Raw genomic sequence first — 41,947 nt, forward strand, 5'->3', positions numbered from 1 at the left:
AAAAACAGGCTATAATATTGAAAAAGCATTAAATGTAGATAATATTAAAAATGTAAATTGCATATTAATTAATGAACCTGATATTGATCTTTTTGCAGAAGCTTTTTATGACATTTATATTAAACCTTGATAACACTGATTTTATCAGTGTTATTTTTATTGAATTTATTTGTATGTCAATAAAAAGACTGGATGAAACCGTTCTTCTTATTGACATTCAATTATAATTCCTTTAAAATGTAGATATACCAAGGGATTAGGGGAGTTAGACAAATGTTAATGGAAGAAGTAAAAACAACTGCAATTGTTTTAAGGATATCCGATCTGAAAAAAGATGCACAAGGTAAAAGAGTAAGTTTTGAAGAAACCTTGAAAAATCATAAAGAAGCGACAACAGAATTTTGTAATAAACAGGGATGGAAATTTAAAATTTATGAAGAGGTTTTATCAGGTGGATCAGCAATAGAAGAAAGAATTGAATTACAAAAAATGTTAAATGATATTGAAACTTTTGATGCAATTGTTGTAACAGAAATGAGCCGACTTTCAAGACAAGGAGAAATTTCACAAAAGATCAAACAGGCTGTTATTAATTATAGAAAATTAATTATTACTTTGAATCCTTTTCAAGTTTATGATGTAGCTAACAAGCCGATGGATGGAATGATATTCGATATTAATACTTCTTTAAGTGAATATGAAAGGCGAGTTATAGGAATGAGGATCAAACAAAACAAAATAACAATGTCAAAGGCGGGCTTAAATGCTTCAGGATCAGCGCCGCTTGGTTACACAAGGAATTCTAAAACAAAGAAGCTAGAAATTGATCAGGAAGCCGCAAAGGCGGTTAGATACGCTTTTAAATTATGCCTTGAAGGGTTAGGGGCAAGATTAATTGCTGAAGAATTAAATGCCGCCGGTTATAAAACTAAAAACGGCAACTTATTCACCCATGTTTCAATTAAAGACATGTTTAAAACACAGACTTATAAAGGTTGGATAATTTACAATGATTATATTAAAACAGGTACAAGAAAAGAAATCATTGATACGATTACAATAAAAGATGCACATGAAGCGATTATTGATCCTGAAGTATTTGATAAAGTGCAAGAATTAAAAGCAATTAGGGCTGAAAGACAAGGGCAAAACAAAAACCGAGAACGTGAAACGGTTGCACCTTCAATTATAAAGGATTTACTTTTTTGTTCCGATTGTGGAAGAAAACAAAGAATCAGCTATGAAAAAAAACGTGGACATTTAATTAGAAAATGTGAGGAATTGAAATCTGATGGAACACGATGCCAAAATCATGGAATGCAAGCGGCAAATGTTGAAGATATGGTTTTGCACAATGTTTTGGTATTTCAAAAAGCAACAGAAGAAAAACTGAAGCTGATTAAATCAAATGATTTTGGAAAATTTACCGGCGAATTAGAAGCCTTAAAAAATGATCTTGAAAATCAGCAAAAAACATTGATAACACAATTTAAGGCAATAAGAAAAATGGAAATGAATTATGAAATAGAAAAAGCGGAATCAGGTTTCAGTGACATTGAAGAAGAAGCGGCGATTGCTGAAGACAAAAGAAAAAACAAAGAAGCACGAATGAAAGTACAACAGAAGCTTCAGGAAGTGACAGAAAAATTAAACGATCAGCCTCAACCGGAAATTGAAATAAAAAAGCTTGAAGGGATTATTGATCTTATAGAAGAAATCAGGAAGCAACCGGCAGAAGAAAAAATAAATATGCTGTTAAAACGAATTATTCATAAAATTCATTATACAAAAATTTTACCGCCTGAAATTGCGGCACTTGGGGCAAAAAATCCAAAAAGAAAAGACTATCCGGCTGATATAAAAATTGATTTCATAAACCAATAATTGAAACTGAAAATATATAGAAAAGAGCAAGGTTTGTCGCACCTTGCTTTTTCTTTTGCCCTTTTGGGTTAAGAAAATAAAACTTTTAACATTTCTTTAATCTTTTCTTTTTCTTCATTGCTTAATTTTTTGCCTTCATAATACAATTCATCTAATTCCAATCCTACTTCAATATGAACCGGTAAATATAATTTTACATATCGTTCACATTCATTTTGTATATATGATTCAAAACTAGGATCAATTTCACTTTTGGGAACTTTTAAGGAATCCGCTAATTGTTGAACTTTTCCCGCATTTACTAAAAATTTTTCTTTAATTATATCTGAAATGGTACTTTGTGGAATACCTGAAAGTTCACTTAATTTTGATTGTGTGATTCCTTTTGCTTTCATAATGCTTTTTAAATTATTTGCAATAATTTTTTTTAGTTGCTTTTCTAATAAATCAATTTGTAAGCGCATTAATAAACCTTCTTTCAATACTTTTAAATTTTAGTTTTTTACAACTTATTTAGTATTAAACTTAATTATAAAATTTAAAACTAAAAAAATAAAGTTTTTTGTGTATAAAGTCATTTTAATTTGTATATATTAGGGAGGAAGCGCAATAACTTCTATCACATCTTTAAAATACCGTAAAATTACGTTATTTATCAGTTTTTGTCGATAGGAAATTAGGAAAAAAGTATTAATTTTTTGATGCAAATAGATTATAATTTGATTTGTGGCAATATTTACAGAAAAGGATGTGAAAAAAAATGATGCCAATTCAAATTACATTAAGAGCGGCAAGAGTTAACCTTGGTTTGACGTTAAAACAAGCTGCAAAAGAATTTGATATTAATCATGAAAGATTGGCTAGTTATGAAATGGATTCAACAAATGTTCCAAGAAGCTTTTTTATTAAAATAGAAAGTGTTTATGGTGTGCCAGTTAACAATATCTATTTTGGTAAGCAAGAAGAGTTTTTTCACGGTATGAAAAACCGTAAAATTACGGTTGAAAACGCTTAACAATGATTAATTTAAGGGGGTGATGCAATGGGATGAAATTTTAAATAGAAAAAAGCCGGAAGAGGTGAAAGGATGAAGCATTATTTATTAATGGATTTAGAAAGAACCATAGTAAGCGGCGCACCTTGTTACTGGAAAGCTAATAAATACGGTTATACCTACGAAGTGGATTATGCCGGTGTTTTTACGCAAGATTTAGCTGATGAAATAGTTAAGAATGATCTTGATCAAAAAACGGTTTTAGTGCCTTTAAAATTGATTAAACAATATGGATTAGGAAGCTAATGAAAGATTTAGAAAAAGAAATTCTTGTAATTAAAAACATGATCGATATTTTAAACCGGTGCTTGATGATTTCAATTACCAATGCAAGGATCAGAGAAACGATCAACACAAGAAAAGACATTAAAATTTGCAAAAAAGAATTGAAAAAACTTTTGGAAGCAAGGGATGAAATAGGGAATGTAGCAAGGGAGAAAAAACAGGATGCAGAAGTACAATGAAGCTGAAAGACTTTTTTTAGAAGAAGTTAGAGAAAAGAAAAAAACCGCTTCAGGTGTACACCATAAAACCGGTAAACGTGGATATGTTGGAAAGATGTTATTTCCTTCTGACATTATGAGCCGCAAAGAAAAATATAATCATAGGAAAGCGGGAAAAGTTGTGACTACTAATTTATATGAAGAAATCCTACCAGTAGACGAATTTAAAAAACTTGATGAATTTGAACAAAGAAACAGATTAGCTTATTTAAGAACAAAACATCAAAATACAGCGATCATGAAGGAAATGGGAATGAATAATGCAAATTATTACCAATTGGTTGCTGAATTAGGATTAACAACACAAAGAAAAAATACAGCAAAAAGAAAAGCAACAGCTAAAAAAGCCATTGCAATAGAAGCATTACCGGCACCAACACCAATTGAGACAGCAACCCCTATTGAAGCACCGGCACCGATTCAAGAATTAATTATAGACGGTTTACATCTTGTTTACAATGGAACCTTTTCACCGGATCAAATTGTGAAGCAAATGTTAAAATTTGCGGCGCTTCTTGAAGACGAAGATGATGATTTTCATATTGAATTGAAGCTATTACAAAAGCCAAAAAAGGAGAATTAATTTTGTCTATTGTTATGATCGGAAATTTTGGGAGAAGTAAAGAAGGTGTTTACACCTATTCGATCAATACAACAACTAAAGAAGAGATTTATAGCATTTTGGATCAGGTGAAAGAAGAAGGGGCGAAATATTGGGAAACACCTAACATAATTAAAAAGTTCAAAACCTATCATTGCTTATTAAAATTCTATGTTCCTAAAGAAATGGGTTATCCTGAAGAATCTATTTAAGAGGTGAGACAATGTTAATTGTTGCCGATGAAATAAAGATTCAGATCGATGAAACTATTAAAAAAGGTGTATCAAAAGATGATTTCATTTTGTGGACTGAAGAAAGGAAGACAGAATGATGATAATCAACCGATACAAAAAAGGATCGAATAGATCATTTTGGGAATTTAAAATTTTTTACAAAGATGTTTTTACTAATAAAGTAAGAGCAAAAAAGCGAAGGGGTTTTAAAAGCCGTGAAGAAGCAGAAGCGGCGGCGCTTGAAATGATGGGATTACTTAGGATGCCAAAATGAAAGGAAGCTAATTTTTGAGAATATATGAAGCAAAAGAAGATGAAGAAATTGTTGAATCATTAATTGCAATGATCGAAGCCGACACCGGAAAAGAAATTTTCACCATGAAAATTTTAGATCATACTGAAGATGGATTAGAAACAATAATTGTTTTCAAAGATCAAAATGTTTTAATGGGGAGGATCAAAGTTCAAACGATCAATAATAAAATGGCTTTAAGAATGCAGGGAAATTATATCGATTAGAGATAGAGCAACTGAAAAGGGATTGAGGGGGCGAAAAGCATACCCTTCTTTTTTTCACCTTTTTTTGTCGAAATCTATTGCTTGACATCTAATTAATGGGAGCGGTTAACACCATGAATTACAAAATAATTTCTTCATCAAGTAAAGGTAATTGTGTAGTTATTAATGATGTAATGGTTGATTGCGGGGTACCTTTTCACATGATCAAGGAAGAATTATATGAAATCAAGTATTTGCTGATAACGCATGTACATAGCGATCATTTAAACAAGGTGACATTGCAACAGATCATGAAAAAATTCCCTACGATAAAGATTATAGGCAATTATGAAGTTCACCAAGCTATGCACACACATATCATTGCTAATGCAGGTTTTGAGATTGTTACCGATGATTATATTTTTCACCCTTTTGAATGTGAACATGATGTATTAACTTATGGCTATGTATGGGAGACAAAAGAAGGGGATGAAGTGATTTATGCAACCGATACTTCAACACTTGAAAATGCACCGGATCAAAAATATGATTTCTTCTTTATTGAGAGCAACCATGACGAGCAAAAGTTGAAGCAAGCACAAAACGAATATAAAGGCGCTTATAGCCCTTTTTTAAGCGGCAAGCGGCACTTATCTACACAAGCCGCAAGAGCATTTTTTTACCTTCATAGGCGATCTAAGGAATCACAATTCATTGAACTACACAAAAGCGCAAGATTTTATTGAAAGGAGATAGGAAAAATGCACTATACATTACAAGTTGTTTATTTACCGGAATTAAAAGAACATTGCTTGTTTATCAAAAACGAAGCAACAGGCAAATATCTAAATCAATTTGAATATGAAAATTGGATTAAATTAGTTGGCGGCACCGAAAAGATCAGTTTTTAAAAGGAGGTTGAAAAATGGAAAATGAATTAATGGAATTGAAATTGGAACAGATCATTGTTCAACAAGGTAACATAATTTTTACTAATTTTGAAAATCTGAAATCACAGGCGGCAGAATTAGCTTCTCATATCGCAAATGTTGAAGTGACTGATGAAAATATCAAAGAATCAAAAAAGATGTTAGCGGCGGTAAATAAGGTTGTTAAAGAATTGGAAGGGCGAAGGATCAAAATTAAAAATTTGATGTTGGAACCTTATCAAGCTTTTGAAGAAGATGTAAAAGAAATTGTTGGAATTGTTAAAGAAGCTGATGAAATTGTAAGAAATCAAGTAAGAAGTTTTGAAGAGGATCAAAGGGACCAAAAGTATAAAAAGTTGCATGATATTTTCATGAAAAGGATTGTACATTATTCTTTTAGGGATCTTTTTTCCTTAAATGATTTTATCCATCCTTCTCATTTAAATAAATCCATGTCAATTGAAGCGGTTGAAAATGAAATGGTTGAATTTCTTGAAAAGATTTCAAGGGATTTAAAGGCTATTGAAGTAATGCCGGATGCTGAAGCCGTTTTAAGCCATTATACGGAAGTTAAAGATGTAGCGGCGGCAATCACCTTACATTCACAACAAGAAGCAAGGAAGCGCCAAATTGAAGCTTCAAAAGCCATTAAGAAGAATGAAGAAAGAATTGCTTATCTTGTCACCGCTTCAATCACTGAAGAAAAAGAATTAGCTTTAGTTAAATTATTTTTCGATCAGCACCAAATAAAATACGGTGTGGATTATATCACAGTAGGAGGAATGTAAATTATGGAATTATTAGAGCAGCTTGAAATTGTTGATGTTCGTTTTGAGGAAAATAATCAAAAGGCTGAAATTGTGTTTTTGGATGATATGAAGGGCGAAATTAGAGAAGTTTATTTTAATCGCTTGGTATTTGACAAGGAAAATAATAAATGGGTGCCGGATGAAAAGAAAGCGCTTCAGGTTGATCAATGGTGTGAAGAGTATTTTCAGCTTCCTTTTGATCGTTTAGGTGAAGCCATTGGAGAAAAGAAAGATGTTTATTGTTATGACTTTTTTAATTCCTTATGGGAAGTTCAAATTGTTGAAAAGTTTAATGAAGATATGGAAGGGCAAATTTTTGAAACCGAGATTGTAAAAGCGGTTGATGATGGTAAAAAGATCAGCTTGCAATTTGAATACGAGGGAAAATTGTATGAAAGCAAAATGCAATATGCGGATTACTTGGAAGCCCGCAAAGAATGGTTTATCAATCCGGTAAAACGGAAAAAACAGTATGATAAATTTTCTGAAAAATTTAATATGCCGGTTGAAGAAATTGAAAACATGGTAGGTAAAACGGTGTTAGTTGAAGTGAAAAAGGCAATGGGTAAATATATTTATTCAGAGATCAAGCCGTTTAAGAAAGTGAAGAAATAAAAATGAATGAGTTAGCCGTACTATCTGAAGATTTAAAGATACATGGAATAAAAATTAGGATGTCTAAAAATCGTATCGGTCAGGAAATTATTGAAATTGGGCGTGAATTAGCTGAAGCAAAAGAAAAATGTAAGCATGGAGAATGGTTGTCTTTTTTGAAACAGGAATGTGAAATTAGTGATAGTAGCGCTCAAGAATATATTCAAGTTTATAAAGAATTTGGAAATACCCGCTTAGGCGGGGATTTAGGAAAAAAGGCATTGCTTTTTTTAACTAGATTACCTGAAGAACAAAAAGAACAACCTCACGAAATAAGTACAGGAACAAAAACAATTTATGAAATGAACCAAGAAGAAGTAAGAGAATTACAGAAGCAAATTAAGAAAATAAAAGAAGAAAAACATGAAGCTGAAAAAAGAGCGGCACAAGCCGAACGAAGCGAACAAATAGCATTAAAGAATTTGGAAAAAGTTGAAAATATGCCGGTAAAAGAGATCGTAAAGGAAGTTGAAGTAATACCTGATTATCTTAAAAATTCACTGGAAGAAAAAGATAAGTTCTTAAAAGTCTTGAAAAAAGAATCCGAGCAATTGCAAGAAGAAATTAAGGCTTTAAAGTTACAACAGAAAGAAGATGATTCTGAAAAAGAAAACTCTGAAAAAATGTTAAAAAAATTAGAACGAGAAGCAAATATTGAAACCTTGCAAATTGTATTGGATATTCAAAGATTTATAAAAGATTCTTCTTTATCCTCTTTTCAAGTTGGGGCTATTGTTCATTCAAATGAACATATCAAAGAAAAAATTAAAGAGAGCGTAAAAATGCTAGAAAATTTTATTAAAAATTTAAACAATGCCGTTAATGGTAGAAAACAAATTTAAGGGAGAAATGCCGAAATGATGCCACAACACAAAAATGATTTAAATCCAATGGAGTTAATAAAATTTAATTTAAAAAGTGTTAATGAAACAGGACAAGCTTTAGTTCAACATATCGAATATGTTGAAGCGATTAAAAACGATATGGATGTTAAATACACTGAAGTTGTAGACATGGTTAAAGAAGTAAGAGACTCTTATACTTTGACTTACACCGAGCAATATACATTGCAAAGTATAGTTTTTAAAACATCTATTGAATTTACCAAATTATTTCTCGAAGATGAATGGTATGATTTATCACAAAAAGAGCGGTCAAAAGAAGTAGGTAAATTTAGAAGAGCGATTTGGAAAAAAATGAAAAGGAAATTTAACGTTCCCCGCTATCCTTCAATTAGAAGGATAGATTTCATGGAAGCATTAGAATTTGTAAACAATTTAAGAATAAACGATTTAGAATTATGGTAAAAAAATGATTTGTCCACAATGTCACAAAGATAAAAGTTTGATTTGGCAAGCGGATTTCACAACAGAAGATTATGGTTTAGATATAGGAGAGGAAAGCCGGTTGATTAGCATATGGATTTGTTTTCAATGTGAAATAGAAATCCAAATTACCGAAATGTAGGGTGCTATCAATGAACGATTTGCTTTTTTACGATATCGAAGTTTTCAGCCATAATACATTGGTTGTTTTCAAAGATATTAACAAAAAATTGATCAAGGTTTTTCATAACAATTTTACAAAATTGGCTGAATTTATCGAAGGTAAAACACTTGTAGGCTTTAATAATTATTATTATGATGACAAAATTTTAACCTACATGTTGGAATTGAAACCGCAATACCTGATAAAACAATTGAATGATCGGATCATATCAGGCGAAAAAGTAAGATATATAAATAAGCCGCCGTTTAGATCATTAGATGTTTTTCAACAGATCGATGTTTCTAAACCGAGCCTAAAAAAAATTGAGGGCAATATGGGGCGGCAAATTTTAGAATCAAGTGTCAGCTTTTCGATCAATCGACCTTTAACACCTGAAGAATTTGATCAAGTTCTTGATTATTGTTCTTATGATGTTGATACAACTATTGATATTTACATTATAAGGGATAAATCATATTTTCAGCCGAAATTTTCACTTCTTGAAATGCTAGGAAATGAAAAGGCGGCGAAATGGAATACAACAACAATTTCAGCTAATTTACTTTTGAATAAACCATTGCCGAAATGGGATTCGGTTAGAATACCACCTGAAATGTGGCTGAAAGTGCCTGAAGAAGTGCGGGCAATGTGGCTAGATAAAAGTAAAATTTATGGTGTGGGAATTTTAGCTGAAAAAATGATTAATATTGAAGCCTTTGATTGCAATATTCAATTTGGTTTTGGAGGATTGCATGGTGCGCATAAAACGATCAAGAAGGAACGAAATGTAAAATTACTTGATGTAAAAAGTATGTACCCTAGTATTATTTTGATCTTAAAAGCACTTGGAGCGGCAAGCGAAAAATATAAAGCGATCCTTGATAAACGATTAGCCATAAAACATGTTGATGAAATTTTATCTGAAGCCTTGAAGCTAATTTTAAATAGTGTTTACGGTAATTTAAACAATCAATATTCTATGCTATATAACCCTATGGCGGCTTTATCAGTTTGTATTTATGGACAAATTGCTCTTTATGACCTATGCAAACGGTTAGCGCCTTTTGTAACGATTGTAAATATTAATACTGATGGGGTTGCTTTTATTCCGCATGATCAAGCTTATATTATCGCTTATAAGGAATGGGAAAAAGAGTTTTTATTAGATTTGGAAGAGAAAATTTTTTCATTATTGGTTCAAAAGGATGTCAATAATTATATTGCCGTGAAAAAGGGCGGGATTATTTGCAAAGGCGGCGATGTAAACCGATATGAAGAAGATGCTTTTTTCAAAAATAATAATGCTAGAATTTTGGACATTGCTTTAGTCGAAAAATTGGTTAATGGTAAAGATATATATGAAATCATTGAAAGCAATTTAGACAAGCCGCACCTATACCAATATATTCTGAAAGCGGGCAATACATACCTTGGATCGTTTGATGAATTGGGAAATGAATACAATAAAGTTAACAGAGTATTTGCAAGCAAGAAAAGCGGCTTCTGTTTATATAAAAGGCGCTTTGATGACGGTTTAGTTCGTTTTGCAGATGCTCCAATTAACATGTTTTTGTGGAATGGGGATTGTAGCGAAATAGATAATTTCAATGAATTGCTAGATTTAAATCACTATTATCAACTAGTCTTGAAACGCTTGGAAAGGTGGATTTAAATTTTGAATTATGGCTGAATATATCGAATTTCAAGAAGGGAAAAAATATCCTTCAAAAAATGCTGATAGGGCAAAAAATCCTGAAAAATTTAAAGATGCGGGTCTAATTTTAGAAGAAGAAGATTTGGTAATTGATTCTGATAAAGTTGAAAAAATGGTGTTAGAAAAAATAATCAGTTTTTTCAACATAAAAACCCAAATTGTTTGGACTGAAAAAGGGGCGCACTTTTATTTTAAAAAACCTGAAGGGTTTAAGGGCAATAAAGCAATTTGCCCTTTAGGTTTTGAAGTTGAATACAAACACGTTAAAAATACACCAAATGGTATAACGATCAAGCAAGGCGGCAAAATGCGGATCATTGAAAATGAAGGTGTTAGGGAAGAATTGCCGGATATTTTCAAATATAAAAGAAACTTAAAATCATTGGTTGGTTTAGATGATCATGAAGGAAGAAATTCAGAGTTATTTATTCACAGGATGCGCATTCATGATTTGCCACAATGGAAAAGTATTTTGCGCTTCATTAATAACAATATTTTCGCAACCCCTTTAGACGAAAAAGAATTTGCTGAAGTAGCAAGAGAAGGGGTTAAGCCAAAAGCCGACAAATATAATCAACCTGAAATTGCGGCTTATTTGATAACCAAATATAAAATTGTTCAATTTATTGGAAAATTTTATTGGTTCATTGAAGGAAGCTTTATTTCAGATGAAGAGAAAATAAACCGGCTTATTGCTAATGAAGTGCCAAACATGAAAACAAATTATTACAAAGAGATCAAAGAGCAGATGAAATTTAAAGCGCCTTTGATTGACAGTGAAAAAACGTTTGATATTAAATTGCAAAATGGTTTTTTAAGAAACGGAAAATTCAATAAAGTGGATTATCAAGAATTTACGCCTTATTCAATTGAAATTCCTTTTTATGATGATGCGGAACCGGTACAAATTGTTGACGATTATTTAGATTTTTTATCTGAAAAGGATGAAACTTTTAAATTGCGGCTTCTTGAAACAATAGCGCATACCTTAGTTGTTGATCGAGATTTTAAACGAGGATTGGGAAAACTATTTATTTTTGTTGGCGGCGGCAAAAATGGTAAAGGAACACTTTTAAGCATTATAGCAAAAATTTTAGGTGAAAAAAATTGCTCTAGTTTATCAATAAAACAAATGGCTGATGAGCGTTATTTTTTCACCATGCAAGGCAAACTTGCAAATTTGGGCGATGATTTGGAAGAGGAATATATAAGTAAAGATCAAGTTAAAATTATGAAAAATGTCAGCACATGCGACAGATTACAAGTTAGGCGATTACATGAGATGTCAAAAGATGTAACGTTAACAACATCTTTAATTTTCACAAGTAATCATGTTTTGAAAGCAAGGGAAAAAGGAGAATCTTGGAAGCGGCGAGTTGATTGGATGCCTATGTTTTCAACACCTGAAAAGAAAATAGATAATTTTGTTAAGTTACTAACAACACCTGAAGCATTACAATATTGGATCAAGTTAATTATTGAAGCTTACAAAAGGCTTTATAAAAATTCAGGTTTTACACCATGCGAAAAGATAGAAAAATTCAATAATGATTATCATTTATACAATGATAATATCAATCAATTTCTTGAAGATAATCCTAAAAAAGAAGATTGGATTACAAAAGGGAAAAATGAAACTTATAGACAATATATTGAATGGTGTGAATTAAATCACGAAAAGCCTCAAGGGAAAGAAAAGTTATTTTTCAAGATCATGAATCATTTTGATCTTGAATATGGCAAGATTTATAAAAAAAGCAATAAACAAAATACAACGACAACAGGCTTTCATGAAAAAGGGTGTACAATTTATTAAAATATACACCTAAAGTACAAAAAAAATACACAGGGTTGAAGCCTTGCTATTACTAGGTTTTAACCCTTTAGTGTACTTATGTACTTTTTTATTAATAGATTATAAATATTTTATATAAAAAGGGTACCAATATTAAATATATAAAAATATAAAGAACCTTTAGAAAAAATGTACACAAGTACAACATCCTTCAAACCCTTGGGAGAGTAAGAGCGAAGCCGTGTATTTTTTTTCACCTAAAAATACACACATAGAAGAAAATGAGGTGTAAAATATGGACTTGAAAAATTTGATCAAAATTACCACCTTGAAAAAAATGAAGTTTCAACAATGGGATCATGAATTATATGATCCAAAAACGTTAGCATTTAACACTGAAATTTTAAATATTTTGAAAAATAAATTAGGCGGCGGGATTTACAGAATGTACAATCAAGCCGGTGAAATAATTTATGTGGGAAAATCAAACGATATTCATAGGCGATTATTACAACATATCGGTAAACGATCCAACACCGCCTATTTTATTGAAGAAGTAAAAAAGATTGAATTTTTTGTTGAAAATAGCCCTATTTTTCAAACAATGCTTGAAGGAATTTTTATTGCCTACCATACACCAAAATACAATGATGAAGTTCAAGACGCTTATGAAATGATTTTGGGGAGGAAAAACATTGAACCATTATGATCGTGAAGATTTTAACGGTGTTGATTTTGCTGATGATCTATTAAGATCAATTGAAAAAGATTATGGTAAATCGATCATGAAAATTCCCAAGTTTAAAAGAATCGGATCAACCCTTTTTGAAATTAGTATAATTTTTTCTGATTACCGGCTTCTTGAAGCTGAAATTAATATTGCTGAAATTTATGGGATGCCGGCAATAAAAGTAAATGGTACTTACTATTGAACATGGACAAAAGAGAAGTATTTTTTTGCGCTGTTGCCTTAACAATGATATCCGTACTTGGTTATCATGTTTCAAACCTGATTATTACTATTATTAAATTGATGTTTAATGAATAGGGTGAAAAAAGGATGATGTTCAATAGTAAAGCAAGCGGCAAAACAGCAGAGCGGATTTTAGAAAATCACCTAAGATTATACAAAACATATCAAGTTGGAATTAAAAATTGCGAACAACAATTAGAGTATATAATGCCAAGCTTGGTTGCCAATTATGGGGTTGCTGATAACGGTTCATTTTGGTTCATTGCTAACAATACCGAAAATGTCGCTTTAGATCGTATTGAAAGTAAGCGGGCAATTGACTTAAGGGAACAAATAGAATGTTATAAAATCACGACAAGTAGCATTGAAAACGCTGTTGAAGAATTAAAAATGATCGAGCGGGCTTTTGTCCAATTACGATATTTTGAAGGATTAACGATTCAAGAAGTAAAAGGAAAATTAGGATATAGCGAAGAAAGAAGCATTTACCGGATCAGGCGAAATGTTTTAGATAAACTGATGATTTCACTTAACAATCTATTATCATTCAAATAGAGAAGTAGGGAAAAATAATATGGTCTTGATATGTGATTATTGCGGTGTAGCGAAATTTGGAGTATTTGAAATTCCCACAAGCGCTTTTTATGTACAAGACAAACAATTAATAGTGCTTAAACAAGGTAATACCATAAACATATGTTTAGAATGTTTAGGTTTTGAAGCACATAAGGAGAGAAATAGACAATGAAAAAGAGAATAGCAGCTTTAATTTTTTTGATGCTTTTTGCTTTTAGCACGGCGGCACAAGCACAACACTATGTAACAAAAGGTGACACCATGTATTCAATCAGCCGTGAACACAAAATGAATCTGAAAGATTTAATTTCACTTAACCCACACATCAAAAACCCTAACATACTTCATATAAATGATTATATTATTATTCGATCCGGCACCGAAACACAGCAAGATATGGTTGATTATGCAAAATCATTACAATCTATAACCGCTTATTCATATGGCGGGCAAAATTTCCCCTATCAGACAGATTGTAGCGGTTTTGTTCAAGGAGTATTTAAAAAGTTTGGAAAAACCATTCCTAGAGTTAGTAGAGATCAGGCGATTGATCCAAAATCAAAACCGGTAAAATTTGAAGATTTACAAATTGGTGATCTGATGTTTTTCAGCAATAGAGCCGATAAAGTTATTAGCCATGTTGGAATATATATGGGTAATGATTATTGGATTAGCAATCTAAACAGCGCAAAAGATGTTGAGATTCTTTCAAGTTGGGGCAAATGGAGCCGTGAAAATTTTATGTGGGGTACAAGATATGAACTTTGATCCTCATTTAATTTTGATTATCTTGTTAAGCTTTTCTATCATCTTAGACATTATCATCATTAGAAGAATGTAGGAGGTTTTATTATTGGAAGAGCAAAAAATGAAATTGGTACCTTTCAAAGTTGAATCTTTTCAAAATATGGTTAATGAAATTCCTTGGGGTGTACAACAATTACAAGCGCCTGAAATATGGGCAAATGGTGAAAAAGGCAAAGGTGTAATTATTGCTATATGCGATACCGGAATCGACCGTAATCATCCGGATTTATCCGGTCAAATAATAGGCGGCAGAAATTTTACAAATGAAGGATCAGCCGATGATTTTACAGATAATAATTCACACGGTACACATGTAGCCGGTATTATTGCCGCTTCAGCAAATGAAAGCGGGGTTGTAGGTGTAGCACCTGAAGCAAAGCTATTAATTTGCAAAGTGTTAAACAGAGAAGGAAGCGGCGATTATTCAAGTATTATAAATGGTATTCGGTGGGCTACAAATTGGAGAGGACCAAATGGTGAAAAAGTGCGAATCATTAATATGAGCCTTGGAGGACCTTATAATGATCCAAATATGTATAAAGCGATCCTTGAAGCAGTTGCCGCCGGTATATTAATTGTTGTAGCTTCAGGCAATGAAGGAGATGCCAATCCTAACACATATGAATATGGTTATCCGGCGCTTTATAATGAATGTATTACTGTTGCCGCTTGTGATGAAAACAAAAAGCTTGCTTATTTTTCAAATGAGCATTTACAAGTTGATGCTATCGCCGCCGGTGTGAATGTTGTTTCAACTTATCCACCTTCACGCTATGCGACTTTAAGCGGAACAAGTATGGCAACACCGCACATAAGCGGCGCTTTAGCTTTAGTTATTAATATAGGTGAAAAGCAATTCAAGCGCACTTTGACAGAATCAGAAATTTTTGCGCTGTTGGTGAAATGCTGTTGTTCCCTTGATTATCCAAAATCAAGTGAAGGCAACGGATTACCGGAATTAAGCCAAATTTACAAGCAATGTTAATAGCAGAAATTTTTAAAAGTATAGCGATTCTTTTAATTCTTGGAATCGGTTGTTTATATATTTACGTTCAGCTTAAAAAAGATCGTAAAGGTGATTAAATAACATGGAACAAAAATATATAAAAATGGAAGCTGAAGAAATAGAAAAAATAAAAGTTTTTGCCGATGCAACGCTTAAAATTATAGAAGCTTTTGATCAAATGGTTGAAGATGAAAGAATTGATGAAGCAATAAGAAAAGAATACAGTTTAAAAGTTCAGCTATGACAGAATTTTGACATATAATTTACCTTATTAAATAAAGATTTATTGTTAATAATGAATAATGTCTAACTTTCCAAATAGTGACTGGTTTAAGCAATCAAGCCCTTTCCCCGCTTGGTTGCTTATTTTTTTGAGGTGAAAAAATGTTATTGACAAAACGATATTATAAAAAATTTCAATCTATAACAGTTGGTATTTGTATTTTTTTCGCTATTTTTGTGGGTAGTATACAAACCGCTTTTATTATTTTAACCGCTAAGAAAAAGGGTACTAAAAAATGAAGGAATGGTTATTTCATCAAGTTTATGATTTTAATTTAATCATTTTTATATCGATCATGATTTTTAATGTAGCTTTAAGCAAAAATAACACACAAAAATTAATTCAAAGTCAAAGCAAAGAATTGTACCTTGAAATTGAAGAAGTAAAAGACGAAATAAGGGAATTGAGAAAATGACAAGGGATATTATTTTTTCTTTAGTTGAAATTGGAATAGGAATTATTTTTGAATCAATTATATTAGGGCTGATTTTTCAGCAATTAAGCAATAGAGCGGTAACAGATACCAAAAACGCACTTCAAACGGAAATGCAAAAAATAGAGGATCAAAATAAATTTGATTTTGAACAATTGCAAAATGAAATTAGGCAAGCTAGGGAAGATATTATAAGCGAATTAAAAGAGGTGATGAAATGATCAAAACTTTTGATGTTGTTTTAGATATTGAAAAAGAACTTTACAGCCCAATTTTTCAGCTTTTCAGTATTTCCGAAAATGATCTTGATTCTGTTGAATTGCAATTTTTAATTAATCAAGATGATTTAAGACTTAATTTAACCGGAACAACTGTTGAATTAGCAATTAAAAAACCTTCAGGTTTAACTGTTTATCAAGAATGTGAAATTACAAATGCCGTACAAGGTGAAGCGGTTGTAAGATTATCTTTACAATCATATTCTGAATATGGATTTTATACAGCAGAAGTGTATATAAGAGATGTAGATCAATTGGCGGTAACTTGTCCATTTTATTATTCAAGCCGTGAAGCTATTATGAATGATGATTCTTTAGAAAGCACAAACGATTGGAGCGCTTTTCAACAGGCGCTTTTTTCTTATGATAAAAAGCCGATTATTTCTGAAGGATTTCCAACAGCAACACCGGAATATGTTGGTCAAATGGCTTTTGATGTTTTAAATAAAAATGCTTTTATTGCTTCAGATTTAACCGCTATTTCATGGCAACCAATAGGAAGCGGCGAAGGGGGCGGCGGTGGAAATGATGATATTTTAGGAACCGCACCGCCCACAACAGCACCGGCAAGAATTGGACAAATTTTTATTGATACAGTAGCAAAAACCGCCTATATTGCAACCGGTGCAACGGTTGACGATTGGGAAGTTATAGAAGGATTAGTTGGACCACAAGGACCAATTGGACCGACAGGACCGATAGGACCAACAGGACCAACAGGACCAATTGGATTAACAGGACCGGCAGGACCGGCAGGAGCAACAGGACCAATAGGACCACAAGGTGTAAAAGGTGATACTGGATTAACCGGACCGGCAGGACCGACAGGAGCAACAGGACCGGCGGGACCAATTGGACCTGAAGGACCAATAGGATCAATAGGACCAATAGGACCTGAAGGACCAATAGGACCTGAAGGACCAATAGGACCTAAAGGAGCAGATGGAACAGGAGTTACAATTTTAGGCAGTTATGCAACAGAAGCAGATTTAAACGCCGCACATCCAACAGGGGTTGAAGGTGATGGATATATTGTTGCCGGTGATCTTTTTGTATGGAACGGTACAACTTGGGAAAATGTCGGTAGGATTCAAGGACCACAAGGAGACATAGGACCGGCAGGACCAATTGGACCGATTGGACCAACAGGAGCAGAAGGACCGATTGGACCAACAGGAGCAGAAGGACCGATAGGAGCAACAGGATCGGCAGGACCGACAGGAGCAACAGGACCGGCGGGACCACAAGGAGATATAGGACCGGCGGGACCGGCAGGACCACAAGGAGATATTGGACCAATTGGACCGGCAGGACCACAAGGAAATACAGGAGCCGCAGGACCACAAGGACCAATTGGATTAACAGGCGATACAGGACCGGCGGGACCGGCGGGACCAACAGGACCGGTAGGACCACAAGGCGATATAGGAGCAACAGGACCGGCAGGACCGACAGGAGCAACAGGACCACAAGGAGATACAGGAGCGACAGGAGCAACAGGACCGGCGGGACCAATTGGACCACAAGGACCAATAGGAGATACAGGACCGGCAGGACCGGCAGGACCGGCAGGACCAACAGGAGCGACAGGAGCAACAGGAGCGACAGGAGCGACAGGAGCAACAGGACCAACAGGACCACAAGGACCACAAGGACCGACAGGAACAGTTAGTTATGACAGCCCAACATTTACAGGAACACCGACAGCACCGACAGCAACAGCGGCAACTAATACGGATCAACTTGCAACAACGAAATTTGTGCAACAGCAAGCATATTTAAAAACCGTGCCTTTAATGACAGGCGGCGCAATTGGCGGCGCAATGGTTGGCAACGGTTTAGCAATGAGCGGTAATTATTTATATGTCAAACAAGGCGCTTCTCTAGGAATTGCCGGTGATAATTCTTTACAAGTGCAAACAGTAAATACAACACCGGCACCAATTAAATTTTGGACCGGAACACAAGCAACTTATGACGGATTAACAAAAGATGCAAATACACTTTATTTCATAACAGGATAATTAAAGATGCAAAATTTATTTTACTTATTCGGTGTAATTGGTTTAATTATCGGTTTTGCTTTTTTAATGGATTTATTCGACCATCTCAAAAGCAAAAATAAAAAATAAATGGTGATCAAATGACAACGGGAATTTTACCTTTAGAAACACTTAAATTTCAAATAAGTTTAAATACCGGCTTCTTTGAATGTTCAGCCTATACAGAAGATGAACAAATGTTTGTTACTTCAGGAAATCATGATACAGCGGGGATGAGCGGCGGGAATTTGCAATATAATTTTGGAGCCGCAAACCGTTTAACAGAATTATTTCAATACATGATCAATAATTATGAATCAATTTGTATTAATGCTTTTGGAGCCAATACAACACAATACGACACATGGAAAACCGCTTGTATGTCAGCGGTTCAGCAAGATAGATTAAATTTTGGCGCTAATATAACCGATCCAAATAATTCACATGCGATTATTCAGCCTTATAAAGATGCGATAGGAAATATATTAATTTCACCTGAATGTAAAGCAAAATATTATTCAATGCGAGATGCTTACTATTTCCCGCCGCCTTATTCTATTTTTAGACAATTGTCTTGTAAATCAAGATTGGCTTTAGCTTCTTTGTTTGATTGCTATATTAACAAAGGGCGCTATTATCCGATTAATTTACTTCAAGCTGATTTTGAAGCGATTGATGCAAATAACGCTTTAACAGAAGATCAAAAAGAAGCACAAAAAATTTATCAAATTAATGAAAGAGCAAATTCAGAAGAAAACGGTGTAAGTGATGCTTCAACACCTGTTTTTGCACCTAGAAGAAATGCAATGCGGGATCAAGGCGGGGATTATTACGGTTTAACATATGATCCTGATGTTCAGTTTGATATGGATCAACAAACAGCCATTCAAGAAAAATCAGATGCTTTAAATATCGATCTAGGAAGCATAAAAGTTAATGATATGTTTTTAGGCACAACAAAAATTAAAAGCATTTATTTAGGAGCAACTTTAATTGGCGCTGAAGCAACACCTTATACAGCAACAACAGCGCCAATAACGCAATTTAGAACGAATGGTGGTAGTTATGCGGGAATTGGAGCGGCTACAGCTATAACTTTAACAAGCGGTCAGCCTTTATGGATCGATTGTCAAGAAAGAACCGATGGACAAGAACCTTATGTTGCTTGCAAAACGTATTATACAACCGATGGAAGCACACCAACAGCGGCTTCAGCGGTTTATACAGGCGCTTTAAGTTTCACAAGTAATACAACTCTTAAAGTTGTCACAATTAGCAATTATGGGGTTGCTGAAGCGGTTAAAACATTAACGATAACTATTGCTGTTGCACCAACAACAACAATCAGCCCTTCAACAACGGTTCAAAATACAATTCCGTTTACGGTCACACTTTCAACTAGTGAAGGTGGAGCCGCAATTAAATATAAATTAGGTACAAGCGGCACTATTTACGATTACACCGGACCATTTACAGTAAATCAAAATTCAGCCGGTGTAGCTTCAACAAATATTACAGTGAAATATTGGGCGGTTGGAGCAACGGCAACAGAAGCAGAAAAAACAATTACTTATGATACAGCGGGTGCAATTCCGGCAAAACCGGTAGTAACAGCAACAGCCGGAAATAATCAAGTTGCTTTATCTTGGGCGGCAACGGCAAACACAACTTCATATACTGTTTATCGTTCAACCGCTTTAGGAACACTTGGAACCGCTTTAAGCCAATATCAAACAGGAACAACTTATACAGATACAACAGCGGTAAACGGCACGACTTATTATTACACGGTTCAAGCCGGAAATTATGGAAGAGCAACAAACAGCGATCAAATGACAGCAACACCGGCGGCACCGGTTACACCAAGCTATAGATATTTAAAAATATTGGGTTATGGTGCGGCAGAATCAGGGCAAGAAGTAACGACAAGAACTGTTGAATTAGAAGCCTATGTTGGTACAACAAATGTTGCACTAAATAAAACTATTGTGAGCGGTGAAGCCGCTTCAACAGGTGGAGCCGCATTGACTACAATTGTTAACGGTAATAAAACAACAGTTACTTCAGGTTCTTATCCTATTTGGTGGACAGCAACACCTAATGGAAATGTTGTTATTGATTTAGGAAGTTCACAAGCATTAACTAAGTTGAGTTATTATGGCTATTCAGTAAGCGGTACTCAAAGAACAAACAGATTTAAAATATTAGGATCCAATACTAATAACGGCACCGATTGGGTGACATTATGGGATATGAGCGCTAATACAACAGTACAACCAATACTACCAAGCGGTTATGATAAGGTGCTATGAATATGAATCAGATAGAAATAATTAACGCTATTGTTAAGGAACGTAAGCGGCAAGACTATCTTCATCCAAGGAATAAGAAGGATGACTATTTTGTTATCCTTCTTGAAGAGGTAGGCGAGTGTGCAACAGCTATACAAAAGAAAGATCAGGACAACCTGAAGGAAGAGATCGTTCAGGTTGCCGCTGTTGCAATGAGATGGTTGGAAGCCTTATGACTAATCCATTCTATACATCTAAGAGATGGAGAAGGAAGCGGCAATATATATTAAAGCGTGATGGTTATCTATGTCAGGAATGCAAGAAGTATGGTAAGAACATTGAAGCAAAGATTGTTCACCATATAAAAGAAATTGATGATGCACCTGAATTAAAATTAAAAGATGATAACTTAGTTTCTGTATGTGCTTCTTGTCATAATAAAATCCATCCTGAAAAGGGTGGGCATTACATTAAATATTAAAAAATATTTTTAAAAATATTTTCAAAAAAATTCCAAAAAATATTTTCAAAAAAAAATTTCAAAAAATTTTCAGAAAATTTTCAAACCCCCCACCTTTTTTTAAAATTATCTGACAATAAGGACAACCGGCGAATAGGAAAGCATTTTCAACCAAGCGGAATTTTCTCAAAACTTTTTAGGAGGTGAAAACCTTGAATAAATTTGAAATGAAAACAAAAGAAAATTTACAAGCTTTAGGAATTTATCAACCTGAATTTGATGTAACGATTTCAATATATTCAAGCCTTGTAGAACAATATCAGGCGCTTGAAAAGGAATTTAAGAAATCAAAATTTACTGTTGTCGAGAAAACAGGCTATTCCGAAAACCAAAAAAAACATCCTATTGTTGTCAGCTTGGAATCATTAAGAAAAGATATCCTTGCTTATTCAAACGCTTTAGGATTAACACCGGCGGGCTTGAAAAAGATCAAGGCAAATATGAAAGATGAAAATAAAAATGTTAGTAAGTTGGAAATGGCGTTGAATAAATTTGGATCATAAAAATCTTGAAACAGTTTTAAATTATGCGAAGGATATAATCAGCGGTAAAAGAATAGCTTGCAAAGAATTAATTCAGGCGGCACAAAGATTTTTAAGTGATCTTGACGATCCAAGATATGAATTAAGGGCAAAAGATGCAGAATTTTGTATTGGGATCATTGAAAAAACTTTTGTTCATATCAAGGGAACAATGAAAGGTAAGCCATTCATTCTTGAAGATTGGGAAAAGTTCATTGTTTATAATGTGGCGGGGCTTTATCTAAAAGGAACCGATGAAAGAAAGTACAAGGAAGCCTTTATTTTTCTACCAAGGAAAAACAGCAAGACCTTCTTTGCTTCAGCTTTAGCATGGGCTTTATCACTTCTTGAAAGAAATTACTTTTCTGTTTTATATATCATTGCTACAAAATTAGATCGAGCGCTTGAAGCTTTTAACAACATCTTAGAAAATCTTGAAGCAATGGGAGAAAAGCAAAACTTCAGGGTATTAGATAACAATAGTGAACATTCAATAAATAGATCATTTTATAATTCTGATGGAGAAAAAACCGGCGCTATAAAAATTCAAGCATTGGCGGCAGATGCAAAAAAAGCCGATGGGCTGAATGCCAACATAATTATCTTGGATGAAATACACGCTTACAAAAGCGCCAATGAATATTTTGTATATAAGCAAGCAATGAAAGCCTATATAAATAAACTGTTGATCGGAATCACAACAGCCGGTTCAAATATGAATAGCTTTTGTTATCAGCGGTTGCAATATTGCCAAAAGATATTGAACAAAGAAATTGAAGATGAACAATATTTTATCTTCATAACTAAGGCTGATAATCCTGATGATTACACCAATCCAATAGAACATGAAAAAGCTAATCCAAATTACAATGTAACAATTAGACCTGTTGATATTATGGCTGAAGCATTGCAAGCACAAAATGATCCTTCAGCAAGATCAGAATTTCTAAATAAATCATTGAACATTTATACCAACACTATGAGCGCCTATTTTGATATGGGCGAAGTACAATTTTCAAATGAAGAAGCTGAAAAAAATTTAAAGCTGCTATTGAAAATTCCACAAGATAAACCAATACCAATTGAAACAATAGCGGGTTTACCGGTTCAATGGTTTGGCGGTGCCGATCTTTCAAAAATGTTTGACTTAACCGGCGCTTGTATTTATGGAAGGTATGAAGATATCGATATAACTATCACACATGGATTTATACCAATCACACAAGCAAAAGCAAAAGCTGAAGAAGATAACATTCCCTTCTTTTGGTGGAAAGATCAAGGTTGGTTAACTATGACAAATAGCGAACTAGTGGATTATGAAGAGGTTGTTAAATGGTTTAAATCAATGAGGGAAAAAGGTTTTAAAATAAAAGCTGTTGCCTTTGATAAATATAATTCAAGGGATTTTGTTCGTTCTATGGAAAAGCAAAAATTTAAAATGGAAGAAGCCGGACAACAATTTTGGAAGAAATCAGAAGCCTTTAGAGAAATTGAAAGAAAAATCAAGTCAAAACAATTCACTTATCTTTCATCAAAAGCTTTTGAATATTGCATATCAAATGTAAAAGCAAATGAAGATGCTGAAGAAAGAATAAGGTTTGAAAAAGTAAGTGAAAATTTCCGCATTGATCTATTTGATGCAACGGTTGTTGCCGTAAAGCAAGCGATCATTGCAAGGGATAAAAACAGCAAAATTAATACTTGGTTTTAAGGGGGTGAAAAATTGGCGATCTTTAAAAAGAAGAAAATGAAAAAAAGACAATATGATCCTGTTGCCGTATGGTTAACCGGTGAAGATGCTTCTAATATTTTATTACCCGCCGGATATATGCCAGTAACCAAAAATGAAGAGGTTAAAAAGTGCATTCATAAAATAGCCGATCTTGTCAGTAGTATGACAATTATGTTAATGGAAAACGGCGAAGCGGGCGATATCAGATTAAAAAATGAATTAGCAAAAAAGATTGATGTTTATCCAAACAACTATATGATTAGGAAAAACTTCATTTATAAAATTGTTTCTGATTTATGTTCTTATGGAAATTCTGTTGTCTATCCTAAAATTGTGAATGGGCTTCTTGATAATTTGATCATATGGGATATTGGAAGTGTAAGCTATCAGGGCAATCAAGAAAAATATGAAATCAGATTAAACGGCTTACAAACTTATGATCCAAATGAATTATTGCATTTTGTTTTAATTCCTGATGATCTATTTCCTTTCAAGGGTGCGGGTTTTGTTCCAATTGTTAAAGATACTATTGCAAATATTGTTCAAGCCAATACAACCAAAACAGGATTTCTTCAGTCGAAATGGAGACCTTCTTTAATTATTAAAGTTGAATCTGATGCTGAAGGGATGCAGATCAAAGAAGAAAGAGACAAAATTTTAAATAGTTATGTCGGTGATACTGACAGCGGGGAGCCGTGGATTATTCCGGCAAACGAAATAGATGTAAAAGAAATAAGACCTTTAAGCCTTCAGGATTTAGCCATACAAGAAGGATTGACTTTAGATAAAAAAAGTGTAGCGGCGGCTTTTGGTATTCCGGCTTATATGCTCGGAGTTGGTACCTTTAACAAAGATGAATACAACAATTTTATTAGTTCGGTTATCATGCCAATTGCAAAAGTAATCGAGCAAGAACTTTCAAAAAAATTAGTTTATGCACCTACATGGTATTTCAAATTCAATTCAAGATCATTAATGCAATATGATCTTGGAGAAATGACAAGCCATGTAAAAGAAATGATTACAACCGGAATGATGAACCGCAATGAAGGAAGAGATAAATTTGATTTGTCACCTGTTGAGGGATTAGACGAATATGTAGTTTTAGAAAACTTTATTCCGGTTCAAGATGTAGGAAAACAAAAGAAGCTTGAAGGGGGTGATAAAACAAATGCGAACAACGGAAATGAATAAAAGGGATCTTAAAACAAATTTTAAGGTTATCCGTGAATCTGTTAATCCTAATGAATTAGTCATTGAGGGTTATTTTGCGTTATATGAACAGGAAACAGAATTATTTGAAGGTTCTTATGAAATCATTACTAAGGGAGCCTTTGAAAATACATTGAACAATGATATCCGAGCCTTATGGAATCATAATACACAATATGTTTTAGGGCGAAATAAAAGCGGATCATTGGAAGTAAAAGCCGATGATAAAGGATTATTTGCAACAATAAAATTACCCAAAACTCAATATGCACAAGATTTATATGAGTTAGTTCAGCGGGGTGATGTGGATCAATGTTCTTTTGGTTTTAATATCCTTGCTGAAGATTTAGAAGAACTAGCAAGCGGCGGCTATCGATGGAGAATAAACGAAATCGATTTGCATGAAGTTTCTGTTGTAACATTCCCCGCTTATGAAAATACAAGCGTATCAGCGAGGGCAAAACAGATTGAAGCGATAAAAGAAAGAAAGATTGAAGAACAAAGAAAAGCATTGGAAAAAAGATTGGGGGCAATTAATAAATGTTAAAGCAACTGAAGATTCAAAAGGCGCTTGAAATCAAGCGGGCAAAATTAAAAGAACTTGAAACAAAAGCGGCTGATATTTTAAAGAGAAGTGAAACAACACAAGCGGCACTTGCTGAAGCGGTAAATGAAGAAGATTTAAATTTGCTTGAAACTGAAATTCAAGGATTAGAAACAGAGCAAACCGAAAACGATAATGACAAGAAAACGGTAGAAGATGAAATTGCCGCTTTAGAATTAGAACTTGAAGATGTAAATGAAAGAGCAAAAGAAACAAACAAGCAAACTAGAGCAAAAGGAGCGGTTGAAGAAATGAAAGGTGTTAACCGGTTGCAAGTAAGAGAGTTATTAAAAACAGGCGAATATTTCAAGCGTTCTGATGTTGTTGAATTTTACGAGAAGTTTAAAAATTTACGTGCGGTAACAGGCGGCGAACTTGCTATTCCTGAAGTAATTGTAAATCGGATCATGGATATGTTGGGCGATTATTCAACACTTTATCCTTTAGTTGATAAGATTCAAGTAAAAGGTACAGCGAGAATTTTAATTGATACCGATACAACAGCGGCTTCTTGGGTTGAGCAAAATGCGGCTTTACCAGTCGGTGATGTTGGAACACTTGCATATTTAGATTTTGATGGCTTCAAAGTAGGTAAAGTAACTTTTGTTGATAATTATTTACTTCAGGATTCTGTTATTAACCTTGATGATTATGTTTCAAAGAAAATTGCAAGGGCTATTTCTTTAGCACTTGATATTGCAATCTTAAACGGTACAGGAGCGGCGGGCAAACAACCAAGCGGAATTATTCCCGCAATTGCTGTTGGAAACCGTGTGACTGTTGCTGAAGGTGCGCCTATTGCGGAATATGTTAAACCAATTGGTTTAATTGATACAGGTTTAGATTCTGTTGGTGAAATCCGTGCCGTTATGCGCCGATCAACTTACTATAACTATTTCCTTGAAATGTCTATCCAAGTTAATGCGGCGGGCGATATCGTAGGAAGATTGCCAAATATTGCACAGCCTGACATTTTAGGTATTCCGGTAACATTCAATAATTCAATGGCGGCTGATCAAGTTCTTTATGGAGAATTTGAAAAGTACACACTTGTAGAGCGTGAAAACATTGCTATTGACAATTCAGAGCATGTTCGATTTGTAGAGGATCAAATGGCATTTAGGGGTAAAGGGCGCTTTGATGGGAAACCTACTAAGCCTGATGCTTTTGTTTTATTAACAATTACACCGGCTGTTTAATTTTTTTAACACTATGTAACCGGTTTTTTACGGTTAAAAACGAAAAGGAGCGAATTAAAATGAATGAAAAAAATCAAGGGATCAATCAAGCGATTAATCAAAAAAGCAACCAATCGTACAACCAAGCGAGCAATCAAGAACCTAATCAAGCGGCTGTTGAAAATAGCGAATTTAAAACGGTAGTCAATGGAAAAGTTGTTTCTGTTAATCAAGCACAAGCGGCGCTTGAAGCACAAGAAGCGGCGGTAACTAAAACAGGTATTCAAGAAGCGCATAGTAACCATAGTGAGCCGGTACAAGCCGGACAGCAAGGAAAAACAACAGCTTCTTCAAATAATGAAACAATGAAATCAGAAACTAAGATCAAGCAAGTGAATGTTCAATCAGGACAATCAGAACTTGAAACACATATGAACCAAGCCGGACAATCTGAAGCGCAAAAAATGCAAGCTGAAGCACAACAGCAAGTACAGCAATCAGCACAAGCGGCACAAGCAAAAGCAAAGGCAACAGGCAAACAGGCGGGGCAATAATGGAAACGCTTTTAAGTTTATTGAAAATTGATTTAGGCATTACGCATAATTTGCGGGATGCCTTTTTTATCAAATTGATTGAAGGAACCTTAAAAGAAATTCAAAGAAGAGGAATTAAACCGGATTTAAATAGTTCTGATGATCAAATGTTAATTGTTGATTATGCGGCTTGGGCTTATCGTAAGCGGCAAGAAGATACACCTTTAGCAAATAACATTCAACACCGTTTAAGAAATCGGATCATAAAAGAAAGGATTGATAAACAAGATGCCATCCTTTAAACAATCTATTGGAAATCCTAAAAATATTTCCTTAGATGATGTTTGCACCTTGCTTTCAATCACGACAATAAAAGATGATCTTAATCAATTTAAGCCGATTGAAAAACCCTATTTGGTGTTTTGTTCAAAGCTAAGTATAACAAGGGCTGAATTTAATTCAGCGGGTGTTATGGGCTTCAAACCTGATATGATGCTTGTAGTCGATTCAGATTCTTATGATCAAGAAAAGCTTTTGGAATATGGAAATAAAAAATATAGTATTTATAAAACTTTTCAGCGCAATGACGGATTTACTGAATTATATTGTGAGGTGAAAACCGGTGGAAATTGACCAATTGCAACAGGCAATTTTACAGCAATTGCAACAATATAGTTCTGAATTAGAAGAAGAAATTGATAAATCAGCGAAAAAAACAGCACAAGATTTAAATGCCGATTTAAAAAAAGGTGAAAAGCCTTATAAAAATAGAACCGGCGATTATAGCAAAGGTTGGCGGCTTAAAAAAGTTGGCAAAAGTTATGTCAATTATAATAAAACAGATTATCAATTAACCCACCTGTTAGAAAAAGGACATGCAAAAAGGGGCGGCGGCAGAGTGCAACCCAAAATTCATATTGCACCGGCTGAAGAAAGAGCCGTAACAGAATTTTTACACAAGATAGAGCGGGCGATCAGATCATGAATTTAGTTGAATTAAAAAACATTCTTGAAGCAACAGGATATCCTGTTGCTTATTCGCATTTTGTGGAATCGGAAAATTATCCAATTCCGGCACCGCCGTTTATCTGTTATTTGACAGTTTATACTTCAAATTTTTCAGCGGATAACTCAATGTACTTTCCAATGCAAAATGTGCAAATTGAATTGTATACAGATCAAAAAGATTTGGAAGCTGAAAGCCTTGTAGAAAATGTTTTGAATGAAAATGAAATTCCTTTTGCTTCTTCAGAAGCTTTTATTGAAGAAGAAAATTTGTTTCAAAAAATATATGAAGTGAGGTTATTTTAATGCCTGAAAATAAAGTTATATTTGGTCTAAGAAATGCTCATTATTCTGTTGTAACTGAAGGTGTAGACGGTACTTTAACTTATGCAACACCGGTAATTTTAGCGGGTGCGGTTGAAATTTCACTTGATCCTAAAGGTGATCAAGCGGATTTTTACGCTGATGATGTTTTATATTACACTTCTTCATCCAATCAAGGATATGAAACAACCTTGACTGTTGCAAATATTCCAAGAAGTTTTAGAATCGATGTTTTGGGCGAAGTGTTAGAAGGAACCGACAATGTTTTAACTGAAAACGCTAATGCCAAACCAAAAAAAATTGCTTTCATGTTTGAATTTGATGGAGATATTAAAGCGACAAGACACGTTCTTTACAATTGCACCGTTTCAAGAACCGGTTTAAATTCAGCAACCAAAACAGAAACAGCAGAACCACAAACACAAGAATTAACACTTGTAGCGGCACCAAGACCGGCTGATGGAATTGTTAAACGATCCACAACAGGCGATACACCGGATGCGGTTTATAATGCTTGGTACACCGCTGTTTATAATCCAGTAGCACCTTAAAAGGATGGTTTAAATGGAAAAAACAATTACGATTGACGGTAAACAAATACGTTTTAAAAGCAACGGTGCAACACCTTTAAGATATAAAGCGCAATTTGGCAAAGACTATTTAAAAGAAATTTTGAAAATGTCTCCATTGCAAGACTTAGCTAAGAAGAAAAAAACAGATGTAAAAGACCTTGAAGTTTTAGACTTTGAGGTTTTTTACAATATTTCTTGGATTATGGCAAAAACAGCCGATCCGACAATAGCAGAACCAATTGAATGGTTAAGTCAATTTGAAGAATTTCCTATTGATGAAATTTTTCCGGAAATGCAAGAATTAATGTTAGCCAGTATTTCAAGTTCAAAAAAAAAGTTATAGATGATAGAAGCGGCGGCGAAATTAGCACCGAACTTTATCAAGTAATGTGCTATCGATGTGAACTAACAATGAATGATTTGGAAGTTATGACAATAGGAATGTGTCTTGATTATATTGAAGAATATTTAGAGCAACAGAAGCCCGCAAAACAGCGATCAAGAAAAGCTTCACAAGCTGATATGGATTCATTTTAAAAGGATGTGAAGAAATGGCAGAGCGTTTTAAAGGTATAACGGTTGAAATTGGCGGCGATACCACCGGCTTAAATAATGCTTTAAAAGAAGTGAATCAAGAAAGCCGAAAAATTCAAGGTGAATTGAGCGAAGTTGAAAGGCTTTTAAAATTCAATCCTGACAATGTGGAATTATTAGCACAACGGCAAACGTTATTAAATCGACAAATAGAAACAACATCAAGAAAATTAAATGATTTAAAACAAGCTGAAGCACAAGTTCAGGCGCAATTTGAGCGGGGCGATATTGGAGAAGAAGCTTTTCGACAATTTCAGCGGGAAATCATTGCAACAGAAGGAAGATTAAGGCACTTTGAAAGGCAAGCACAAGGGACAAGTCATGAAGTAAGAGGATCATTTAAGGATATGGGCGGGGGCATTGCAAATGCAATTGCCGGAGCCGCCGCCGGTGCCGGTATCGGTGAAGTTATTTCAAAATCATTAGAAAACGCACATCTTGACACCAAAATAAAAATGTCTTTTGATATTTCTGATGAAGCCGTGCCAAAAGTTAAAGCAATGATTACAAATATTCAAGCTTTTGGAGTTGACGGTGAAACAGCGCTTGAAGGTGTAAGAAAACAATTTGCTTTGAACAGTGATAAAACAGATGAATACAATCAAAAAGTAATTGATACAGCCGCCGTAATTTCGGAAAGTTTTGGCGATATTGATTTTACTGAATTGATTCAAGAATCAAATGAATTTGGTGAAGCAATAGGAATTTCACAACAGCAAGCCCTTGAAATGACGAATGCACTTTTAAAAGCCGGATTCCCACCGGATCAACTTGATATAATGTCAGAATATGGAAGCCAACTAAAAAGGGCTGGGTACAATGCACTAGAAATCCAAGGAATTTTCCGTGCAGGAGTTGAAACAAAATCTTGGAATATAGACGTACTTTTAGACGGTGTTAAGGAAGGAAGAATCCGGCTTGCTGAATTTGGGGCGGGAATAGATAAAACAACCGCCGGATTAATTCAAGGTACAAATATTTCAGCTAAACAATTGCAACAATGGGGCGAAGCCGTAGCAGAAGGCGGGGATGCGGGAAAAATTGCCTTTGGTGAGGTTGCAACAGAACTTGGAAAAGTTGACGATGATGTACAAAGAAATAAAATTGGTACTAGGTTATTTGGTACTTTATGGGAAGAACAAGGAAAAAAGATAACCGATGCTTTAGCCGGTGCCAGTACAAAAGCCGGTGATTATAAGAAAAATCAAGACGCTATTAATAAAGCCCTTGCCGATCAAAAAAATGATCCACAATATAAGCTAAATAAAGCACTTGACGAAATGGATAAAAAATTAGCGCCTTTATTGACAATGGTTGCTGATTTGATTGCAAAAATTGCGGATTGGGCAACTAAAAATCCGGAGTGGGCGGCGGGAATAACAGCGGTAACGGTTGCTTTAGGAATTATTATAGGGGTGGTAATGGCTTTAATTCCGGTTATTGCCGCACTAACAACAGCAAATTGGGCGCTTATCGCTAGTTTTATACCTGTTATTTTGCCGATTTTAGCGATCATTGCGGCAATAGCGGCGGTAATTGCAATAGGTGTTTTGCTTTATAAAAATTGGGATATCATTACCAAAAAAGCAAAAACAGATTTTCCCAAATTGATAGCAATCATTAGCGGAGCCGGTAAAAAAATTGTATCAGCTTGGAAAAGAGATATGCAAGATTTTAAAAAAGCTTGGGATTGGATCGTAACAGGATTAAGCAATATTGGTAAAAATATTAAAAAAAATTGGAATCAGGCGATTCAGGATTTTAAAAATGCTTGGTCAAAAGCAGTTAAATTTTTTAAAGGTATCGATTTAAAAAGTATCGGTTCTGATATTATCAGAGGGCTTGTTAACGGAATGTCTAACATGTTGCAAAAAGTTAAAGACAAGGCGCATGAAATAGCAAAAACAGTAAAATCAGCGATTAAAGATAAATTAAAACTTGGTTCACCAAGTAAAGTAACTGAAGAAATGGGTATAAATGTCGGTGAAGGATTGGCAATTGGTATAGAGGATTCTTTATCAAAAATAAGAAGTGTATCTAATAAAATGGCAAATGCGGCAATTCCGAGAAATCAAGCACCTACAACTTTACAAAAAACAAATAATAAATCAATGACTGTTAATATAAATAGCCCAAAAGCTTTAGATATAAGAGATGCAAATAAACAATTTAGCCGGACACTTAATAAAATGTCGCTGATGTGGTAAAAGAGAGGTGACAAGATGCTAAAAGTAAATCAAATTGAATTTATAGATCAAAACGATCAAGTTTATTTAATCAACAATTATCAAATTGAATCGTTCCCTTTAATTGGTGGAGCGGCGGCAAATATGGTAATAACAAAAGCATGGAATCAGCATGGAAATACTTATGTAAATAATTTTATGGAATCAGTAGAAAGTGATTTAATTTTTGTTTTAAATACCTTGGATCGAACACCAAGCGAAATTCAAGAAATGCGAATGGATGTTGCAAAAATTTGCAACCCCTTAAATGGGGTTGTTGAAATGATCATTACTTTAAATAACGGCAATGTTTACCACCGAGATATAACTTTTGTATCAGCGCCAAATTTTCCGATTGGTTTTGAAAATAGAAATTACCATTGGCAAAAAGTGCAATTGCAATTTCAAGCAAACAACCCTTTTTGGTATTCCGATACGACTATAACAGAAACTTTTCAGCAAGCAATACCTTTGTTTGAATTTCCCTTTGAAATGTCAGATACAACCCCTATTGAATTTGGTACTTATTTACCAAATAAAACCGTGATTAACAACGGACAAGTTGAAGCGCCTGTTATTATAAAAATTATTGGGGCTTGTATTAATCCGATCATTGAAAATGTAACAACAGGCGAAATGATCCGATTTAAAAATTTAACAATGAGTGCAACTGATGAATTGTTGATTGATACAACTTTTGGATCGAAAAAAGTAATTTTAAATAAGGTGCAAAATGTTTTTGATCGTTTGGATTTCTCTACAACCTTTTTTCATTTAAAATTAGGCGAAAATATTATTGATTTCAGGGATGATACTTTGTTAACACCTGAAGCAACGATTTATTTTATATATCGAAATATGTACCATACGATTTAAAGAAAGGAAGTTTTTTATTTGGCTGTTTTATCTTTTTTTCATAATTCTGTTGGTGGAGATCGGACATATGAAGCAAATGATTTTGCAACACATACTAATGCGATTATTCAAGATGGAATTGTTGAAGGTTTAAAAGTAACCTATACAAGCGCATACGCTTATACAATTGATATTGGTAAAGCTATTGTTATGGGGCGAATTGTTGTTAACGATGCGCAAATTGCAACAGCGATTGGAACACCTGTTAATGGTGATCTTTATTCTGTTGTTGTTCGTATGGATTTAGCGACAAGATCAGCAAGTATTGAAACGATTTTAGGCACCTCTTATCAAGATGATAACGCAATTAAGCAAATACCATTGGCAACTATTTTAGTTGGAACAAACACGCTTACAATTACGGATAAGCGTTCTTATGTTGCATATAAATCAAATAAAATGTCAATTAAAAATTCAGAATTGAAATATACAAGAACAATTGATAACGTCGAAATGTCTGTTTTAAAGATGAAAGAAGGTTCAGATGCTACAGGAGTAGGGGTATCAATTGGATCAGGCGGCACAACTATTATTGGCGGCGGAGAATCAGCGCATAATACAATGATTAGTTCGCTTGTACCTGATACAATAAATGAAAAATTAATTTTAACCGGTGATTATGGGGTTGAAGTATGGACTGATATGCAAAATGTTGGAACCGATCCAACAGTAGGAAAAAGATTTGTATTTAGTACAAATGGAGATTTAAATATTGGCGGATCCAATATTGATCCTATTACTTGTACAATACGATATACAAAAGCGTCAAAATTACTTCAGTTTTTCCACTGGGATGGAACAGCAACTTCAGATACGGTTGTAATTGGAGTTGGTGATATAGACTTTAAAAATACACCTTGGATTACATTACCTTTACAAACGCCGGCAGTAACTTATTCAGCCGGAAGTATTCCGGAATACAAGAAAAAAGGCGGTACTGTTTTTGTGCAAGGAACGATTAAAGGATTAACAGCGGCAGGAACGGCAGTTGCTACATTGCCGGTAGGATATAGACCAAGTAAACAATTAGCCTATTCGTTACCTACAAGCGGAAAGAATTTTGCGCAATGGACTATAGATACTAATGGAGCAATTACTTTAGATGATGTAAGCCAAACAGCCGCACCAACAGCAACCGATTGGTTCCCTATTACATTTTGTTTTACGGTGTAACTTATGAAATCAATTCAAATAAATATCTTTACAACCGATCTTGTTTGGAAAGCCGCAATTGATAACGTAAAATCGTTCGTTAGTCGTTCTTCATGGTATGGGATTGTTAACAGTGAATTAACGATCAGCAGAACGGCGCAAGGGGCTGAAGAATTAGTTATTGGTAGAATCATTATAGTAAATAATGATCTAAACAATGCAATGATCATTGAAGAAATTAATGCAAGTATTGCCGATGATTATTGGAATTTAGTTTTAATACCTTTAAAGGGCATGTTGAATTATAGGATATGCCATCCAATAGACACTGGAAGTTTTACGGCAAAAACACAAGCTGAAATAATGATGCAATTAGCTTCAAAAAATCTTGTAACACAATATAGAGATCAAGACAGATATTTTTGGAATGCGGCAAGAACTTTAAATATGTTTAGCATAGCAGCTATAAAAAATTTTGGGGATTCAATCGATTTTACTGTTGATTGGGGAACCGGTTTTATCGGTGAAGCAATTGTTCAGATTGCTAATATGTTTGAAGATGAAATAGGAAAATACCCTATTGGGTGGAATGTTTATATAAAAAATACGTTTAACGGTTTTGTTATGGACACCTATTCCCCTACAAACAGATCAATAAATCAAACAATCAACCCGCCTGTTGTTTTCAGTGAAGATTTTAACAATATAAAAGATGCTAACTATGCTAACTCAATAAGAGATTGGGCAACAATGGCTTATATGACTTGGAATGATGGAACAAACGATCAAACAACAGCGGTTGCTAGTGTTAAATCAGGCACTTCAACAGGTTTTACTAGAAAAGAAATTATTCTTGATTCAAATAAAACAAAATCTTCAGAAGTGATCAGTGAAGGGCGGGCTGAAATTAACAAAAGACCAAAAGTTGAAAATTTCACCGCTGAAATCTTGGATAATCCTAATACAATGTCAACTTTTGGTGTGGATTGGTTCTTAGGCGATATTGTAACGGTGCAAACAAAAGCTTTAAAACCAAAATCAATTATTTCAGTTGATACCCAAATTATTGAGATCGAAGAAATTTATGATAATGGTGAATATAGTTTAAATGCAACTTTTGGAGAATCAAAATTGAGCCTGATTAAAAAGATTAAACAAGCGATAAATTCAAAACGATAGGAGCAAAAAACCATGTTTAATAATGACATACTTACTAATTTTTCAATGCAAGCGGCGGTAATAATTCCGATTATAACCGCTGTTGTTCAAGCTTTTAAATTTTGGGTTAATGATAAATATTCTCCATTTATAGCAATGGTTGTCGGTATTGGAATCACTTTTTTAATGGTGCATGATGCAACCGGCAACCTAAGCGGAACAATATTATTAGGCTTGCTATTTGGGCTTGCTAGTAGCGGCTTATACAGTCAGTTAAGAAGTACAACAGCGACAATAAAGGAAGCAAAAGCTGAAAAAGCAAAAACAAAAGATAATCACAAATAATTTCACTATGGAAAGGTGGAAAATATATTTTGATTAAAATTTACCTTGACGGCGGGCATGGCGGCAAAGACAGCGGGGCGGCGGGTAATGGGTTAAAAGAAAAAGATATAACTTTAGATATTTGTAAAATGATTGAAAAAGGTTTAAATGACTATGAAAATATTCAGGTAATCCAATCAAGGACAACTGATATTTTTGTTGAATTGACTGATAGAACGAAAAAAGCCAATAACGCCAATGCTGATGTTTTACTATCTATTCATTGCAATAGTTCAACAGGGGCAACCGCAAAAGGTTTTGAATCACATATTTATCCTAATAGCGGAGCGGCAACTTCAGCTTTTCAAAATATTATTCATAGTGAGATTATGAAAGCGCTTGGAAAAGATGTTGAAGATCGAGGAAAAAAACAATCTAATTTTCATATGCTACGTGAAGCAAAAATGAAATCAATCTTGACTGAAAATTTATTTGTCAGCAATGCGGCTGATGCTAAACTTTTAGATCAAGAAGATTTTAAACAAAAAATTGCACAAGGGCATATAAACGGCTTGGAAAAATTTCTTGGTTTAAAAAAATCAGCGCAACCCCCGCCGGAATCGATACCAAGCGGCAAATTGTGGATTGTTCAAGTTGGGGCTTTTGAACAACAAAAAAATGCTGAAGCTTTAGCGGCAGATTTAAAAAAACAAGGGTATAGACCTTTAATAAAATACGAATAATATAGTTAGTTGATTGAGTTGAGAGTGCCATGTTGATTATCACCTTTTCTTTTCGATAAGATTCTCATGCAAAAAACCGCCGCCTATGCAACGGCGGTTTTTTTATCGTAAATTTACGTTTAATATCGGTTTGTCCCTATAATTGGTAATGCTAAAAAGATAGGTACAGCACAAAATATTATCACAGGGCTGATGTCTTTTAACGGGCTTAAAAATGTGAACCTAGATCATGATCTAGTAAGCCTAGAAAGTGTTTTGTGATTTCTCGACTAACAGAACCGCACCAAAAAATTATGCTTCTTTTCTACATGGAATGGCTACCATGTAAAAAATCATGTTTTCCTCCTATTCGGTATATTTAAGCACACCAAACCAAAAACTAATATTTACAAGGGCTATCCTCCCAATGTAGATCAAAGAAAAAAAGAAGCCTTCATAGGGGCTTCTTTTTTCGTTCAGCTTCTATAACCTTCTTTATATTTTCCTCAATTAATTTGTTCCAATGAAAAGAACATAAATGATTAAACGAATAAGCGCCGCCTTTATTGCAATGCAAACAACGCCTTGTTATATAAACCATTAACAACACCTCTTTTTTATTTTTCCCTAAAAATTTTTAATATAACTATGGACAAAAGTATATAGATATGTTATTATTAAAGAGTAGTAAAGAAACAACAACTTAAAAACAAAAGGGGAAATACAAAATGACAAAAACAGCAAAATACCTAGAATTATTCTTTGATGAAAAGGAAATCCAATATGAAGCTTTTGAAATCGATCATAACGGCAATATACATTTAATCGATACTGATGTTGTTATTGAAGCAATTAAAAATGCACCGGCAAGGGAACAAGATCAAGTTGCTAACACTTTAAGAAAAATTGATTTTGCAAATGGCAACGTAAATCACTTCTTGAAATTTTTAGCGGAACAATTTGTAAAAACACAATATTAAAAAGGGGCTGAAAAGCTTCTTTTTTTATTTAAATAACTATGGACTTTTGTCTATAAAAATGCTATAATGAGGTGATGCCTAAAAATCCGGCGATCTTGAAAAATATTTTTGAATATACTATGGACAATTGTACATAAAGATGATATAATAAATTATAAGCTAATCAAGGGGGAAACAAAAATGAAAATATTTTACACTTATCAAAAAATGGATGAAATCGAAAATAAATTTTGGGTAATCGGTAAAATTGAAGGAAAAGTTGTTCAGGTAGTTGGAAGCCATTATTCAAGAATCAAAGCTTTCAAATTAGCAAAGAAAATGAATGAGGATCAGGGGGAATAAAATCCCCTAATATTTTTGAAATAACTATAGACAAAAGTTCATAATAATGTTATAATATTTATATAAGGTAATCAAAAACAACTTAAAGGGGAAATGACAAAATGAAAAAATTTAACGAAACTAGACCAACAGTAACAGCAGAAGAAAGCAACGGATTGAAGGAGATCATGCAAGCCCAAATTAAAAGAATTGAAGCGGCAAAGAAAGAAAGAGAAAAGCAAACAGCAAGCTTGAAAGCAATCAGAGAAGCACAACTAAAAAGACAGGGGCGGTTATAAGCCGCTTCTTTTTTTTGCCTAAAAATAACTATGGACTTTTGTTTATAATTATGCTATAATTAATTGATGGGTAAAATCCGGCGATCCTGAAAAATATTTCTTTTTATTTTTAAATATACTATGGACTTTTGTCCATAATAATGCTATAATAAATTATAGAGTTAATCAAACAAAACAAACACAAAAGGGGAAATGACAAAATGGCAACTAACAGAGAAATGATCGAAGAAACAGCAATGATGATTGGTTATGAATACGATGGGGAAAACCTTAAAACTTTTCAAGAATGGGCAAAAGAAGGACAAGTTGTTAAAAAAGGTGAAAAGGCATTTTTAGCCCTTGAATTATGGAAGCCATTCACAAAGAAGCTTGTAGACGAAAATAACAAGCCGGTGATCGATCCAGAAACAGGCAAGCAAAAAGAAGAAACACGCTTCATGTTGAAGCTATCACACCTATTTACACCGGATCAAGTCGAGAAGGGCGAGATCAAGAAGAAAAAGAAAACAGCAAGCAAGAAGAAAAAAGCGGCTTAAATAGTCGCTTCTTTTTTTATAAATACTATGGACAAAAGTATATAGTGATGCTATAATAAATTATAGAGTTAATCAAAGGAGGAAAAGAAAAAAGAGATTATGAAAAATTACACAATGGAAATTTTATTAGAATTAGTTGAACAAAATCCGCAATTGAAAAATATAGGGGTTTATGATGTTATGGCTTTAGTACAAAAAGTATTAAAAGCGCAAAAAGTTGTTGATGAAAAAATTAAAAATAAATCTAATTGAAAAATAACTATGGACAAGCGTTCATAGATATGATATACTTAAGAAGTAGTAAAGAAGCTAAATACGTTTTGGAGGTTGATCCAATGGAAGAGAAAAAGACAAAATTATTATCAATTAATGAAAGGATTGCAAAGGCTGAAAAATCTAATGATGTTACTGGTTCAATGCGAAATGAACCTAATTTTAAATTAATGGCTGAAGCATTAATAAACTATTATAATGATTTAGGGTGGGATTTTAATGGCAACAATTAAAAAAAATAAAGATTTAACAGCAACTATTGTTTTAGATGATGATCGGATTTTTGAAATCCTTGAAAATAATGATATCAAACCTTCACAAGCAAAAATAAACAAGATCAAGAAAATTTTCAATGAAGCTTATCCTGATTTCATGGAACAGCTTGAAGAAGCGCTTGAAGAAATTGTTGAAGAAATAGCGAATGAGGAATGGGGAGAATAATTCCCCTTCTTTTTAAAAAAAAATAAATGTGGACAAGCGTTCATAGTTATGATATACTTTAGAAGTAGTAAAAATAAAAAACATACACAAGGGGAGAAATTCAATCATGAAAACAATCAAAAAATTATTCAAGTGGGCTTTTATCTTATTCGGTGCAATTATCGCTTTAGTTATTGTAGTAGCTATTTTTTCCGGTGACGATGAAGAAGTTTCAACAGGAACAAAAACAGAAGTTTCAACAACTTCAAAAACAGATCAAAAAGCGGTTGCTAATGAGAAAAAATTCAATGCGGGTATTTCAAAAACTTTTGGCGGTATGATCATTAACATTGCTGAAGTAAAAGTAACTGAAGATAAAATTGTTATAGGAATGAATTTTGAAAACAGTACAACTTCAAAACTTTCATTTTATCCTGATCAAGGAAGCGCAATTATCGGATCAATGCAATTATCAGCTAACATGTTCATGGGAAGCGGCGAAATTTCCGGTGATATTAATTCAAAAGTAAAAATGGATGGAACAATTGAGTATTTAGCGCCGGAAGGTAAAAAGATCGATGTAAAGAATATAAAAGAAATTAAACTTGATATGGGCGATATTTACAATGAATCAACTTATGATGCAGTAACGGCTACAATTGCAATTCCAGTAAAATAGATCATTCAAGGCTTGCTGAAATCAGCAAGTCTTTTTTTTAATATAACTATGGACAAAAGTATATAATCATGCTATAATAAATTATAGAGTTAATCAAACAAAACAACTTGGAGGAATGACAAAATGACAACTTTTAATTACACACCTGAAATGAATGAAAGCAAACCGCACCATAAATTTTATGATATGGAAGTTCAAGCTTCATACGATTGGAAATATCAATACATTGTAACACCGCTTGAAATTAAAGGACGGGGAATTACATTCATTGGTAAGATCGATCCTAAGAATTATACCTTGCCGGATCGGATAGCTTACAAAATCGGATGGAATGAATACAAGGTTACAAACAACGCTTTTGATAAGCTTGAAGAAAAATATAAAATTGTTCGTGAAGCGCTTCTTGATTAAGAAGTGCTTTTTTTTATCGCTATGGACATTAGTTCATAAAAGTGATATGATATAAAGAAGAAATAAAAAAAGGAGCAAACAAAATGATGAAAAGAGAAAAAGCGGCTGAATTTATTAAAGCTAATGTTTTAGGTTCAAACGATGTTCAAGAAATGCTGAAAGTAAATCGTTCAAGATTAGCGGCAATGGTTGAAGCGGGGCAATTAATTCCGATCAAAGAATTGAAGCGGGAAAAATTATTTTGGTTGCCTGATGTTGAAAAGCTGAAAAGTGAAATGATTTTAGATACAAGAACAAACCTTTATAAAATGGAGGGCTTGAAGGATGAACAATAGAGAAGATGAACTAATTGAATTAGCAAGAAAATATGTTGCTGAAGCTGAAGCCGATTCACTTAAAAATCCGGCAACGGATGAAATACAAATTGTAGTTGTGGAGCCGAACAAAAAGCCTTATAAAAAGATCATGAAAAATGATCTTAAAGCAATGAATGAAATTGTTGGCGGCTATATTGAAGTTATCAATATTGGAACAACCAAAAGCGGCGGGCGGGTTGCTATAACCTTAAATGAAGAAGGAAAATTAATGGGGTTGCCTGTTAACCGTGCAATAGTTGGTTTTGATATCTTGGTTGGTACCTTTTTTATAACAGCTTATAACATGGAAGGTGATAATATCAGCCTGACAGATCAGGAAGCAAATTATTATATAAAACGGTTTACACCGGTTGAAGTTTATTTATGAAAATAATTTTAATGTTTTTAATGATATTCCTGTTTTTTATTGTTCCAATTGCTGTTGGTTTATGGTTTTTACAAGGTGGAGATTTAACAAACCTTGCAAAAGGTTGTTTTAATGTAAAAGGCTGTTAATAAGAAAAACCCCTTCATTTTATTGAAGGGGTTTAACCAAAAGAAGAGAAAAATGCCTACACAACGCAAAAAGAAAATTGGTGAAATCATCTTTGATAATAGCATATCCAATATTGGAGGAAAAACAACATGGTTTATATAAAAGATGGAAGAAATTATAAAACGTTAAAAGAAATTGCTGTTGAATATAAGTTGTCATTGGAATTGATTCAAGGAAGGGCGGCAAGGGGCTTAAAATCGATTGAAGAATTGACCAAGCCTAAATATCACAACTTTAAATAAAAAGGCTTAAAAGCCATTCTAGGGAGAATCGAATGTTAAAAATAACACTTGATGAAAAGAAAATTGAAGAATTATTCTTAGAGGAATTGAGAATAAGATTACAAAAAATTGAAAAAAAACATACTTTTTGGGATGCTGAAGAATTGTGCCAACAAACTTGTATGAGCATAAATAATATCAAAGAAAAATTTTTTTATGATCCGAGATTTCCAAAATATAAAGTAGGCGGCAAATGGTATTTTCCCGCTAAAGAATGCGAAGAATTTTTATTAATGTGGATTAAAGAACAACCTAGAAATTAAAAAAAATGCTTAAAACCGCTTCTATACAGTTTAGAAGCGGTTTTCTTTATGCCGATTTTGAGCGATTAACAATTGAAAGGAGGTTGGCAAATATGGGAGGAATACCAACACTTGATTATAGTATGTACGTTTATTTTTTGAATAATCAGCCTAAAATGATATTAACCGTAAAATTACGGTTAATAACGTCTAAATGCATTTTTGGGGTTGATCTTATGGAAGAGAGAAAAACAGGCTATAATATTGAAAAAGCATTAAATGTAGATCATATTAAAAATGTAAATTGCATATTAATTAATGAACCTGATATTGATCTTTTTGCAGAAGCTTTTTATGACATTTATATTAAACCTTGATAACACTGATTTTATCAGTGTTATTTTTATTGAATTTATTTGTATGTCAATAAAAAGACTGGATGAAACCGTTC

61 protein-coding genes are annotated in these 41,947 nt (G+C 33.7%); 60 read left to right on the forward strand and 1 reads right to left on the reverse strand.

The annotated features are described in order from the left end of the window. Nucleotides 1–273: 273 nt before the first annotated feature. On the forward strand, nucleotides 274–1,884 hold the full coding sequence (locus J7E63_RS15475; protein WP_215013900.1) for a recombinase family protein: 1,611 nt from the start codon (nucleotides 274–276) through the stop codon (nucleotides 1,882–1,884). A gap of 68 nt (nucleotides 1,885–1,952) precedes the next feature. Here the strand turns inward: J7E63_RS15475 and J7E63_RS15480 are convergent, their stop codons facing one another. Further along, nucleotides 1,953–2,348 (reverse strand): helix-turn-helix domain-containing protein, encoded by a 396-nt coding sequence (locus tag J7E63_RS15480; protein WP_215013904.1) that lies wholly within the window; start codon nucleotides 2,346–2,348, stop codon nucleotides 1,953–1,955. Nucleotides 2,349–2,644: 296 nt separating this feature from the next. On the opposite strand from J7E63_RS15480, the gene J7E63_RS15485 reads away from it, so the two are divergent. From J7E63_RS15485 to J7E63_RS15775, 59 genes are all read left to right on the forward strand, one after another. Next, the gene (locus tag J7E63_RS15485; protein ID WP_251033559.1) at nucleotides 2,645–2,899 is read left to right on the forward strand and encodes a helix-turn-helix domain-containing protein; all 255 of its coding nucleotides are present in this window, start codon (nucleotides 2,645–2,647) and stop codon (nucleotides 2,897–2,899) included. Nucleotides 2,900–2,971: 72 nt separating this feature from the next. Beyond that, nucleotides 2,972–3,184, forward strand: coding sequence for a hypothetical protein (locus J7E63_RS15490; RefSeq protein ID WP_215013906.1), 213 nt, complete (start codon nucleotides 2,972–2,974; stop codon nucleotides 3,182–3,184). Beyond that, nucleotides 3,184–3,402, forward strand: coding sequence for a hypothetical protein (locus J7E63_RS15495; RefSeq protein WP_215013908.1), 219 nt, complete (start codon nucleotides 3,184–3,186; stop codon nucleotides 3,400–3,402). Before J7E63_RS15490 ends, J7E63_RS15495 begins: the two co-directional genes overlap by 1 nt. Continuing rightward, on the forward strand, nucleotides 3,386–4,024 hold the full coding sequence (locus tag J7E63_RS15500; RefSeq protein WP_215013910.1) for a hypothetical protein: 639 nt from the start codon (nucleotides 3,386–3,388) through the stop codon (nucleotides 4,022–4,024). The genes J7E63_RS15495 and J7E63_RS15500 overlap by 17 nt, the downstream gene beginning before the upstream one ends. A gap of 2 nt (nucleotides 4,025–4,026) precedes the next feature. After that, complete coding sequence (locus J7E63_RS15505; RefSeq protein ID WP_215013912.1) at nucleotides 4,027–4,254, forward strand: hypothetical protein; 228 nt, start codon at nucleotides 4,027–4,029, stop codon at nucleotides 4,252–4,254. A gap of 115 nt (nucleotides 4,255–4,369) precedes the next feature. Beyond that, nucleotides 4,370–4,549, forward strand: a complete 180-nt coding sequence (locus J7E63_RS15510; RefSeq protein ID WP_215013914.1) for an Arm DNA-binding domain-containing protein — start codon at nucleotides 4,370–4,372, stop codon at nucleotides 4,547–4,549. 14 nt (nucleotides 4,550–4,563) lie between these two features. After that, on the forward strand, nucleotides 4,564–4,794 hold the full coding sequence (locus tag J7E63_RS15515) for a hypothetical protein (protein WP_215013916.1): 231 nt from the start codon (nucleotides 4,564–4,566) through the stop codon (nucleotides 4,792–4,794). Between the two features lie 113 nt (nucleotides 4,795–4,907). Next, a complete protein-coding gene (locus J7E63_RS15520; protein WP_215013918.1) occupies nucleotides 4,908–5,519 on the forward strand; it encodes an MBL fold metallo-hydrolase in 612 nt (203 codons plus the stop codon). A 15-nt stretch (nucleotides 5,520–5,534) separates the two neighbouring features. Next, a complete protein-coding gene (locus tag J7E63_RS15525; RefSeq protein ID WP_215013920.1) occupies nucleotides 5,535–5,684 on the forward strand; it encodes a hypothetical protein in 150 nt (49 codons plus the stop codon). A 14-nt stretch (nucleotides 5,685–5,698) separates the two neighbouring features. Next, the gene (locus J7E63_RS15530) at nucleotides 5,699–6,490 is read left to right on the forward strand and encodes a DUF1351 domain-containing protein (RefSeq protein ID WP_251033560.1); all 792 of its coding nucleotides are present in this window, start codon (nucleotides 5,699–5,701) and stop codon (nucleotides 6,488–6,490) included. 3 nt (nucleotides 6,491–6,493) lie between these two features. After that, a complete protein-coding gene (locus tag J7E63_RS15535) occupies nucleotides 6,494–7,126 on the forward strand; it encodes a hypothetical protein (RefSeq protein ID WP_251033561.1) in 633 nt (210 codons plus the stop codon). Nucleotides 7,127–7,128: 2 nt separating this feature from the next. Continuing rightward, nucleotides 7,129–8,007 (forward strand): DUF3102 domain-containing protein, encoded by an 879-nt coding sequence (locus J7E63_RS15540; protein WP_215013922.1) that lies wholly within the window; start codon nucleotides 7,129–7,131, stop codon nucleotides 8,005–8,007. Between the two features lie 15 nt (nucleotides 8,008–8,022). After that, complete coding sequence (locus J7E63_RS15545; protein ID WP_215013931.1) at nucleotides 8,023–8,472, forward strand: ORF6C domain-containing protein; 450 nt, start codon at nucleotides 8,023–8,025, stop codon at nucleotides 8,470–8,472. 170 nt (nucleotides 8,473–8,642) lie between these two features. Further along, nucleotides 8,643–10,325: a hypothetical protein gene (locus J7E63_RS15550; RefSeq protein ID WP_215013932.1), complete on the forward strand. Its 1,683-nt coding sequence runs from the start codon at nucleotides 8,643–8,645 to the stop codon at nucleotides 10,323–10,325. A gap of 10 nt (nucleotides 10,326–10,335) precedes the next feature. Then, complete coding sequence (locus J7E63_RS15555; RefSeq protein ID WP_215013934.1) at nucleotides 10,336–12,183, forward strand: DUF5906 domain-containing protein; 1,848 nt, start codon at nucleotides 10,336–10,338, stop codon at nucleotides 12,181–12,183. A 274-nt stretch (nucleotides 12,184–12,457) separates the two neighbouring features. Beyond that, the gene (locus tag J7E63_RS15560; RefSeq protein WP_215013936.1) at nucleotides 12,458–12,871 is read left to right on the forward strand and encodes a nucleotide excision repair endonuclease; all 414 of its coding nucleotides are present in this window, start codon (nucleotides 12,458–12,460) and stop codon (nucleotides 12,869–12,871) included. After that, on the forward strand, nucleotides 12,858–13,094 hold the full coding sequence (locus tag J7E63_RS15565) for a hypothetical protein (RefSeq protein ID WP_215013938.1): 237 nt from the start codon (nucleotides 12,858–12,860) through the stop codon (nucleotides 13,092–13,094). The genes J7E63_RS15560 and J7E63_RS15565 overlap by 14 nt, the downstream gene beginning before the upstream one ends. A gap of 128 nt (nucleotides 13,095–13,222) precedes the next feature. Continuing rightward, the gene (locus J7E63_RS15570; protein WP_215013940.1) at nucleotides 13,223–13,690 is read left to right on the forward strand and encodes a sigma factor-like helix-turn-helix DNA-binding protein; all 468 of its coding nucleotides are present in this window, start codon (nucleotides 13,223–13,225) and stop codon (nucleotides 13,688–13,690) included. Nucleotides 13,691–13,879: 189 nt separating this feature from the next. Further along, on the forward strand, nucleotides 13,880–14,479 hold the full coding sequence (locus J7E63_RS15575; RefSeq protein WP_215013949.1) for an NlpC/P60 family protein: 600 nt from the start codon (nucleotides 13,880–13,882) through the stop codon (nucleotides 14,477–14,479). An 85-nt stretch (nucleotides 14,480–14,564) separates the two neighbouring features. Next, complete coding sequence (locus J7E63_RS15580) at nucleotides 14,565–15,503, forward strand: S8 family peptidase (protein ID WP_251033562.1); 939 nt, start codon at nucleotides 14,565–14,567, stop codon at nucleotides 15,501–15,503. 103 nt (nucleotides 15,504–15,606) lie between these two features. Continuing rightward, on the forward strand, nucleotides 15,607–15,768 hold the full coding sequence (locus tag J7E63_RS15585) for a hypothetical protein (protein WP_215013951.1): 162 nt from the start codon (nucleotides 15,607–15,609) through the stop codon (nucleotides 15,766–15,768). Between the two features lie 274 nt (nucleotides 15,769–16,042). Further along, nucleotides 16,043–16,222, forward strand: coding sequence for a hypothetical protein (locus tag J7E63_RS15590; RefSeq protein WP_215013953.1), 180 nt, complete (start codon nucleotides 16,043–16,045; stop codon nucleotides 16,220–16,222). Continuing rightward, nucleotides 16,219–16,461 carry a hypothetical protein gene (locus tag J7E63_RS15595; protein WP_215013954.1) on the forward strand — a complete coding sequence of 81 codons (243 nt, stop codon included), beginning with the start codon at nucleotides 16,219–16,221 and terminating at the stop codon, nucleotides 16,459–16,461. The genes J7E63_RS15590 and J7E63_RS15595 overlap by 4 nt, the downstream gene beginning before the upstream one ends. Beyond that, nucleotides 16,458–18,542 (forward strand): BppU family phage baseplate upper protein, encoded by a 2,085-nt coding sequence (locus tag J7E63_RS30175; RefSeq protein ID WP_215013956.1) that lies wholly within the window; start codon nucleotides 16,458–16,460, stop codon nucleotides 18,540–18,542. The genes J7E63_RS15595 and J7E63_RS30175 overlap by 4 nt, the downstream gene beginning before the upstream one ends. Before the next feature lie 119 nt (nucleotides 18,543–18,661). After that, entirely contained in the window at nucleotides 18,662–20,872 is a 2,211-nt protein-coding gene (locus J7E63_RS15605; protein ID WP_215013958.1) for a chitobiase/beta-hexosaminidase C-terminal domain-containing protein, read from the forward strand. A gap of 2 nt (nucleotides 20,873–20,874) precedes the next feature. After that, nucleotides 20,875–21,087, forward strand: a complete 213-nt coding sequence (locus J7E63_RS15610) for a MazG nucleotide pyrophosphohydrolase domain-containing protein (RefSeq protein WP_215013960.1) — start codon at nucleotides 20,875–20,877, stop codon at nucleotides 21,085–21,087. Continuing rightward, nucleotides 21,084–21,332: an HNH endonuclease gene (locus tag J7E63_RS15615; RefSeq protein ID WP_215013962.1), complete on the forward strand. Its 249-nt coding sequence runs from the start codon at nucleotides 21,084–21,086 to the stop codon at nucleotides 21,330–21,332. The genes J7E63_RS15610 and J7E63_RS15615 overlap by 4 nt, the downstream gene beginning before the upstream one ends. A 191-nt stretch (nucleotides 21,333–21,523) precedes the next feature. Then, on the forward strand, nucleotides 21,524–21,874 hold the full coding sequence (locus tag J7E63_RS15620; RefSeq protein WP_215013964.1) for a P27 family phage terminase small subunit: 351 nt from the start codon (nucleotides 21,524–21,526) through the stop codon (nucleotides 21,872–21,874). Continuing rightward, the gene (locus tag J7E63_RS15625) at nucleotides 21,864–23,603 is read left to right on the forward strand and encodes a terminase large subunit (RefSeq protein ID WP_215013966.1); all 1,740 of its coding nucleotides are present in this window, start codon (nucleotides 21,864–21,866) and stop codon (nucleotides 23,601–23,603) included. Before J7E63_RS15620 ends, J7E63_RS15625 begins: the two co-directional genes overlap by 11 nt. Before the next feature lie 12 nt (nucleotides 23,604–23,615). Beyond that, nucleotides 23,616–24,818 carry a phage portal protein gene (locus J7E63_RS15630; protein WP_215013968.1) on the forward strand — a complete coding sequence of 401 codons (1,203 nt, stop codon included), beginning with the start codon at nucleotides 23,616–23,618 and terminating at the stop codon, nucleotides 24,816–24,818. Continuing rightward, nucleotides 24,796–25,383: an HK97 family phage prohead protease gene (locus J7E63_RS15635; protein ID WP_215013970.1), complete on the forward strand. Its 588-nt coding sequence runs from the start codon at nucleotides 24,796–24,798 to the stop codon at nucleotides 25,381–25,383. Before J7E63_RS15630 ends, J7E63_RS15635 begins: the two co-directional genes overlap by 23 nt. Then, on the forward strand, nucleotides 25,377–26,639 hold the full coding sequence (locus tag J7E63_RS15640; protein ID WP_215013972.1) for a phage major capsid protein: 1,263 nt from the start codon (nucleotides 25,377–25,379) through the stop codon (nucleotides 26,637–26,639). Before J7E63_RS15635 ends, J7E63_RS15640 begins: the two co-directional genes overlap by 7 nt. A 59-nt stretch (nucleotides 26,640–26,698) precedes the next feature. Beyond that, a complete protein-coding gene (locus J7E63_RS15645; protein WP_215013974.1) occupies nucleotides 26,699–27,172 on the forward strand; it encodes a hypothetical protein in 474 nt (157 codons plus the stop codon). Continuing rightward, nucleotides 27,172–27,453 carry a hypothetical protein gene (locus J7E63_RS15650; RefSeq protein ID WP_215013976.1) on the forward strand — a complete coding sequence of 94 codons (282 nt, stop codon included), beginning with the start codon at nucleotides 27,172–27,174 and terminating at the stop codon, nucleotides 27,451–27,453. Before J7E63_RS15645 ends, J7E63_RS15650 begins: the two co-directional genes overlap by 1 nt. Beyond that, nucleotides 27,440–27,784 carry a hypothetical protein gene (locus J7E63_RS15655; protein WP_251033563.1) on the forward strand — a complete coding sequence of 115 codons (345 nt, stop codon included), beginning with the start codon at nucleotides 27,440–27,442 and terminating at the stop codon, nucleotides 27,782–27,784. The genes J7E63_RS15650 and J7E63_RS15655 overlap by 14 nt, the downstream gene beginning before the upstream one ends. Next, entirely contained in the window at nucleotides 27,774–28,136 is a 363-nt protein-coding gene (locus tag J7E63_RS15660) for an HK97 gp10 family phage protein (RefSeq protein WP_215013978.1), read from the forward strand. The genes J7E63_RS15655 and J7E63_RS15660 overlap by 11 nt, the downstream gene beginning before the upstream one ends. Continuing rightward, a complete protein-coding gene (locus tag J7E63_RS15665; RefSeq protein ID WP_215013980.1) occupies nucleotides 28,133–28,462 on the forward strand; it encodes a hypothetical protein in 330 nt (109 codons plus the stop codon). The genes J7E63_RS15660 and J7E63_RS15665 overlap by 4 nt, the downstream gene beginning before the upstream one ends. Beyond that, nucleotides 28,462–29,031, forward strand: coding sequence for a major tail protein (locus J7E63_RS15670; RefSeq protein WP_215013982.1), 570 nt, complete (start codon nucleotides 28,462–28,464; stop codon nucleotides 29,029–29,031). Before J7E63_RS15665 ends, J7E63_RS15670 begins: the two co-directional genes overlap by 1 nt. A gap of 13 nt (nucleotides 29,032–29,044) precedes the next feature. Beyond that, complete coding sequence (locus tag J7E63_RS15675; RefSeq protein ID WP_215013984.1) at nucleotides 29,045–29,395, forward strand: hypothetical protein; 351 nt, start codon at nucleotides 29,045–29,047, stop codon at nucleotides 29,393–29,395. Between the two features lie 208 nt (nucleotides 29,396–29,603). Next, nucleotides 29,604–31,853: a phage tail protein gene (locus J7E63_RS15680; RefSeq protein WP_215013986.1), complete on the forward strand. Its 2,250-nt coding sequence runs from the start codon at nucleotides 29,604–29,606 to the stop codon at nucleotides 31,851–31,853. Between the two features lie 15 nt (nucleotides 31,854–31,868). Further along, nucleotides 31,869–32,747: a phage distal tail protein gene (locus J7E63_RS15685; RefSeq protein ID WP_215013988.1), complete on the forward strand. Its 879-nt coding sequence runs from the start codon at nucleotides 31,869–31,871 to the stop codon at nucleotides 32,745–32,747. Nucleotides 32,748–32,765: 18 nt separating this feature from the next. After that, nucleotides 32,766–33,959 (forward strand): hypothetical protein, encoded by a 1,194-nt coding sequence (locus J7E63_RS15690; RefSeq protein ID WP_215013989.1) that lies wholly within the window; start codon nucleotides 32,766–32,768, stop codon nucleotides 33,957–33,959. Nucleotides 33,960–33,962: 3 nt separating this feature from the next. Beyond that, nucleotides 33,963–35,117: a siphovirus ReqiPepy6 Gp37-like family protein gene (locus J7E63_RS15695; protein ID WP_215013991.1), complete on the forward strand. Its 1,155-nt coding sequence runs from the start codon at nucleotides 33,963–33,965 to the stop codon at nucleotides 35,115–35,117. 12 nt (nucleotides 35,118–35,129) lie between these two features. Beyond that, on the forward strand, nucleotides 35,130–35,441 hold the full coding sequence (locus tag J7E63_RS15700; RefSeq protein ID WP_215013993.1) for a hypothetical protein: 312 nt from the start codon (nucleotides 35,130–35,132) through the stop codon (nucleotides 35,439–35,441). A 29-nt stretch (nucleotides 35,442–35,470) separates the two neighbouring features. Beyond that, nucleotides 35,471–36,163 carry an N-acetylmuramoyl-L-alanine amidase gene (locus tag J7E63_RS15705; RefSeq protein ID WP_215013995.1) on the forward strand — a complete coding sequence of 231 codons (693 nt, stop codon included), beginning with the start codon at nucleotides 35,471–35,473 and terminating at the stop codon, nucleotides 36,161–36,163. Between the two features lie 707 nt (nucleotides 36,164–36,870). Beyond that, entirely contained in the window at nucleotides 36,871–37,122 is a 252-nt protein-coding gene (locus J7E63_RS15710; protein WP_215013997.1) for a hypothetical protein, read from the forward strand. Between the two features lie 180 nt (nucleotides 37,123–37,302). Then, complete coding sequence (locus J7E63_RS15715; RefSeq protein ID WP_215013999.1) at nucleotides 37,303–37,464, forward strand: hypothetical protein; 162 nt, start codon at nucleotides 37,303–37,305, stop codon at nucleotides 37,462–37,464. A gap of 101 nt (nucleotides 37,465–37,565) precedes the next feature. Then, on the forward strand, nucleotides 37,566–37,742 hold the full coding sequence (locus J7E63_RS15720) for a hypothetical protein (protein ID WP_215014001.1): 177 nt from the start codon (nucleotides 37,566–37,568) through the stop codon (nucleotides 37,740–37,742). Nucleotides 37,743–37,942: 200 nt separating this feature from the next. After that, on the forward strand, nucleotides 37,943–38,278 hold the full coding sequence (locus J7E63_RS15725) for an ArdC-like ssDNA-binding domain-containing protein (protein ID WP_215014003.1): 336 nt from the start codon (nucleotides 37,943–37,945) through the stop codon (nucleotides 38,276–38,278). Nucleotides 38,279–38,377: 99 nt separating this feature from the next. After that, a complete protein-coding gene (locus J7E63_RS15730; protein ID WP_215014005.1) occupies nucleotides 38,378–38,530 on the forward strand; it encodes a hypothetical protein in 153 nt (50 codons plus the stop codon). A gap of 83 nt (nucleotides 38,531–38,613) precedes the next feature. Continuing rightward, nucleotides 38,614–38,784: a hypothetical protein gene (locus J7E63_RS15735; protein ID WP_215014007.1), complete on the forward strand. Its 171-nt coding sequence runs from the start codon at nucleotides 38,614–38,616 to the stop codon at nucleotides 38,782–38,784. After that, entirely contained in the window at nucleotides 38,771–38,992 is a 222-nt protein-coding gene (locus J7E63_RS15740; protein WP_215014010.1) for a hypothetical protein, read from the forward strand. The genes J7E63_RS15735 and J7E63_RS15740 overlap by 14 nt, the downstream gene beginning before the upstream one ends. Nucleotides 38,993–39,098: 106 nt before the next feature. Further along, a complete protein-coding gene (locus J7E63_RS15745) occupies nucleotides 39,099–39,650 on the forward strand; it encodes a hypothetical protein (protein WP_215014012.1) in 552 nt (183 codons plus the stop codon). Nucleotides 39,651–39,773: 123 nt separating this feature from the next. Then, a complete protein-coding gene (locus tag J7E63_RS15750; protein ID WP_215014014.1) occupies nucleotides 39,774–40,061 on the forward strand; it encodes a hypothetical protein in 288 nt (95 codons plus the stop codon). An 83-nt stretch (nucleotides 40,062–40,144) separates the two neighbouring features. Beyond that, nucleotides 40,145–40,396, forward strand: a complete 252-nt coding sequence (locus J7E63_RS15755) for a DNA-binding protein (RefSeq protein ID WP_215014016.1) — start codon at nucleotides 40,145–40,147, stop codon at nucleotides 40,394–40,396. Further along, nucleotides 40,386–40,805, forward strand: coding sequence for a DUF3846 domain-containing protein (locus J7E63_RS15760; RefSeq protein ID WP_215014018.1), 420 nt, complete (start codon nucleotides 40,386–40,388; stop codon nucleotides 40,803–40,805). Before J7E63_RS15755 ends, J7E63_RS15760 begins: the two co-directional genes overlap by 11 nt. Nucleotides 40,806–41,062: 257 nt before the next feature. Continuing rightward, nucleotides 41,063–41,215, forward strand: coding sequence for a hypothetical protein (locus J7E63_RS15765; protein ID WP_215014019.1), 153 nt, complete (start codon nucleotides 41,063–41,065; stop codon nucleotides 41,213–41,215). A gap of 32 nt (nucleotides 41,216–41,247) precedes the next feature. Further along, nucleotides 41,248–41,517 (forward strand): group-specific protein, encoded by a 270-nt coding sequence (locus J7E63_RS15770; RefSeq protein WP_215014021.1) that lies wholly within the window; start codon nucleotides 41,248–41,250, stop codon nucleotides 41,515–41,517. 92 nt (nucleotides 41,518–41,609) lie between these two features. Continuing rightward, nucleotides 41,610–41,873 (forward strand): hypothetical protein, encoded by a 264-nt coding sequence (locus J7E63_RS15775; protein ID WP_215014023.1) that lies wholly within the window; start codon nucleotides 41,610–41,612, stop codon nucleotides 41,871–41,873. Nucleotides 41,874–41,947 lie beyond the last annotated feature (74 nt).

The organism is Bacillus sp. ISL-75, assembly GCF_018613095.1.

Coding starts and splice junctions, on each gene's coding strand:
- J7E63_RS15475 (WP_215013900.1), top strand. CDS start 274: ATGTTAATGGAAGAAGTAAAAACAACTGCAATTGTTTTAAGGATATCC.
- J7E63_RS15480 (WP_215013904.1), bottom strand. CDS start 2,348: ATGCGCTTACAAATTGATTTATTAGAAAAGCAACTAAAAAAAATTATT.
- J7E63_RS15485 (WP_251033559.1), top strand. CDS start 2,645: ATGATGCCAATTCAAATTACATTAAGAGCGGCAAGAGTTAACCTTGGT.
- J7E63_RS15490 (WP_215013906.1), top strand. CDS start 2,972: ATGAAGCATTATTTATTAATGGATTTAGAAAGAACCATAGTAAGCGGC.
- J7E63_RS15495 (WP_215013908.1), top strand. CDS start 3,184: ATGAAAGATTTAGAAAAAGAAATTCTTGTAATTAAAAACATGATCGAT.
- J7E63_RS15500 (WP_215013910.1), top strand. CDS start 3,386: ATGCAGAAGTACAATGAAGCTGAAAGACTTTTTTTAGAAGAAGTTAGA.
- J7E63_RS15510 (WP_215013914.1), top strand. CDS start 4,370: ATGATGATAATCAACCGATACAAAAAAGGATCGAATAGATCATTTTGG.
- J7E63_RS15520 (WP_215013918.1), top strand. CDS start 4,908: ATGAATTACAAAATAATTTCTTCATCAAGTAAAGGTAATTGTGTAGTT.
- J7E63_RS15525 (WP_215013920.1), top strand. CDS start 5,535: ATGCACTATACATTACAAGTTGTTTATTTACCGGAATTAAAAGAACAT.
- J7E63_RS15530 (WP_251033560.1), top strand. CDS start 5,699: ATGGAAAATGAATTAATGGAATTGAAATTGGAACAGATCATTGTTCAA.
- J7E63_RS15535 (WP_251033561.1), top strand. CDS start 6,494: ATGGAATTATTAGAGCAGCTTGAAATTGTTGATGTTCGTTTTGAGGAA.
- J7E63_RS15540 (WP_215013922.1), top strand. CDS start 7,129: ATGAATGAGTTAGCCGTACTATCTGAAGATTTAAAGATACATGGAATA.
- J7E63_RS15545 (WP_215013931.1), top strand. CDS start 8,023: ATGATGCCACAACACAAAAATGATTTAAATCCAATGGAGTTAATAAAA.
- J7E63_RS15550 (WP_215013932.1), top strand. CDS start 8,643: ATGAACGATTTGCTTTTTTACGATATCGAAGTTTTCAGCCATAATACA.
- J7E63_RS15555 (WP_215013934.1), top strand. CDS start 10,336: ATGGCTGAATATATCGAATTTCAAGAAGGGAAAAAATATCCTTCAAAA.
- J7E63_RS15560 (WP_215013936.1), top strand. CDS start 12,458: ATGGACTTGAAAAATTTGATCAAAATTACCACCTTGAAAAAAATGAAG.
- J7E63_RS15570 (WP_215013940.1), top strand. CDS start 13,223: ATGATGTTCAATAGTAAAGCAAGCGGCAAAACAGCAGAGCGGATTTTA.
- J7E63_RS15575 (WP_215013949.1), top strand. CDS start 13,880: ATGAAAAAGAGAATAGCAGCTTTAATTTTTTTGATGCTTTTTGCTTTT.
- J7E63_RS15585 (WP_215013951.1), top strand. CDS start 15,607: ATGGAACAAAAATATATAAAAATGGAAGCTGAAGAAATAGAAAAAATA.
- J7E63_RS15590 (WP_215013953.1), top strand. CDS start 16,043: ATGAAGGAATGGTTATTTCATCAAGTTTATGATTTTAATTTAATCATT.
- J7E63_RS15595 (WP_215013954.1), top strand. CDS start 16,219: ATGACAAGGGATATTATTTTTTCTTTAGTTGAAATTGGAATAGGAATT.
- J7E63_RS30175 (WP_215013956.1), top strand. CDS start 16,458: ATGATCAAAACTTTTGATGTTGTTTTAGATATTGAAAAAGAACTTTAC.
- J7E63_RS15605 (WP_215013958.1), top strand. CDS start 18,662: ATGACAACGGGAATTTTACCTTTAGAAACACTTAAATTTCAAATAAGT.
- J7E63_RS15610 (WP_215013960.1), top strand. CDS start 20,875: ATGAATCAGATAGAAATAATTAACGCTATTGTTAAGGAACGTAAGCGG.
- J7E63_RS15615 (WP_215013962.1), top strand. CDS start 21,084: ATGACTAATCCATTCTATACATCTAAGAGATGGAGAAGGAAGCGGCAA.
- J7E63_RS15635 (WP_215013970.1), top strand. CDS start 24,796: ATGCGAACAACGGAAATGAATAAAAGGGATCTTAAAACAAATTTTAAG.
- J7E63_RS15640 (WP_215013972.1), top strand. CDS start 25,377: ATGTTAAAGCAACTGAAGATTCAAAAGGCGCTTGAAATCAAGCGGGCA.
- J7E63_RS15645 (WP_215013974.1), top strand. CDS start 26,699: ATGAATGAAAAAAATCAAGGGATCAATCAAGCGATTAATCAAAAAAGC.
- J7E63_RS15650 (WP_215013976.1), top strand. CDS start 27,172: ATGGAAACGCTTTTAAGTTTATTGAAAATTGATTTAGGCATTACGCAT.
- J7E63_RS15655 (WP_251033563.1), top strand. CDS start 27,440: ATGCCATCCTTTAAACAATCTATTGGAAATCCTAAAAATATTTCCTTA.
- J7E63_RS15665 (WP_215013980.1), top strand. CDS start 28,133: ATGAATTTAGTTGAATTAAAAAACATTCTTGAAGCAACAGGATATCCT.
- J7E63_RS15670 (WP_215013982.1), top strand. CDS start 28,462: ATGCCTGAAAATAAAGTTATATTTGGTCTAAGAAATGCTCATTATTCT.
- J7E63_RS15675 (WP_215013984.1), top strand. CDS start 29,045: ATGGAAAAAACAATTACGATTGACGGTAAACAAATACGTTTTAAAAGC.
- J7E63_RS15680 (WP_215013986.1), top strand. CDS start 29,604: ATGGCAGAGCGTTTTAAAGGTATAACGGTTGAAATTGGCGGCGATACC.
- J7E63_RS15685 (WP_215013988.1), top strand. CDS start 31,869: ATGCTAAAAGTAAATCAAATTGAATTTATAGATCAAAACGATCAAGTT.
- J7E63_RS15695 (WP_215013991.1), top strand. CDS start 33,963: ATGAAATCAATTCAAATAAATATCTTTACAACCGATCTTGTTTGGAAA.
- J7E63_RS15700 (WP_215013993.1), top strand. CDS start 35,130: ATGTTTAATAATGACATACTTACTAATTTTTCAATGCAAGCGGCGGTA.
- J7E63_RS15710 (WP_215013997.1), top strand. CDS start 36,871: ATGACAAAAACAGCAAAATACCTAGAATTATTCTTTGATGAAAAGGAA.
- J7E63_RS15715 (WP_215013999.1), top strand. CDS start 37,303: ATGAAAATATTTTACACTTATCAAAAAATGGATGAAATCGAAAATAAA.
- J7E63_RS15720 (WP_215014001.1), top strand. CDS start 37,566: ATGAAAAAATTTAACGAAACTAGACCAACAGTAACAGCAGAAGAAAGC.
- J7E63_RS15725 (WP_215014003.1), top strand. CDS start 37,943: ATGGCAACTAACAGAGAAATGATCGAAGAAACAGCAATGATGATTGGT.
- J7E63_RS15730 (WP_215014005.1), top strand. CDS start 38,378: ATGAAAAATTACACAATGGAAATTTTATTAGAATTAGTTGAACAAAAT.
- J7E63_RS15735 (WP_215014007.1), top strand. CDS start 38,614: ATGGAAGAGAAAAAGACAAAATTATTATCAATTAATGAAAGGATTGCA.
- J7E63_RS15740 (WP_215014010.1), top strand. CDS start 38,771: ATGGCAACAATTAAAAAAAATAAAGATTTAACAGCAACTATTGTTTTA.
- J7E63_RS15745 (WP_215014012.1), top strand. CDS start 39,099: ATGAAAACAATCAAAAAATTATTCAAGTGGGCTTTTATCTTATTCGGT.
- J7E63_RS15750 (WP_215014014.1), top strand. CDS start 39,774: ATGACAACTTTTAATTACACACCTGAAATGAATGAAAGCAAACCGCAC.
- J7E63_RS15755 (WP_215014016.1), top strand. CDS start 40,145: ATGATGAAAAGAGAAAAAGCGGCTGAATTTATTAAAGCTAATGTTTTA.
- J7E63_RS15760 (WP_215014018.1), top strand. CDS start 40,386: ATGAACAATAGAGAAGATGAACTAATTGAATTAGCAAGAAAATATGTT.
- J7E63_RS15765 (WP_215014019.1), top strand. CDS start 41,063: ATGGTTTATATAAAAGATGGAAGAAATTATAAAACGTTAAAAGAAATT.
- J7E63_RS15770 (WP_215014021.1), top strand. CDS start 41,248: ATGTTAAAAATAACACTTGATGAAAAGAAAATTGAAGAATTATTCTTA.
- J7E63_RS15775 (WP_215014023.1), top strand. CDS start 41,610: ATGGGAGGAATACCAACACTTGATTATAGTATGTACGTTTATTTTTTG.